Origin of the sequence: Edaphobacter acidisoli (genome assembly GCF_014642855.1) — a bacterium.
Classification (GTDB): domain Bacteria; phylum Acidobacteriota; class Terriglobia; order Terriglobales; family Acidobacteriaceae; genus Edaphobacter; species Edaphobacter acidisoli.
Genome location: NZ_BMJB01000001.1, coordinates 1,324,924 through 1,382,594, shown reverse-complemented (window position 1 = coordinate 1,382,594; position 57,671 = coordinate 1,324,924). Strand labels below are relative to the sequence as shown.

Here is a 57,671-nt window from a genome sequence, read left to right as displayed (position 1 = left end):
CAAGACCTAAGCGGGTCTTGTGGCTGGAGTCGCTGACAATGGCGGGCCCAGTGTTGTGCTGCCTGGTTTCGAGCTTCGGCGACGATGGATCCATGCCACAACATTCAATTTTCAACGAGCGCAGTCTGGCGGCCAGATAGTGGCCACGCCGGGTTGCGCTTTTTTCGCGCCCGCCAGAGTGACGGCGCGACACAAGCTTAAAGACGAACGATAGAAAAGAGAGACGATATGAAACAGGACGTGACAGTAGAGCTTGCTGGTGGCAGGCAGATTAAATTTGAGACGGGACGGTTGGCCAAGCAGGCCTCCGGCGCAGCGCTGGTTTCGAGCGGCGACAATGTGGTGCTTTCGACGGCTGTGGCTTCGCCTGAGCCGAAGGAAGGCATCGACTTCTTCCCGCTGACCGTGGAGTACCGCGAGTTCACCTATGCGGGTGGACGCATTCCGGGCGGGTTCATCAAGCGTGAGGGAAGGCCGAGCGAGAAGGAGATCCTGACGAGCCGTCAGATCGATCGCCCGATTCGTCCGCTGTTTCCGGAGGCGTTCCGCAATGAGACGCAGGTGGTTGCGTTTGTGTACTCGGCGGACAAGGAGAATGACCCCGATGTGCTGGGCATCAACGGCGCGAGCTGCGCGCTGGCGCTGAGCGATATCCCGTTCCACGGGCCGGTGGGCGCGGTGCGGATTGGATTGGTCGATGACCAGTTCATCGTGAACCCGACATATACGGAGCGTGCGAAGAGCAAGCTGAACATCATGGTCGTCGGCACGAAGGACGGCATTGTGATGATTGAGTCGGGCGCGAATGAAGTGGCTGAAGAGCGCGTGGTGGACGCGATTGAGTTTGCGCACACGGAGATCAAAAAGATCTGTGTAGCGATTGAAGACCTGGTTGCGCGCGCGGGCAAGCAGAAGCGGCTGGTGACGGCGGTCGAGATCGATAAGGAATATCTGGCCGCTCTGACTGCGAAGATTGGCGCGCGGCTGAAGGATGCGCTGGATACGAAGAAGCATCCGAAGTTTGAGAGCTACGCGAAGGTGAAGGAGCTGAAGGACGAGCTGAAGGCGGAGATTGCGCCGGAGGACACGGCCGCGCTCAAGAAGCTTGGCAAGTACTACGAGATTCTGCGCGAGAACATCTTCCGCGAGCAGGTGCTGAATGAGCGGATTCGTCCGGATCATCGCGCGTTCGATGAGATTCGTCCGATCTCGATTGAAGTAGGCGTGCTGCCGCGAGTGCACGGGTCGGCGGTGTTTACACGTGGCGAGACGCAGGCGCTGGTATCGGCCACGCTGGGCACGACGGACGATGCGCAGCGGCTGGAGAGCTACGAGGGCGAGGTCAAGCGACGGTTCATGCTGCACTACAACTTCCCGCCGTTCTCGGTGGGTGAAGTGGGCAGGATGAGCGGCGTGGGTCGCCGCGAGATTGGACACGGTGCGCTGGCTTCGCGGGCGATTGAGGCGGTGCTGCCTGATGAGACGCAGTCTCCGTATACGCTGCGGGTGGTGTCGGACATTCTGGAGTCGAATGGGTCGTCGTCGATGGCGACGGTGTGCGGTGCGTCGCTGTCGCTGATGCAGGCGGGCATTGAGCTGAAGGGCTCGGTTGCCGGCGTGGCGATGGGGTTGGTGAAGGAGGGCGACAAGTACGCTGTTCTGACCGATATTGCTGGTGCGGAAGATCACTACGGGGACATGGACTTCAAGGTTGCCGGTACGCGCAATGGGATTACGGCGCTCCAGATGGACATCAAGATCATGGGGATTACGCCGCAGATTATGCGCGAGGCGCTGGAGCAGGCGCGCAAGGGACGGCTATTCCTGCTGGACAAGATGGATGCGGTGATCGCGGGTGCGAGCAAGGAGAAGTCGCAGTTTGCTCCGCGGATTCATACGCTACAGATTCCGACGGATAAGATTCGCGATCTGATCGGGCCGGGCGGCAAGGTGATTCGCGGAATCATCGATGCGACGGGCGTAAAGATCGACGTGGACGATACGGGCCGCGTGAATGTGGCTTCGAGCGATGCGGATGGTCTGGCGCGCGCGCTGCAGATGATAGGCGACATCACGGCTGTGCCTGAGGTTGGGAAGACCTACCTCGGTAAGGTAGTGCGGATTGCGGAGTTCGGTGCGTTTGTTGAGATCTTCCCCGGTACCGATGGCTTGCTGCACGTCTCGGAGATTGCAGAGCATCGCGTGAAGGAAGTGAAGGACGAACTGCGCGAGGGCGATCAGATTCTGGTGAAGGTGCTGGCGATTGAAGGCAACCGCATCAAGCTGTCGCGCAAGGCAGTGTTGCGTGAGCAGCGAGCCAAGCTTGGGTTGCCGGAAGTTGGTGCGGCTGCTCCGAATGGCAATGGCGCGGAGGCTGCTCCGCAGACGCGTGGCGGACACGCGGCTGATGCAGAGGAAGTCGACGGCGAGGACGAGGAGGACTTCGACGAGGAGGGAGATGAGGCCGAGGATGAGCCGAACTTCAACCGCGCCGAGGCTCCAGTGCCGGCTGGCGGACAGGGCCAGGGGCAAGGCCGTCCGGGTGGTCAGGGTAATCGTCGTGGTGGACGGCGTCGTCGTGGCCGCAAGGGGCCGGGCGCTCCGCAGGGCGGCGGCAACCGGTAAGGCAGTAGCATAAATGAAAAAGAGGTCGCGCAGGTGCGCGGCCTCTTTGCTTTGCGGGTAGATGGAATGGAGAGCGGGATGAGGCGATGAGTTGGAGAGTCTGGCTGGCATTCGCGGTTCTCTGCGCGCTCTCTGCGTGTGCGTCGTTGGTTGCTTTTTCAGGCGGCGATGCATGGAGCGGCGTTCGACGCCAAGGGGTGGAACTTGCAGCTGTTGGGACCGGAGCTGGTCTTTGTGCGCTGATCTGGAACGGAGGCCGCGCCAGGTTGAAATGGCGCAGTCGGCTCTTGCTGGCCGTCGGTGGGCTCGGATTCTTCGGCGTTCCGGCGCTGTTCTTTGCCGGGGTGACTTCGAGACTGACGGATACGATCGGTGTGGCAGGGTTCTCCGCGATCCCGGTTGCGGTGGTGGTGATCGAATCGCTGTCTCGAGACGACACCATGCGGTTGCTGCTTCCTTCGCTGGCCGGTCTTGGTGGTCTGCTGTTATTGCTTCCGCTTGAAATGCCTGCGGACACTGCCGGTTGGATTCCGTTTGGTGGTTTGATCGTCACAGTGCTGCTGATCGCTGCTTTGAGTGTCTGGCTGCATAAGGCTCTTCAGGGTGTTGGCTTTGCGGAGGCGACTGCGGCGGTGTGTCTTCCACCTGGGCTGGGTTTGTTGCTGTGTGGGCACGGCGGTCAGGGCTTCGGTGGCCTGCCGGGAGCGTGGATATTGGTTTCTGGCGCGGTGAGTACGCTGCTGACGGTGTGGCTTTTGCGTGAGATGCGTCCCGTGCGATTTGCCGCTCGTTATTTGATTGTCCCTTTGCTGGTGCTGGCCGTAGGTTTTGTTCTGTGGACGCCGCGATTCACGATCAGGATGGGTTGCGGAATTGCTTTGCTGACATGCGGCGCCGCGCTGCTGTTGATGTTGCGGTGTGATGACAAAAGCGAGGTCCTGTCTCTGCGCTGATACTTTTTCCGATCCGTGTGGTGGGGATAAACTTTCAGTCATGGCTGCTTCGATGTACATCGTGGTTGAGGGTGATGACCCTGGGTTCGATATTTTTGTGAATGGGCGCTCGATGGCGCGGCATGAGGATGCGCTGGAACGGCTGGCGCTTAAGCTAGGGGTGAAGCCGCTGATTGAGTTCTTTTCGGCAGATGAGAACTCGATGTCGCTGCTGATTGAAGAAGGTGCGGGAGACAAGGACCTGATTCGCCGGCTGCCTCCGCCGCAGTGGTATTCCCCCGCGGACGGGTTAAGGACGGTGCTGGCGCTGGTGGACACCTTGCAGCATGAGCCGCAGCAGTTGGGGAGCGAGGGAGAACAGGTGCTCGCGGAGCTGATGGAGTATGCGGTGGTGCTGGAGAAGACCAGGGCGCGGGACCTGCGATGGCACCTGGCGGTGAGCTGGCGGTAGGCTTGTGGCCTGATAAGAACCCCACCTTAGCGGCGATAAACTGCCGCGAAGATGGGGCACCCGGATTCATGATTTGCTACAAGCCGGACTTGCGGCTAGGTGGCTTTGCGCTGGAATGCGGTCTTCTTTGCAGGGGCCTTGCTGGCCTTGGCTGAAGGCCCGGAGTCGGCGTGGGTACTCTTGGCCGAGTCGTTGAGCTTGGCGGCTTTTTCGCGCAGGGCCTGGAGCCGGGCCGCCTTGGGGCCGAGTCCGCCGATCTTTTGCGTGGGAGCTTTGGGGATGAAGTCGTTCATGTGAGGGATTTTCTCATGAACAGGCAGGTGGCTGCATGGGGGCTTTTCCGCACATGCAGGCAGCGTACCCCTCAGGGCTGTGGTCGTGTAGACTGTTAAGAGGCTCTCAATCGCAGTCTTTCTCGCCGTGGTTTCGTTGTGGCTTTCCGCGACAACCCTTGAGAAGTTCGATTCGCGCGCACGGGCCGCACTATCTGAAACAGGGAGATGAGGGATTATGGCAAAGATTGCCAAGACTGGTGACCGCAAGAAAGTCATGGATACGCAGAAGAGCACGGATTGTCCGAAGTGCTCCAAGCCGACGCGCATCGTCAAGCGCGTGAAGGACCGCGAGCGCGGTGTTCCGGGTGGGGTGTATATCTCGTGCTCGGCTTGTGATTTTTACGAGAAGCTGTAACGGTGCCGCTGATGCTGTTTTTCGGTGTCGATCAATTTTCATCAACTGATTTGAGAGCTGCAAGATGCAGCGGTGAAAGAGCCCCAGGAATGGGGCTTTTTTGCTGGCAATTCATTTGGTTTTCATGCGGTTGTCAACTGTATTCCGAATGTGGTAGGCCGAACCAAAGTTGTACAGAAAATCATTAGTGCCGGACTTGACTAAGGCCTATTGGGAGGGGCAGACTCTAGACCGGAAAGTAGGAAAACGGCTTTTATGAATACCACCTGCAGTACAGCTTCTTCCCTCGCTTCAACCTTTGCTCCACTTCCCCATTTCGACAAACCAACCTACCTGATGTGTCCTCCGGAGTGGTATGACGTTAACTACGTCATTAACCCCTGGATGGCGGGAAATCTTCATCAGCCTGCGCGCGATGTGGTGTTTGCGCAGTGGAAGAACCTGTATCAGCATCTACAGCAGATCGCTGACGTGCGGCTGTTGCCGGCTCGGAAGGGGTCGCCTGACATGGTGTTTGTGGCCCACGCGGCGCTGGTGCAGCATGGGGTCGCAGCCATTTCGAGCTTTGCGCACAAGCAGCGCGAGCCCGAGGAACAGCATCTGCGTAAGTGGTTGCAGGATGCTGGCTTCCTGCTGTGGGAGACGCCGCGGGAGACTTCCTTCGAGGGCGAAGGCGATGCGCTTTTTGACGAGAAGGGGCAGCATCTTTGGGCTGCGCATGGCGTCAGGACGTGCAAGCAGAGCCATAAGCATGTTGCAGATGCGTGGCATGTTGGCGTGACTTCGCTGCACCTGATGGACCCGAGGTTCTTCCATCTGGATATGTGCTTTGCGCCGTTGGGCCTGGGGCATGTGATGTACTTCGCGGAGGCGTTTGACGCGGCTTCGATCAAGAAGATTGAGGCGGCGTATCCGGCGGAGAAGCGCATTGTGGTCAATGAGCACGAGGCGACGCAGTTTGCCTGCAACGTGATCAACATTGGCGACCGCATCCTGATGGGCAAGGTCGGGACGGACCTGGCTAGTCGGCTGAGGCGTCTTGGCTACGATGTGGCTGAGTTGGACCTGAGCGAGTTTCAGCAGAGCGGAGGATCGGCCAAGGCGCTGGCGCTGCGTCTGAGCGACAGCAATGTCGTGGCGGAGAAGCAGAACGTCGGGAACAGGCAGTAGGAATCAGACAAGACGGCCACGGATTTGTGCAGATCTCACGGATTGATTTTCATCTCGTGAATTTCGCGTGAATCCGTGGCCGTTTCACGTTGTGGGTGCTCCGGCGGTGATCTCGTCGAGGATGGCGCGGGCGGCCCGAATGGGGCTGGCGGCGCGGGTGATGGGACGGCCGACGACGAGCATGGATGCTCCTGCGGCCATGGCTGATTCGGGCGTAGCGACGCGTTTCTGGTCGTTCAGGGCTGCTCCTGCGGGGCGGATACCAGGGATGACGAGCAGGGCGTCCTGGCCGAGTTCGGAGCGCAGGGTGGCGACTTCTTCAGGTGAGCAGACCATGCCGTCGATGCCGCACGAGTGGGCGAGTTTGGCCAGGCGGAGTGCTTGCACGGCGGGAGTGTCCGGGATGCCTATGCCGGCGAGCTCGACCGAGTCCATGCTGGTGAGAACGGTGACGGCGAGCAGGCGCGGCGAGCCGGGCGCAGTGGCTGCCTGAGCGGCAGCGGTCATCATGGCGGCGCCTCCGCAGGCGTGGATGGTCAGCAGCGATGCTCCTGCGGCGGTGGCGGTGCGGACGGCGCTGGCGACGGTGTTGGGGATGTCGTGGAGCTTGAGGTCGAGGAAGACGTCGAAGCCGCGGTTGCGGAGGTCTTCGATGAGGCGGTTGCCGGCGGCGAAGTAGAGTTCGAGGCCGACCTTGAACCACTGGCAGGCGTCGCCGAGTGAGTCGACGAGATCGAGGGCCTGGCGGGCATCGGGGAAGTCGAGGGCTACGATGAGGTGGTCTTTGGGGTCGAATCTTGAGGTCACGCTTTTAGTTTAGCGGGTGTGGGGCAGATAACGCAGTGGTGGTCTTCATCGAGACACGTGGAGCTTTGGGCACAATGCTGGGGTTCTTCGCTGCGCTCAGAATGACCGACATAGGGGAGACGTGTTTGCGAGTGGGTGATAATCGAGTGGATGAAGACGGTTTTGACGATTGCGGGGTTTGATCCCTCGTCGGGTGCTGGAATTACGGCGGACCTGATGGTGTTTCGCGCGCATGGGTTGTTTGGGACTTCTTGCATTACAGGGTTGACGGTGCAGTCTACTGTGGGGGTGCGCGGTATGCATCCGGTCAAGGCCGAGGTGGTGCGGGAGACGCTGGATTGCCTGTGGGACGATCTGCCTGCGGCAGGGATCAAGATTGGGATGCTGGCGACGGCGGCGAATGTAGTGGCTGTCGCGGATTTTCTGGAGCGCGTTCGCAGGACGGGTGTTGCGGTTGTGCTGGACCCGGTGCTGCGGTCGAGTTCGGGCAGAGAGCTGTTGGAGGCCGATGGCGTCGCGTTGATGCGTGAGCGGCTGTTGCCGCTGGTGGATTGGGTGACTCCGAATCTGGATGAGCTTGCGATGCTCTCCGGCAGACGTGTTGCCGAGCGCGACGATGTACCGGAGGCGGCGCGGGCGTTGCAACGGGCTGTGCGCGGGTTGAGCGTGATGGCTACGGGCGGGCATCTCGCGGTGCCGGACGATTTTGTGATGACGGCAGATGGCAGGATGCGCTGGCTGTCCGGCGAGCATGTGGAGACCAGTTCGACCCATGGGACCGGGTGCGCGCTTTCGAGCGCGTTGCTGTGCGGACTGGTGCGGGGCGATGCAGATGCTCCACGCAGCGCGAAAGAGTATGTGACGGGTGCGTTGCGCGCCGCGCATGCAATGGGGAAGGGGCGCGGACCGGTGGAGCATCTTTGGCAGATGCGGTGGGATGACTGATTAAAAAGAAAACGACCACGGATTCACGCGGATGAACACGGATTTGGTGCTTAGAAAGCCTTGTCCGTATCGATCCGTGTGAATCCGTGGTCGAGGGTTTTACTGTACCGGCTGACCGTTGACGGTCATCTGGCTGAGCTGCTGCTGGTCATACTGCTTCACCCCGTCGGGGAGTGGAGCGTAGTTGAGCTGGGATGCGATGAGCTGTCCGTCGGTGACGATGTACTGGATGAACTTCTTCAGCATCGTGCGCTTGCCCACGTCTGTGCCGTCCTTCGGGATGATGAGGAAGGTCAGGGTCGAGATGGGGTAGGCTTCGGGCGCGGAGGCGGGAGCGTTGACGATGGGCACGCGCGGGTCTTTGTTGAGCTGATCGGCGAAGGCCGCGATGGCTGCGGTTGTGCTGGCCGTGCTGGGCGTGATGTAGTTGCCGGCCTGGTTACGGACGTTGGCGACTGCGAGGTTGTTCTGCTGCGCGTAGATCAGCTCAACATAGCCGATGCCGCCAGGGGACTGGCGAACCTGCGCGGTGACGCCTTCGGAGCCTTTGCCGCCGAGGCCGACGGGCCAGGAGACCGCTCCGCCTTTGCCGACCTTCGTGGACCACTCAGGCGAGACGGCCGAGAGGTAGGTGGTGAAAGCGGCGGTGGTGCCGGAGCCGTCGGTGCGGTGGGCAACGACGACTTTGATATTGGGGAGGGCGACGCCGGGGTTGTCCTTCTTCAGGATGGGATCCTGCCAGCTGGTGATTTTGCCTAGGAAGATGCCGGAGATGGCTTCAGCCGAAAGCTGGAGCGGCTTGGTGAGGCCGGGGAGGTTGTAGGTGATGCAGACGGGGCCTGCGGTCTCGGGGATCTGCAGCATAGGCTTCATCTCAGCGAGGTTGGCGTCGGTCAGCGGGTAGTCCGAAGCGCCGAAGTCGACTGTACCGGCTTTGACCTGCTGAACACCGCCCCCGGAACCGATGGACTGGTAGTTAATCTGCGTGCCGGTGTGGGCAGCTGCAAAGTCATGTGTCCAGCGCGACATAACCGGATTGACGAAGGTGCTGCCTCCGCCATTGAGCGTAACGTTCTCGGTGGATGGGCCGCTGCTGGATTTGCAGGCAGTAAGGACGGTGGTCAGGGCAACTGCGGTAAGGACGGCAAGCATCTTCGCGGGCCGGCTGGCGTTGGTCTGCATTCATTCCTCCATTTGTGGATGAAGCTATTGTGAACGTGCGGAGGAGCGCAGCGCTAGTGTTTACAAGGGTTTTGGCGTGGAATTAACCGAGATTTCACACGATACGCCTCGCCGCCCGCTGCCTCTGTTCGTTGGATGCAGTTATCGCGGAGGCGGGATGCGGACCGTGTTGGCGCGGCAGGAACGGACAGGGCCGCAGGCGATGGGCTGGAGCGATTTGCTGAAGCAGACTTCGACGGCCGTGAGGAAGTTATGGCCGCAGCTGAGGACGAGACTACTGGCAGGAATGGATGGGTTGGCCTGGGTGAAGAGGTTGAGGATGTCTGCGGGCGGCATCGAGATCTGGTGATCGAGCGATGTGAGCTCGGCAGGGATGGCTACAGAGTGGACGGCCTGGCGAGCGAGAGAGAAGAAGGCATCGGGGGCGAGGCCGGAGCAGGTGCCGTGGGTGCGCCACTCGTGCTGGAGCAGTCCGGGGTCGGGATAGATGTCGGAGTATTGCGAGGGATTGCGCGGGCCGGGGGCGTCGGAGCAGTCTTGCGGGTAGCCTCCGCTGGTGTTTTGCGGCCAGAGGCCGTGCAGGACGAAGGTGGCGTGCTGGGAGCACTCGACGGCATTGGGGTGCGAGTAGCAGAACTCGGGCGACCAGGAGAGATTGAGTAGATAGTAGTCGAAGTTTTGTTGTGAGGTAGGTGCTGTCTCTTCGGTGGAGGACGCCGCGCTATATGTGTGCTGACTTGTAGCTTGCGGGGAGGGCTGAGTGCTCTTGCATGCGGTGATCGTGAGTGCGAGGAGTGCGGTGAGTGCAAGTGATTGAACGGTCTTCATGTTTGTGCGTGAGTGTAGAACATTGCTCGCGCGGTTGTCTGCGATAAGGAATGATGAGGGATGTCGCTGGTGCGCCATCCCTCATTCAATCGCCGTTTCTACCAGATCTGCGTTTCGGCGATGGCGTTGACGTTGTCGTGGTTGGTGCCGTAGCAGACGTAGCGCACGTAGCGCGCGTTGACGGCGGAGGTGAAGTTGTAGGTTTCGAGCGCGGTGGTTGTGCCGCTGCTGTTGACGCCGCTGAGGGTTGTGGCCCATGTGCTGCCGTCGGTGGAGGTGTCGACGTCGAACCATGTGGAGCGGGTGTTGCCGAGATACCAGGCGATCTTGACGGAGTTGACGGACTGCGTGCTGCCGAGATCGTACTGGACGTAGGCGGAGTTGCTGCCGTTGGTGGTGGATTGCCAGTAGGTGCTGTAGTTGCCGTCGATGGTCATGGCGACCGTGTGGCCGCCGCCATCGTCGCCGCTCTCGGCTGTTGCCGAGATGGGAAGGCCGTTGGATGGGGCTGCGGTGATGTTGACGTTGTCGAAGGTGCTGGTGTTGAGCACGGTGTTGTTGTGCGAGCAGACGGCGAGGCCAGCGGTGGCGTTGGTCGCCATCGTTACGGTCTCGGTGCCGACCTGCGTCCATGTTGTGCCGTCAGGAGAGATCGACGCGGTGAAGGTGGAGCCGGAGCGGGTGAGCTGCACCCAGTACGGCGCGACTGGGCCGGTTACTTCGGGGCCGTTGATGGCGCTGGCATTGGTGGTGGCACGGTATTGCAGGCTCGCACCTTTGCCGGGTGTGATGTAGATGCCGACGTAGGTGGAACCGGCGGCGGTGGTCTCGCGAATCATGACGCCGGCTTTGGCCCAGGAGTTGGTGTTGGTCTGCGAGGCGACGCGGGCGGTGATGGTGATGTTGCCGTTGGCCGCGGTGCTGACGTAGTTGAACTGGTCGGAGGTGTTGTAGATGTCTGTGCCACTGCCGTTGACGGTGAAGGTGGTGCCGCTGTAGGTCGCGCTGCCCGCGACGCCGGGCGCGCCGATGTCGGTGTCGGACCAGCCTGAGGGCAGGGTGGTTGAGCTGATGGTGTAGTTGGCTGAGGTCACAGAGCTGTCTGTGTAGCCGCTCTCGTAGGCGATTGCTTCAAGAGTGGTGGTGCTGCTGATTGCTACCGGGCCGGTGTAGATCGTGCCGTTGGTTTCGCTGGGCGCGGTGCCGTTGGTGGTGTAGCGAATGGTGGCCCCGCTGGTGGTGGTGCTGATCGTGACCGACTGTGCTGTGGTGTAGGTTCCGCCTGAGGGGCTGAAGGTTGGGGCCGCGGCTGCTGGTTCTGCTGAGACCGTAAGATTCACTGTGGCGGTCTGGGAGACGGAGCCCATCGACATAGCGAGGATGGTGAGTGGATAGGTTCCGGTGGGTGTTGAACTGGAGGTTTGCACGGTGAGGGTGGAGTCGCCGCCGCCAGTGATGGTGGCAGGGCTGAAAGTGGCTGTGGCGCCAGTGGGTAAACCTGTAACAGATGGAGTTACGTTTCCCGCGAATGCACCTTGTGCGGTGACAGTCGCGATGAAGCTTGTGTTGCTTCCTGCGGAGACGGTCTGGGATGCGGGAGTTGCAGTGAAGGTGAAGGACTGATAACGCTTGTTTTTGAGCCAGAGGAATTTCGAGAAGCGGTCGGCACTGGTTGTCGTGCCTCCGGCGGTGAAGTCGGCGCCAACCATGGTCTCGTAGTCAGCGGGCAGGAAGTCGGCGGTCAGCAACCAGCCGCTGCGGATGTAGTCGGTGCTGGCCGAATTTCCGGAGCCGGTTGTGCCGTCGATGACGCCTGAGTAGTCGCCGGGTCCGAGCGTCATCACGTCGTTGAAGGTGTTGCCGAAGGGAACCATCATGGCGGGAGTGATGCCATACTCGCCCGTCATGTAAGCGCGATAAAAGCCGTTTACATCCAAGCTCCCGTGATCGTTGTCTTCTTTGGTGGTTGCAGGCATTGCATAGCCCCAGCTATAGGCGGTGTTGCCTGCGTTGTCGGTGTAGGATGTGACGCCAGAGGCGAAGAACCAGTTGATGCTGTCCTGCACGATCTTGTGATATTGCGCGGCGAGGGTGGGGTTGTCGCCGAGTATGTCGTGGTCGATGGCGAGGTTCTGGAATGCGTAGTTGAACATCATCTGCTGGTTCCAGGGGACGGGCGTGCCGCCCTTGTAGGGATCGGCGGCGGCGAAGTATTGATGGTCGCTGTTGGAGAGGTCGAGCTCGTACTTGAGGATGTGGCCGCTGATCGAGGTGTCTCCCTGCTGCACGTAGGTCTTGGCACGGGCGAGGTAGGTTGCGCCGTAACCGTCTGGGTCGCCGATGGTGACGGTGTTGTTCCAGATGGACGGCGTCTGCAGGATGAGGCGTGCGCAGTTGCCGAGATGGCCGACGGGGTCGCCCTGTTCGCCGCCGGTGCCGATGGGCGTGGTTGTGGTGTTGGGCCAGACGGGATCAACGTTGCCGGTCCAGATGACGATCTGGCCTGTGGGCGCGGGCGCGAGGTCATCGCGTTCTGAGAGTACGGCATCGCAGAAGCGGATCATCTGATCGAGGATGGCGGTGTTCTGAGTGATTTCGTAGACCATCCCCATGGCTTTGACCTCTTCGCCGCTGGTTCCCTGGGCCCAGTTGTTGCCGATGTTGTTGGTGGCGGGGGTCTGTGCTGTGACGTAGGACACGAAGGAGTTGATCTCGTTTGTCGTGGGTGCGCCATCGAAGCTGTCGATGCTCATGCTGGTCTGCGCAGGCGCATAAACGCAGGCGGTGAGTGAGAGACAGGCTAGAAGAATCAGGACTCTTTTGGGGAGGGAACTGAGAGATGCTCTGTGCATGAAGCTCTCCTGGAGTGGATGAATTTTTAGCTGCGATTGGGTCTAATCTGGGACGGCAGCCACATTGTCATAAGTAAAAACTAATTGTCAACGGAAAAATTTGTCTATATTGGCACGTTTGAAATCTGAAGAACTCTGGGAAGAGCTTGATGCATGGCAGGGAATTATTTCTATTCAAGAATGGAGAGTGAGCGCGTTTTTTGGCGACACTCGGCGACACACTTTTGCCAGCGATGGAATGAAGCGACGACACAGCGCGGCGCAAGCTCGCTGACAGTGAGCTTGCGCTGGAGTTCAATTGTTTGAATTGACGGAGATGTTAGTCGGGAGTGGTGATGACCCAGGTGTCTTGATGACGCGCTCCGTTCGCCATGAGGTCCTCGATGATGTGGACCGGCTGGATGCCTCCGCGAGCTCCCGTGGCCATACAGTTGAGCGCGGCGGCGGCGCAGGCGAAGTCGAGCTGACGCTGTAGCGGCCAGCCTTTCAGGAGCGCGTGGATGAAACCGGCGTGGAAGATGTCGCCTGCGCCGGTGGTATCGACGACGCGGACAGCATAGGCGGGAGCGTGCGTGAACTGCGCGCCGTCCCAGGCGAGGACGCCTTCTTCGCCAAGTGTGGCTGCGGTGAGAGTGCAGCCGTAGCGGTGCTGCATCAGTTGGAGGGCTTTTTCGAGGTCGGACTCGGCCATCAAGCGGCAGGGAAAGTCACGGCTGACGATGAGGTAGTCGATGTTGCGGATGAGTTCTTCGACGCCCGGGTAGAGTTCGTCGAGGTCGGCGATGACAGGGATGCCGGCTTCGCGCGCCCAGCGTGCGGCGAGGGTGGCGGCAACAGTGTCGAAGCCATCGACGTGCAGGGCGCGGGCGTTGGTGATCCATTCGCGACGGAGCTCGTGGGGTTGTAGTGCGAGACGCTCGTCGCGGCGGCAGAGGACGGTTCGCTCGCCACCGGCGTCGACGAGGACGAGCGACTGCGGGCTGATGCCTCCGGCTACGGTGATGATCTCGGTCTCGACGCCTGCACGTCTGAAGGCTTCGTGGTGGATCTGGGCGGCGTGGTCGTCGCCGAGCTTGCCGACGTAGCGGGTGGTCATGCCCCAGTGCTGGCAGGCGACGACGGTGCTGGCGACCTGGCCTCCGGGGAGGAGGTTGGCGGAGGTGTACTCGACCTTGGAGCCGCGCGATGGGAAGTTGGAGAGCGGAATGAGGGTGTCGGTGGCGTTAAGCCCGACGCCAACCAGATCGACCTTCGACGAAAGCGGCATGCTTTTAGTGTAACGGTAGCGGTAACGGATGCAAGGCTGGAGGCCCGGGACGGCGAGAAAATTGCGCCTTTGCCGAGCGGCGTGCGTGAGGTGCGGCGGCCCTGGTTTCGCTATAGGCTGAAGAGAATGCCTCTGTATTGCGATGTTGCGTTGCCGGTACCGCTGGACCAGGTGTTCACCTATGCGGTGAATGGCGTTGTGCCTGTGGTTGGTGCGCGCGTGCTGGCGCCTTTTAGCGGGCAGCGGCTGATGGGCGTCGCGGTGCGCGTGCACGATGACGCTCCGCCGGATGGCGTTGGGATCAAGCCGCTACAGCAGGTGCTGGATGATGCGGCGCTGCTGCCGGATGAATTGATGGAGCTGGCGCGGTGGATTGCGGCGTACTATGTGGCTCCGCTGGGCGAGGTGCTGCGTGGGATGTTGCCTCTGAGTGCGGAGGTGAAGCGGCACTTTGTCTATCGGATCGCTGAGGCCGGGAGGAAAGTGTTGTACGACGGCGCGGCGAAAGGGGCTTCGCGGCGGTCGCGGCTTTCGGCGGAGGACCAGAATTGCGAGTATGCGGTGCTGAACTATCTGGAGGATGGTGAGGCGGCGAAGATGTCGGCGCTGCGGTCGGCTACTGGTGCGAACAAGGCTTTGCTGGAGGGGATGGTTCGCAAGAAGTGGCTGGTGCGCGAGGCTGTGGCCGAGGAGCGGGATGCGCGGCGGCTGGAGAAGATTGCTGTATTGGTCGAGACGAAGCAAGAGGGTGCGGAGGCTGTTGGACGGCGGCTGCCGAAGCTGAATGAAAATCAGTTGGCGGTGATGGCGGAGCTGGCCGCTGTTGGCGGGCGGATGCGCGTGCGCGATCTGCGAATGACGCTGGAGCGCGTGGGGATTCCGGATTCTACGCTGGGCACGCTGGTGAAGCGTGGGCTGATTGCGATGGAAGAGACGGCGGAGGAGTTCCACTTTGGCGGTGTGAGTGCCGAGGGCAAGAAGCACGCGCATGAACACACGCTGAACGAAGCGCAGACGGAGGCGTTGGCAACGATTGCGACGGCGATTGCGAAGGACGGGTTTGCGCCGCATCTGCTGTATGGCGTGACGGGCTCGGGCAAGACGGCGGTTTATTTTGCGGCGATGCGGCGGGCGCTCGATGCGGGCAAGTCGGCGCTGCTGATGGTGCCGGAGATTGGGCTGACTCCTGCGATGACTGGGCAGTTGGTCGCGGCGTTTGGAGATGAAGTCGCGCTGCTGCACTCGCAGCTTACGCCGGATGAGCGCGCGGAGCAGTGGCACAGGATTCGGCGCGGCGATGCGCGTGTGGTGGTGGGGACGCGGTCGGCGGTGTTTGCACCGATGGTGAAGCTGGGGCTCGTCATCGTCGATGAGGAGCATGACGGCAGCTACAAGCAGGAGGAGACCCCGCGCTACCACGGGCGCGATGTGGCGGTGATGCGCGCGAAGCTGAATGAGGCAGTGGTGGTGTTGGGCTCGGCTACGCCTTCGCTGGAGAGCTGGGCGAATGCGGACAAGGGACGGTATGTGCGGGTGGAGATGCGGTCGCGTGTGGCGGACCGTCCGCTGCCTGCGGTGGAGCTGGTGGATATGCGCGCGGAGTTCCGCGAGACGGGGCAGGAGCAATTATTTTCGCGGCGATTAATTGAAGAAACGCAGGCGACGCTTGAGCGCGGCGAGCAGGCGATTATTCTACTGAACCGGCGGGGGTACTCGTTTGTGGTGATGTGCAGAAGCTGTGGCGAGAAGGTGGAGTGCGAGAACTGCGCGATCTCGATGACGTATCACAAGCCTGTGACGGGCGATGTGGCGCAGCCGGGGCAGCGGCTCGAGTGCCACTACTGCGGCTTCAGGCGCGGCGTACCGAAGACGTGTCCAAAGTGTGGGAGCGAGCATCTGTACTTTCTTGGCGCTGGTTCGCAGCAGGGCGAGGAGCGGCTGCAGGAGCTGTTCCCAGGCGCGCGGATTGGGCGCATGGACCGCGACACGGTGCGCGGACGCGCCGACATGGAGCGGCTGCTCGCGCGGCTTCATGCGGGCGAGATCAATCTGCTGGTGGGCACGCAGATGATCGCGAAGGGGCATGACATACATGGCGTGACGTTTGTTGGTGTTGTGGGCGCGGACTTTGCGCTGGGGCTGCCGGACTTTCGCGCCGCCGAGCGGGTGTTTCAATTGCTGACGCAGGTCTCAGGCCGGGCCGGTCGTGGTGAGTTGCCGGGCAAGGTGCTGGTGCAGACGTATCACCAGGACCACTACGCGATTCAGTTTGTGGCGAAGCATGATTATCCGGGGTTTGTGGCGAAGGAGCTGAACTACCGGAGGTGGATGCATTATCCGCCGTTTGCCGTGCTGGCGAACGTTGTGGTGCAGAGCGAGCGGCTGGAAGAGGCTACGGGGTGGTCGAGCGTGCTGGGTAAGTGGTTCCAGCAGACGCATCTGGACAAAGTGCGCGTGCTGGGCCCGGCAGCCGCGCCGATTGTGCGGCTGAAGCGCATCTATCGCTACCACTTCGTGCTGAAGGCCGAGCAGAGGCAGGCGCTGGGCGGAGTGCTGCGTGCGATGTTGAGGTTCGCCGAAGCGCAAAATATCCCGCGCCGTAACCTGGTGGTCGACGTGGACGCAGTTCACCTGATGTAGCAGGCGAGCCGCTTAGTTGTTGATAAGGTGGAGTTCCTTACCGGGCTTGAAGCGAACGGCCTTTCCGGGAGCGATGGTGACTTCAGCTCCTGTGCGCGGATTGCGGCCGATGCCGGTCTTGCGCGGTTTGACGGTGAAGACGCCAAAGCCGCGTAGTTCGATACGGTCACCACCTATCAGGGCCTGCTTCATGCTTTCGAAGATGGCGTCGACTGCCGATTCCGCCTTCGTGCGTGGCAGACCTGTGCGTTCAACAACCCTTTGTATAAGGTCCTGTTTGATCATCTTGGTGCCGTCCTTGGGCTGTAATTTTATCTACTTAGGTACTTAGAGTACGACCTGGGTTTAATACCGAGATGGTAGAAACTTGAGGCCGGATTGTCAATGTCATAACGCTGCCGTAAGATGAAGAATCTAATGAAACAACGGGGAATCGGGGTCTGCAACACCGGAGTCACCTGGTTCTGCGAGAATTAGACGCAAATTATTGAGCGAAGGGAAGTACCGGAGTGGCGATTAAGAGTGACCGATGGATTCGCCGGCAGGCGATTGAGCATGGCATGATTACCCCGTTCAGCGAAAAACAGGTCCGTGAGGGCGTGATCTCCTACGGACTTTCGTCGTATGGATACGATTTGCGGGTCTCCGACGAATTCAAGATTTTCACCAACGTCAACAGCGCGATTATCGATCCGAAAGCGTTCGATGAGCGGTCATTCGTCTCGGTCCAGGCCGAGAGCGTGATCGTGCCGCCGAACTCGTTTGCCCTGGCGCGGTCGGTGGAGTACTTCAAGATTCCGCGTAACGTGCTGACGATCTGCGTGGGCAAATCGACCTATGCGCGTTGCGGCATCATCGTGAATGTGACACCGTTCGAGCCCGAGTGGGAAGGCTTTGTGACGCTCGAGATCTCGAACACGACCCCGCTGCCGGCGAAGGTCTATGCCAACGAAGGACTGTGTCAGATACTGTTCTTCGAGTCGGACGAGACCTGCGAGGTCAGCTACGCTGATCGCAAAGGGAAATACCAAAAACAACAAGGGATTGTGCTGCCAAAGCTCTAGCCGGCCAGCGCTTCAGATTTGCGCTTAGAAATTGCCTGCTACAAAGACGCTGAGTAACGGGGCAAAGGGGCCGATGCAAAGCATGACTGAGGTGGGAAGCCTTCGGGTAGGGCTGGTGGCGACGGACCCCTTGCGAATCCTGGGGTTGGAGACACTTTTCCCGAAAGATGGACCGGTTGAGGTGGTGCAGCTCTCTGTGCCGGGGGCGCTCGATGATTCGGGCGTCTCACTGGTGCTGATTGATGCGGCCTGCACGGAGCACATCTTCGAGCTGCTGGCTACATTTCGAAGATCGCGGCCGCGCCTTCGCCTGATTGTGTTGGGCCTGGAAAGCGACCATGAATATATCCAGCGCATCATTGGCGCGGGCGCGAAGGGGTATCTGACGCACTCGGCAAAAGAAGCTGAGATTCGGATGGCGATTGATGTAGTGCAGGACGGGTCTGTGTGGGCGCCGCGTAAGGTATTGGCGCGGTTGCTGGAGGCGAGACCCGTGCCAGAGGCGGAAGACAGGCTGAAGCTGACTGAACGGGAGCTTCAGGTGCTGCGGCTGCTGGTGGCTGGGCAGCCGAATCGCGAGATCGCGCGCGAGTTGGGGATTGATGTGATTACGGTCAAAGCCCACGTGGGGCGGCTGATGCGAAAGATGGGCGTGGAGAACCGCATCTCGCTATCGGTGCAGGCGGTGGGCCGGGGCTTAATCGAGTAGCTACGAACAGAGTCATCTATTAACTTTTTGGTAAACATGGTTTACCCGAAGGTATGTATACCTCCGTACCGTTGTGAGAGGGGCGAAGATGGAGCAAAGTAAAACGTGCAACACAGACCTGGGAGAGGGATTGTACGAGAGCGTAGGGGCACTCCTCCGACGCAATCTGGCAATCCCCATTTTTTTTTGTCTTTGCACAGCGAGGATCGATTTTTAGCCCCACTGTGCAACTCGGTCTGGTTACACTCCATCACATAGCATGTTGCAAACAGGCGATTTGTCGGGTCTGAGTTCGTCGCCGATACCAGGGAGATCAATTGTTCGAAATAGGAAGGACATTCAAGATGAAGATAACGGCAGTGTCAGCCAGGATGAAGATGAAAACAGCCGTAGCGTTTTTGTGCGGATTGGCCATGATGGCGTCCACGGTATCGGCTCATGCAGATAGCGATAAGACCAAAATCGCTGGACGCCTGAACGATGCAGCAGCCGTGATTCAGCAGATCATGGCAACACCGGACAAAGCGATTCCTACGAGCATTCTTGCCGGAGCATCGTGCGTAGTGGTCGTGCCGAGTTATAAAAAGGCGGCATTTGTTGTAGGCGGACAGTACGGACAGGGAGTCGCAACCTGCCGGACAGCCCGCGGCTGGAGCGCGCCGGTGTGTGTGCAGATGGCTGGCGGCAGCTTTGGATTTCAGATCGGTGGACAGGCTACGGACCTGGTGATGGTTGCGATGAACGACCAGGGTTTGCAGGACATGCTTAAGAACAAGTTCAAGCTGGGCGCAGATGCTGCTGCTTCGGCCGGTCCGGTGGGCCGGAATGCGGCCGCGGGTACGGACTGGAAGCTGAATGCGGAGTTCCTGACCTACTCGCGCAGCAAGGGCTTGTTTGCTGGAATCAACCTGGATGGAACAGTCGTCTCGCAGAATGCGGATGATACGCGTGTGCTGTATGGCGCGAATATTCCGTTTGAGACGATCCTGAAGGGCAATCAGGCGACTCCCGAAGAGGCGAGGACGTTTGTGCGCACGGTGGCACACTACTTCGTGCGGGCGCGGGCAAACCGCTAAAGCGCGGAACAAGCGATGCAAGGAGGGACAGCTCAGGCTGTCCCTTTCTTGTATCTGGCTTGTATCTGGGGAAAAGCCGCAAGAGACGGTAGACTTGTGGCTTGAGCGCAGTGATCCAGACAGATACGGCCAAGGGTAAGGTGAGTGCCCGCGAACGGTTGGAGTTTGCGGTGGTCTGGGTGTTGGTTCATCTTCTTGGAATGCTGCCGCGTGGAGTGGCGCGGGCCGTAGGTGCGGCTGTTGGAGCGTTGGCATACCGTGGACTGGAGCGGCTGAGGAAGGTAGGGCTGCGCAACCTTCAACTGGCGTTTCCTGAGATGGCGGAGCAGGAACGCGAGGCGATTCTACGGCAGGTGTACAGGAACCTGGGATATTTGATGGCGGAGTTCTGCAAGATGCCTGGGTACACTGCGGCGGAGGCGGGCGAGTTCATCCGCTATGACGGACTGGAGAATTATCTGCAGGCGCGCGACAAGGGCAAGGGTGTGCTGGTGCTGACCGGGCATCTTGGTGCGTGGGAGCTTTCGAGCTTCTTCCACTCGCTGATGGGGATGCCGATGGGGATTGTGATCCGGCGCCTGGATAACCCGTTGGTGGATGCATTTGTGAACCGGATACGGTGTCTGTATGGCAACCGCGTGATTCATAAGGATGACTTTGCTCGTGGTCTGATCGCTTCGATGCGGGCAGGTGAGACGGTGGGAATTCTGATGGATACGAATATGACTCCACCACAGGGAGTGTTTGTGCCGTTCTTCGGCGTGCCTGCTTGTACGGCTTCCGGAATGGCGCGCATTGCGCAGAGAACGGGTGCTGCTGTGGTTCCGGGATTTCTGCTTTGGGAAGAAGATGAGCAGAAGTATGTGCTGCGGTTTGGTGAAGAGCTGGCGGTGGATTCGACCGGCGACGCAGAAGCTGATGCAATGACGAACACGGCGCGATTCACGGCGGTGATGGAAGAGTATGTGCGGCAGTATCCTGAGCAGTGGTTGTGGATGCATCGGCGATGGAAGACTCGGCCTGAGGGAGAGGCGGCGATTTACTGATGGCAGCGATACGCGAGGTTGCAGAGTGGGTTGGTGCGAGCGATCCGGGGACAGCTGGTGAGGTAATTGAGGTCTCGGGATTCGACAACGCGGGCGCGGAGTCGGTTGTGTTTGCTGTGGACGAGGCCACGCTGGCGCTGGCGCTTGCGTCGAAGGCCGGGGTGGTGCTGGCGAATGCGAGGCTGCGTGGCGCGGAGTCTCCTTCAGACCCGCGCATCGTGTGGGTGCGTGATGCTCGTTATGCCTTTGCGACAGTGGCGCGGCGGTTGAAGGGACGGGGATTTGTAGCTGACGTGCATCCGACTGCTGTGATCGGCGAAGGCGTGGTGTTGGGTGAGGGTACTCACGTAGGACCGGGAGTGGTGATTGAAGATGGCGTGGCCATCGGCAAAGACTGCAACATCCTGGCGCGTGCGGTGGTGTACTCGGGCACAGTGATTGGCGATCGGGTTGTGGTGCAGGCAGGAGCGGTGCTTGGTTCGACTGGGTTCGGCTATGTGCGCGGCGAATCGGGCGAGTACCTGATGTTTCCGCAGCAGGGGCGGCTGGTCGTCGAGGACGACGTTGAGATCGGCGCGAACACGACGATCGACCGCGGCGCTCTTGGCGAGACGCGGATTGGGCAGGGAACGAAGATCGACAATCTGGTCCACATTGGACACAACTGCACGATTGGCAAAAACGTGATGATTGCGGCGCAGACGGGAATTTCGGGATCGAGTGTGGTGGAGGACGGCGCGATTCTGGGCGGACAGGTGGGGATTGGAGACCATGCTACCGTGGGGCGCGGCGTAATCCTGGGTGGTGGTGCCGGGGTGCTGAGCGGGAAGAAGATGCATGGTGAGGGCGAAGTGTTCTGGGGCCGGCCGGCCCGTCCGCTGAGGGAATACCTGAAGGACCTGGCGCGGCTGAAAAAGCGCTGATTCTGGTGAGATCCTGGTGAACTTACGATGGCGATTGTGGTGGTTGGCGGGCACTCGAAGAACGTTGGCAAGACGAGCGTGGTTGCCGGACTGATCGCTGCAATGCCGGAGATGCGGTGGACGGCGATCAAGGTGTCGGTGTCCGGACACGGGATTTGTTCCGGGGAGAACTGCGATTGCGTGAATGCTGCTCATACCGTTGCGGTAACGGAAGAGAAAGTGGCTTCGACAGAGACGGATTCGGGGAGGTTCTTAGCGGCTGGTGCCGCGCGGTCCTTCTGGGTGCGGACACGCGCTGAAGACCTGGCTGAGGCGATGCCGTGGATTCGCCGCGAATTGGAGCAGGCTGAGAATGCGGTGATTGAATCAAACAGCGTTCTGGAGTTCCTTCAGCCGGATATTTATTTGAGTGTGATTGATCCAGCGGTGGAGGACTTCAAGGATTCGGCGCAGAGATTTCTGGAGTGTGCAGACGCAGTGCTCATGCCGGAAGACGCTACACTCGCGAGCCAGATGGAGCTGGCCAAAGGGACGGCCGTGCTGCCCATGCGACCTCCTGTGTATGTGACACGGGAGACTGTGGAGTTTGTCCGAAAGCGCCTCAAGTTCTGAGAGGTGTTGAAGGGTAGCCACATTTTTTGAGGCGCAGCGATTCTGAACAAAAAACAAGGGCGATCCGAGACGGACCGCCCTTGTTCTGTTTAAATTTGTGGTTAGACAGCTTGAACGTTTTCCGCCTGCCAGCCTTTGGGGCCCTTGACGACGTTGAACTGGACGTTCTGGCCTTCCTGAAGCGAACGGAAACCGTTGCTCTGAATGGCGGTGTGGTGGACGAAAACATCCTCACCATTGGCGCGGCTGATAAAGCCGAAGCCCTTCGTATCGTTAAACCACTTGACTGTTCCTTGTTCCATGACTTGTTCCTTGATGATGCAAATGTACCGCTGAACTCGGATGTTGGGATTGATTGCGAGTAGAGCGGAATGCCAAAACAAGCAAGAATACCAGACCGGAATTGACGGTCAGAAACCATTCTAACAGATGGCGTTTCCTGCGTCTGGTTTTTGTGATGGACGAAGGTGGTGGAGGGAAGGGAAGCAGGTGTACAAATCGGTTGCGCTTCGCGATGACGCGTTAGGATTCAGTGGGCTACGCCGTGTTCCTTCTTCCATGCTTTAATGGACTTCTTTTGTTGCGCTCGGGCTTTTTTCGCCTGCTTTTTCTGGTGCTTCACGTAGGCCTTTCTTGTTTTAACCGAGCTGTGCTCGGACTTCTGTTGCACGTAGCTTGTATCGGCGTGGGCAACGGCGGGGACGAAAGACACCAGAGCGACAAGAATGACGAGCGGGTACAGGACGGTGTTGTTCACAGGCCTCCTTCGAGAGAAGCGCTGTGTGGGATTCTACAACGGGATAGCGTTGCCCCCTCATATCGCGATAAAGCCGGATTACTTCTTGGAGCTGGTTAGCTTCTTCTGTGCTTCCAGGAAGCGGCGGATGCGGTCGAGCGTGCGAGCCTTGCCGAAGATGATGAGGCTTTCGAGCAGCGGCGGCGACATGGTGCTGCCAGTGACGATAGCGCGCAGCAGCATGAAGTTTTCCTTGACTGACCAGGACTTTTCTTCGCCAAGTTTTTTGAGCGCCGACTCCATCGCATCGTGCCCCCAGTCGGAGGCTTCGAGCGCGGCGAGCTGATCGGCAGAGAAGGCGAGCGTCTCTTCGAGCGTGCGCTTCTTCGGGAGAAAGACTTCCGATGCTGGGATGACGTCGTCGCGGAAGAAGAAGCTGGTGAGGTCGCCGAACTGGCTGAGCGTCTCGATGCGCGTCTGCATGAGTGAGGAGATCTGGCGGATGTAGTCGTCGCCAAAGACGCGGGTGCGGACAGCGGAGAAGAATGCATCGGGAGTCATAGCGCGCAGATACTCACCGTTGAGCCATTTCAGTTTGGTGAGATCGAAGACAGGGCCGCCAAGGCGGATGTTGGTGAAGACGAAGTGCTCGATCATCTCTGCGAGCGTGAATTTTTCCGTGCCGTTGTTGATGTCGGCAGGCATGCCGCCGCCCATCAGGCCAAGGAAGTTGATGAGCGCTTCGGGAAGATAGCCGCTTTCGCGGTAGTAGACGAGCGAGACGGGGTTTTTGCGCTTGGAGATTTTGGACTTGTCGATGTTGCGCAGGAGCGGCATGTGCCAGAAGCGCGGCTCGGTCCAGCCGAACGCTTTGTAGAGCAGAACGTGCTTGGGCGTGGAGGATATCCACTCCTCCGCGCGGATGACATCGGTGATCTCCATGAGGTGGTCATCGACGACGTTGGCGAGGTGGTAGGTGGGGAAGCCGTCGGACTTGAGCAGCACCTGGTCGTCCACGTTGGAGTGGTCGAAGGTGATGTTGCCGCGCAGTTCGTCGCGGAAGGTGGTTGAGCCGGAGGTAGGCACGGCGAGACGGACGGTAAAAGGCTTGCCGGAGGCGAGGTTTGCGGCGATCTGTTCCTGTGTGAGATAGCGGCATGTGCCGGGATACCGCGGCGGGAGCTTGGCGGCGAGTTGCTGCTTGCGTACGGCGTCGAGCTCTTCAGCCGTGCAGAAGCAGCGGTAGGCAGTGCCATTTGCGAGAAGCTGGTCGGCGTGCTGACGGTAGATTTCGGTGCGCTCAGACTGGCGATAGGGGCCGTGCGGGCCGCCGACGTCGGGACCTTCGTCCCAGGTGAGACCGGTCCAGCGGAGTGCGTCGAAGATCATCTGCTCGGAGGAGGCGACGAAGCGGGTGCGGTCTGTGTCTTCGATGCGGAGGATGAATTTGCCGCCGCGCTGGCGAGCATAGATGTAGTTGAGCAGGCCGATGTAAGCCGTGCCGACGTGCGGGTCTCCGGTGGGCGAGGGTGCAATGCGGACGCGGATGGGGGCTGTTTCTGCTGGTGTCGTCATGTGATTGGATTGAGTTAATGCTAGCAGAGCGGAGCATATACGCATCAGTGCGCGTTTTTGTAGATGAGTTCGAGAAGCTCGTCGTACATGGCCTGCTGTTGTTTGGGCGAGCCGGTGCGGATGGCCTGGGTGGCGCAGTGGGTGAGGTGGTTGCTCATCAGGGCGCGCGCTACAGAACGCAACGCCTGTTGCACGGCGGAGACCTGCGTGATGATGTCGGCGCAGTAGCGGTCTTCTTCGACCATGCGGTGTAACCCGCGGACCTGTCCTTCGATGAGGCGCAAGCGGCGCAGATTGGAGGCTTTAATTTTGGGATCGACACCTGTGGCTTTACGCCCAGATGTTGTATGGCTGCGATGTTCCGCGGGCTTGGAGTGTTCTTTGACTGACCGTTTCTTTGTCATGAGTGGGCTTTCTGATTATGAGAATTTGAAGCGATAAAGGCGGAGACTGTTGGTGACGACGCTGACGGAGCTGAGAGCCATGGCCGCGCTTGCGATGATTGGGCTGAGGAGCAGGCCAAAGTGTGGATAGAGCGCTCCTGCGGCGAGAGGGATTCCGATGATGTTGTAGAGAAAGGCCCAGAAGAGATTTTGGCGCATGATGCGCATGGTGCTGCGCGAGAGCACGATGGCCTGTGCAACGCCAGTGAGGTCGCTGCGCATGAGCGTGACGTCACCTGCCTCCATTGCAATGTCGGAGCCGGTGGCCATAGTGATGCCAACGTCCGCCTGCGCGAGCGCGGGAGCATCGTTGACTCCGTCGCCAACCATAGCGACGATGCGATGTACAGCTTGGAGACGCTTGATCGCGTCGGCTTTACCAGAGGGCAGCACGCCAGCGATGACTTCGTCGATGCCGGTCTGGCGAGCGATGGCGCGGGCTGTGCGCTCGTTGTCGCCAGTGAGCATGACGACGCGGAGTTTTTCGCTGTGCAGTTGGCGGATAGCTGCACGTGAGGTTGACTTTACGGTGTCTGCGACAGCGATGATGCCGGCGAGTTCGCCGTCGATCGCAACCCAAAGCGGCGTCTGGCTTTGCTCGGCGAGATGATCTGCGGCAGCTTGCAATGGCTCGGTCGCGATGCTGTAGCTGCGGAGAAATGCCTGGTTGCCGATAAGTGTAGCTGCGCCTTCGACGATACCGGCGACGCCGAGGCCGCTGTGTGACTCAAATGTTTCGGCTTGCGGGACGGTAAGGCTGCGCTGCTTTGCGCCCCGCAGGACGGCTTCGGCGAGCGGGTGTTCGCTGGCGCGTTCAAGTGCAGCGGCGATGCGGAGCAGCTCATTTTCTGTATGTGTACTGGTTGGTATGACCTGCGTGACTTGTGGGTGGCCGGTGGTGATGGTTCCGGTCTTGTCGAGCACCACGGTGTCTATTTTCTCAAGACGCTGAAGCGCTTCGCCGCCTTTGATGAGCAGGCCGAGCGAGGCACCGCGGCCGGTGGCGACCATGACTGCTGTGGGCACGGCAAGGCCCATCGCGCATGGGCAAGCAATGACGAGTACTGTAATTGCTGCGGCGAAGGCCTGCATCGCACCTGCGTGTGGTGCGAAGATGCGCCAGAGAAAGAAAGTCGCAAGTGCGATGGCAAGCACCGAAGGGACGAAGATGGCGCTGATGCGGTCTGCGATGCGCTGGATAGGTGCACGTGTGCCCTGAGCTTCACGGAGCAGGCGGACGATCTGCGCGAGTGTTGAGTCTGCGCCGAGACTGGTGGCACGGTATTGGAGCGAGCCGCGCTGGTTGATGGTGCCGCCGATGATGCGATCCGAGATGGATTTTTCGACGGGCAGGGATTCGCCTGTGAGCATCGACTCGTCCACGCTGCTTCTGCCGAAGACGATTTCGCCGTCAGTAGGGATGCGCTCGCCAGGGCGAACGAGAACCAGGTCGCCGCGCTGGATTGCTTCAATGGGCAAATCCGTCTCAACGCTGTTCACCAATACACGCGCACTCTTGGGCTGCAATTGAACGAGCTTGCGCAGAGCGGCGGAGGTGTTGCCTGTGGCGCGGCTTTCGAGCGTATTGCCTACAAGAATGAGCGCAATGATGAGGATGGCCGCTTCAAAGTAGACGTCGGGCGCGACGCCATGCGCTAGGAAGAAGCTTGGGGCGATGGTCGCGGCGGCGGAGTAGAGATACGCCGCGCCTGTGCCAAGGGCAATCAGCGTGTTCATGTCTGAGGTCTTGTGCAACAGTGCAGACCACGCCTTGACGTAGAAGTGTCTGCCGGCCCAGAAGACGATGAAAGTAGCGAGAACAAAGAGGCTCCAGCGGATGATGCTGCTGGGGACGGCGTAGAGCCACGGAGTTGCAGTTTGCAATGCGGGATCGACGACGCGCATCGACCAATGCATGAGCGGGTCATGAATATGCTCCATGTCGCTGGCGCTGGACATGCTCATCAGCGGCATGGAGAAGAGCATGGCGATCGCGCCTGCGATGAGGCTGATAGCTGCCTTCAGGCGCAGGTGCTTGTATTCGCGCTGTTGGCGCTGATCAGCGATCTCTTGCTCTTCGAGTACGGACTGATGTGGGTTGGGAAGTTCGGCGCCGTAACCTGTGCCGCGAATCTGTTCGACAAGTGCGGAAGGCGATGTCAAACGCGGGTCAAAAGTAATGGTGGCGCTGTTCATCATCAGATTGACCGCGGCCTGTTCGACTCCGGATTGTGCCGCGAGTGTGCTCTGGATGAAGGATTGGCAGGCCGCGCAGGTCATTCCTGTAACTGGAATCGTGACCCGTTCAAGCGCTGCGACTGAAGTTGTTGCCGGGGTCTCGGTGGTGCCTGGGAGAGTGGACACGTTCTGCTCCGAATTACTGGATGCTCGCTTGAAAGCCGATGCGGTTGATACTGGCTGCGATCTCTTGAGGCGTGGCTTTATCGGGGTCAAAGGCAACGTGTGCAAGTCCGACCTCGACTGATTGAACCTGAACGCCAGGGACGGCTTCGAGGGCAGTTGTCACACGGCGCACGCAGGAGCCACAGTGCATTCCGGTGACTGAGAGATTGAGGGTATTCTGCATTCTGAGGTGCCTCCTGTTCTATTAGATGCAGTATACCCCTGGAGGGTATCAATTTGCATGCAGAACGATGGGGAACGCTCGTTTGGTCTTGAAAAATGAATGAGAAACGTGGCAGGTTATTGCAAATGCTGGCGGTTGCTGTGTGCCCAACAGGTCTAGCTGGCGGATTTTTCGCCCACATCTACGCGAGACTTGCGCAGGTCTTCGCTGAGCAGGATGGCTTCGGCGATTTCGCGCATGGATTTGCGGCGTTGGCGACTTTCGGTCTGCATGCGGCGATAGGCTTCATCTTCGGTAATGGCGAGGTCACGCTGCAGGATTCCCTTGGCTCGATCGACTGCCTTACGGGTTTCGAGCTTGCCCATAAGCTGCGCGTTTTCGCTTTCCAGACGCGCGCGCTCGATCTCAGCACCCACGAGATAGCCGATGGTGCTGAGCAGGCGAATTTCATTGGGTGTGTGCTGGTAGGAGAGGCGGTGCTGCAGGTTGATGACGCCGACGATCTTGCTGGCACAGAGAATAGGTGTGCAGAGGATCGCTTCGAAGTGGTCTTCCGGCAGGTTTTTAAATGCCTTGAATCGTGGATCGTTGGAAGCGTTCGAGGCGATAGCGACTGGTTCGCGGTGTTCAGCGGACCAGCCGGTGACACCCTGGCCAAGCTTGATGTCAAGCTGATCGATGATGTCAGCGTGCGGGTTCTGCGATGCGCGCAGCACGAGCTTGTCGCCTTCGAGTACGTAGATAAAGCAGGAGTCGCACGGAATGATCGTGGTGGCAAAGCCGACGATGCGCTCGAGGACAACATGGAAGGAGTCGGAGCCGGCGATGCGGCTCGAGATTTCGTGCAGGAAGTCGATAGGCATGAGGGCGTCGCGAAAGCCGGCCATGTTTGAGGTGGATGGCGCGACGCGGCGAACCTTGGCTGGTGCCGGAGTTTCAGCGGGAGCGTTGGTTTTAGCCGCTTGCGGAGTGATCTTTGCACTCTTTTGCGAGGGTGCACGTAGAGCGTCTTTCGCTGCTTCGCCACTGCGCTTCTGGCGCAGGACCTTGCTTGCATACTGCGCGGCTTCATTGACGAGAAAGCCCATCTTTGGATGAGATGGCTCGAAGTCGGGGGTGAGCCCGTAGTGCGTGAGTTCCTCGGTAGTCGTGGGCCCGATGGAGATGACGACCATGGAGCGAAGGCCTTCGCGCAACTCCTGCTGGCAGTTCATCACCTCTGCTACCTGGAAGAGATGAATGATCTGCACGGCAGTCATGAAGAGGACGACATCCATTTCGCCCTTGGCGATGGCGAGGACGCATTCGCGCAAGGGCTCAATGTCTTCAGGAAGTGCCCACTGGTAGACGGGAACCTTGGTGACTTCGCGGCATTTTTCGGTAAGGGCGGAGAGAAACTCCGGGTTGGAGGCACCGTATTCCTGCACGGCAACGCGCATCTCTGCAAGCGAAGTGCCGTATTTGGTTTCGAGACCTTGCAGCAGTTCGCGCCACGTTGCAGGCTCGGCAGCGGTTACGGCGACGGGTACCTTCAACTCGCGAAGAGCGGCCTGCGGCTTGGGACCACGAGCCGCAACCTGCGCCGAGCTGAGCGCCTTGAGGAACTTCTCGCGACTGTATTTGGTTTCAACGATATTGACGAGCGTGCGCACACCGATGCCGGTGAAGAAGACGACAAGGTCGTAATTACCCTTAATCAAGTCATCTGCGAACTCGAGCGCCTGCACATTCGAGTCCAGAGGAACTTCGCGCATTGCGGGCACTACGAATGGTTCGCCGCCGTAGGTGCGGATAAGCTTTTCAACCTCTTTGGCACGGCGCGACTCCAGTGATAGAACCCTTAGCCCGTCGAAACTCGCGTGTGCCATCGATACCCCCGTTTCCAGTATCTGAACCCGATGACAGCATAGTCAGCGAGCCGGAGTGGAAATGTTCTTTTCAAAATTGCTAGCTGCGCGGCAGCAAAGTAACGTTGATTGCTTCCAAAAAAGGTAAGACTAATGCTCACTATTCTACAAGCACCTGCGGAATACTTTGCTGTAACGATGCACCTTCGATAGTGAAGAATCATCCTTACACGGGTAGATAAAAAATAATTGTGCGGTGGATAAAAGTTCGCTCTCATCCACCGCAGAGGTTAGCTTTTGCCGGATCGCTGCGGAACGCCCCAGCGGTAGTTGAGCTCGATGTAGCCAAATTGCGCAGAGCTGGTTGTGGGGTAGATGGAGCTAACCACGCTCTTGCCCCAGGCGTGAGCGTAGTAGAAGTTGATGTCGAGCGGCTTGTTGATCTTCCAGTCGAGACTAACGTCTGCCATCGATGCCAGGCCAGTTTTTCCGTTTGCTGGGCGGCCTGTGTAGCCGAAGACCTTGTTATCGAAGGCTCCGCCACCCTGATACCAGAGGTCGTTGCTCGAAGTGAGCTTGAGCCAGTGAAGATCGCTGCGCACGGTGATGCGGCTGGCTGGCTTGTCGATCAACTGGACGAAGGTGTCGGTGTTATTCATGAGGTTGTAGAAGGGGAACTGCGCATAGACGCGTGGCGTGGGCAGGATCTGAAAGAACGTGTTGTGCTGGCCATCGGTGGGATTGTTGTCGCCGGTGCTGCGAGACCAGCCGCCGCGGAGCCAGGGAGCAGTGGCGGCCTTTGTCAATTGAAAGCCGCCTTCAACAGCAGCCGCGCCTGCGTGTTGATTAAGCAGACCCCAGCGTCCGTTTTGCACTGCACCCCAGGCGAGGAAATCAAACTGGCCAGCGCCTGCGGGGACATCCGTGGCGAGGTTTGCGCCGTAGGTGCCGATGCGAATGTTTTTGTGGTCTGCCTGGCGCACAGCGAGCGGGCGGTTGTCGGTCTTGGCGACGCCGGTGCGTCCATCGTGGTAGCCGATGGCAAAGCCACGCAGGAGTATGTGATCATGCGCCGCGTACTTCGTGTAAGCGAGATATTGCAGGTCAACGTTCAACTCAGGATTGCCGTTCATGTTGAAGACGCCTTGCGTGGCTCGGCCGGCCATAGCAGTGATGTCCCAAGCGCCAGAGCCGAAGTGAGCATCGGTGCCGTCGAAGCTGCGTTGCGCGTTCGAGAAGCCGAAGTTGCCCACCAGCCTTTGTGCGATGCGGTTGGTCTGGAGCCACGCCAGAGTGGGGTTCTCCGGTTGCGTCTCCTGCCCGTCGAAGAACTCGAACCGTCCCGCGCGGAGAGTTTTGTCTGTACCTGCGAAGTGATAGCGCACGAAGCCCTGCTTGAGGAATGCAGCGGCGGGGTAGGTGTTATTGCCGTTGGATGCGTAGTACGTGCCGCCGAGGCCTAGCTGGCCCTGCGCTGTGATTGGGGAGACTGCGTCGCTGGGAAGTGCGAGCATCGAAGGCTGCGCAAGCTCCAACTGCCAATCGACGCGGTGCATGTGTTGTGCGACGCCGATGCGCAGGAGCGATTCGACATAGCCGTAGGTCTCAGGTTCGGGCGTAGCTGCATACCACTGGGAGGTATCGACACGCGTGCGATCGTAGACGGTGATGGCGACAGGGAGCGTGCTCGCGGTCGGTGGTGATTGCGCGATGGCAGGAATCGCCGCTGCGGCAACGAGAAAGAGAGAGGTAACAAGATGTCTCATGAAAGAGCCTCCTGGAAGATGAGTCCGTTGAATGGAAAACTGGCTTCCGGCGCAGCGATGCGGACTGTCCGGCGGGGAATTTGCAGTTTTTGCGCGGCGTGCGCGGTACGGGCTCAAACGCTGAGCGGAGTCATCCGGATGCGAGGGGAGCGGCACGTCGAGGTGTCGCGATGGCTATGTGCGGATGAATGGTTTGTAACACAAGAGGAATTTCTGAAACAAGAGCAAGTCGCTAAAGCTGGGTGTGTCGACGACGATAAAACCCAGTAAAGACGGGAGTTTGTAGTTTTTTCTTGCAAGTGCTGCAACTCCCGGGTTAGTATTGTGTCACCGATAGCATTTTTAGATTTGCTTCCGGTGAAGGGGTCAGTTCGAGCACCACGGTGTGCCGGAGTCAGTCTCCTCCCTTCAGTAGTCGATGCTCCGCGAAGAGCCTTGAATCCACCGCATGTTCGGTGTTGATTTGGCCAGCGCGTATGAAGCGTCGATATCTCTCCCAGTCGGCCAACCAACATCATCCATGCAGCGTTCAAGGCTACAACGTCCACTTGCAGCGAACGTTCGAGGATACGGATCATGGTTGCCGAGACTCTTGCAAACACAACCTTCGGGACCGAGCAGTTCACTGCGGAGCAGAAGGAATATCTGCGAGACTTCTTCGCGAAGGTCGCCGAGAGCAGGCCACTGCCTTTTGTCGGACACACCGCTGCGGGCCTGATTACAAACGATCGTTCATCTGGTTTGGCGAATCAGGCGGAGCCGGCAGAAGAGACTTACTTCGGCGCGCCCGTCTCGGACCTGTGCCGTGAAGAGCGCTGGAAGTTCGAACAGAATCCGCTGGATCTGTGGGACAAGCTGCTGGAGCATGCGAACGAGAACAAAGTTCCCGCAGTGGAAGATGTCTTTCGCTTCAAGTTTCACGGGCTGTTCTACGTTGCGCCGGCGCAGGACTCGTTCATGCTTCGGATGCGGGTTCCGGGTGGTGTGATTAAGTCGCATCAGTTGCGCGGGCTCGCGGAGCTGGCCTCGCTGTATGGCGCGGGACGGGCAGAGATGACGACACGCAGCAACTTTCAGTTGCGTGAGTTTCAGCCGAAGGACATTGTTCGCGTTCTCAATAAAGTTCAGTCGCTCGGCATGTCTTCGCGTGGCTCTGGCGCGGACAACGTGCGCAATATTACGGCCTCGCCGCTTGCGGGGATCGATCCTTGTGAGCTGTACGATGTCGCTCCGCTGGCGGAGGCGCTGAATGCGTATATCTACAACTCGCGCGACATGTATGGGCTGCCGCGCAAGTTCAACGTTGCCTTCGATGGCGGCGGCAACATCAGCGTGGTTGCCGACACGAATGACATTGGCTTTCTTGCAGTAGAAGTGGGTGAAGGTCAGGACGTTCCGGCGGGTATTTACTTCCGTGTCCTGCTCTGTGGGATTACCGGACACAAGCAGTTCGCCAGCGACTGCGGCGTGCTGCTGCGACCTGACCAAACGGTCGCTGTAGCTGCCGCGATGATTCGTGTCTTTGCTGAAAACGGCGACCGCACCGACCGCAAGAAGGCGCGCCTGAAGTACCTGGTCGACACGTGGGGTGTCGAGCGCTTTCTTGCCGAGACGGAAAAGCGTCTTGCCTTTCCGCTGATTCACCTTGCGGCTGAGTCATGCAAGCCGCGCAAACCAATCAACCGGCAGGGGCACATTGGTGTGCACCCGCAGAGCCAGAAGGGAATGAACTATATCGGCGTAGTGGTCCCTGTAGGCCGCGTAACGGCTGAGCAGATGGTTACGCTGGCGCGTGTGGCCGAACACTTCGGTACGGGCGAGTTGCGTTTGACGGTTTGGCAGAATGCGTTGGTGCCGAATGTTGCTGACGCAAATGTGGACGCTGCTGTCGAGGCGATTCGCGCGGCTGGCCTGAATATTGAAGTGGGTGGCGTGCTCGGCGGCACGGTTGCATGCACGGGAAACAAGGGATGCAAGTATGCCGCCAGCGATACGAAGTCGCATGCGGTCGAGTTGGCGAATTTTTTGGATGAGAGATTCAGAATTCTTCAGCCCGTCAATCTTCACGTAACGGGATGCTCGCACTCGTGCGCGCAGCACTATATCGGCGACATCGGTCTGATGGGCGTGAAGGTCAACGGCGAAGAAGGCTATCAGGTAAATATTGGCGGCGGCTCGGATCAGGACCAGGGGATTGGGCGCGAATTAATTCCCGCGATCCGGTTTGCCGATCTGCCTGCCGCAATGGAAGGCCTCTTCGCGGCGTACACAGAACAGCGCGGCGCCGAGGAATCTTTTCTCGAGTTCAGCCGCAGGCACAGCATTGAAGAGTTGAAATCCTTTTGCATGGCACAGGAGGTTCGATAAGCATGGCGACGGCCCCATTCATTCCAGAGACCGCACCGTTCACCCCCGACCAGCGCGCCTGGCTTAACGGGTTTCTCGCAGGCATCTTTGCCGAGCCTGCTGCCGCGACTCAGCCGGAAGTTGTTTCGCTCAATATCGCTGTACTGTATGCCTCGCAGTCAGGCACCGGCGAGGGCCTGGCGCGGAAGGTGATGAAAGAGCTCAAGGCCAAAGGCCACACCGTAGCCCTTGCTTCGCTTGACAGCTATACGCCGACTGCGCTGGCGAAGGATGAGTACGCGATCATCATCGCCAGCACCTATGGAGAGGGCGAGCCCCCCGAGAGCGTGCGTCCGTTCTACGATCAGCTCTGCCTGGAGACAGCGCCTCGTCTCGATAAGCTCTCATACACCGTGCTCGCGCTTGGCGACAAGACCTACGAACAGTTCTGCAAGTTTGGCGTAGATCTCGACGAGCGGCTCCAAACGCTTGGAGCGAATCGCATGTCGCATCGCGTCGACTGCGACGTAGACCTCGACGAGGCATTCGCAACATGGAAGACGAGCTTCATCTCCCGTCTGGACGAGATCGCGGGTAGTGATAAGTCGCGCTCTGCGGCGACGATGGCTACGGTTATCACGATGCCAAGCACTAACGCCGCCACTCCGGCGCAGACTCACACGCGAGACAATCCATTTCGCGCACCGCTGGTTGAGAAGAAGATGCTGACCAAGGATGTTTCCAGCAAACTCACGCTTCACATGGCACTCTCTATCGCTGACTCGAAGGTGCACTATGAGGCTGGCGATGCCTGCGGCGTTATTCCTCAGAACGACCCTGGCCTTGTCGCACAGATACTGGATGGACTCAAGTTCAGCGGAGACGAACAGGTAGAGGTGGCGAAGGTTGGAGCGATCTCTCTTTACAATGCGCTGATCGATTCGCTGCAGGTCACGCGGCTCAGCCGGAAGCTTGTGCAGGCGTATGCAGCCATGGGCAACTGCCAGCATCTGCTGGATCTCCTGGTCCCGGAACAGCAAGCGCATTTCGATAAATACATCTACGACCGCGGTGTGATCGATCTGCTCACGGAATATCCCGGTGTGATCACTGATCCTTCCGATCTGGTGGCGATGCTTCCACGATTGACGCCGCGGCTCTACTCCATCTCGTCCAGTCCTCTCGCGCATGCAGGAGAAGTTCACACAACGGTGGCGGTTGTGCGCTACCGCTCGCACAATATGGAACGCGGCGGTGTGTGCTCGACGATGTTTGCGGACCGGACTTCTATCGGCGACGCCCTCCCCATCTACATTCAACCTAATAAGAAATTTCGTCTGCCACAGGATACGGATACGCCAATCATTATGATTGGCCCGGGCACAGGCATCGCGCCGTTCCGCGCATTTCTGCATGAACGGCGGGCGCTCGGTTCGAAGGGACGAAACTGGTTGTTCTTTGGCGAGCGGAGCGCAAAAACCGACTTTCTTTACAAGAGCGAGATCGAGGAGATGTTGGCCGGAAAGCATCTCACGCTGCTGGACACGGCGTTCTCGCGCGACCAAGAGCACAAGATCTACGTTCAGGACAGGATGCTTGAGCAAGCCAGTGCCTTCTGGCATTGGCTACAGGATGGCGCAAGCATTTATGTCTGTGGAGATGCTTCACGCATGGCGAAAGATGTGGATGCCGCGCTGCATACCATCGCTGAACGCCAGGGCCACCTTGACCACGAAGCCGCGCGGGACTATGTTCTGCGGCTGAAAGAAGAAAACCGCTACCACCGCGACGTGTACTAATCCTTTTTCTTCGACAACCATGTCCTTAGCCAGAACAAGGAGCTACACGTGTCTCTACTTCTCCATGAACGGGCAATGACTGACAGCGCAGACGTACTGGTGCGCTTGACGAGCGCAGATTACGCGGAGATTCCTGAGATCAGAACGTCAGCGACGCCGCTGATTCCGGTGCGACCGCTTGTTGAAGGTGAGCAGTATCGCTTTCACTTCAACATGACGAAGTGCATCGGCTGCCGTTCGTGCGAGATCGCATGTAATGAACAAAATGGCAATCCCGCAGACATCCGTTGGCGGCGCATGGGCGAGATTGAAGGCGGGGTTTATCCGGATGCGCATCGTCACTATCTGTCGATGGGATGCAACCACTGCCTGGACCCTGATTGTTTGAAGGGCTGTCCGGTCAACGCATACACAAAGGATCCTGTAACGGGCATCGTGCTCCATTCGGCGGATGCCTGCATTGGCTGCCAGTATTGTGTGTGGAACTGCCCATACAGCGTGCCGCAGTTCAATCCGGAGCGTGGTGTCGTAGGCAAATGCGACATGTGCCATGGCCGCCTTACCGATGGGCGCGAGCCGGCGTGCGCCAATGCCTGTCCCGAAGGGGCAATCGAAATCGAAATAGTGAACACGGTAGACTGGCGCAAAAACTACGCGGCAGCCGAGTCCCCGGGCATGCCTTCGGCGTGTCATACGATCTCAACGACCCGCATCACCTTACCTGCCCAAGGCGCTGCGGCACTGGAACGTGTCGATTTGGGTCGCATCCGCCCAGAGCATGCGCACATGTCGTTGGTGTTTATGACGACACTCATCCAGATGGTCGCGGGCGCGCTGGCCGCTACGCTGATCTGGAGGAAAGCCAGTGCGCCAGTACTTACACTGCTGCTCTTCATTACGACAGTTGCATTGAACATCTCAGTGTTCCATCTCGGGCGCCCAGCCTATGCATGGAGAGCCATGAAGATGTGGAGGCGTTCATGGCTCAGCAGGGAAGTGCTGCTCTTTGGCCTTTTCTTTGGAGCACTCGCGTCAACAACCGCGGCTGCATGGTTCAGCGGGCATCTGATTACGCTCAATACCCGTGATGTGTCGATCGTCGGTTGGGTTGCTGTGCTGTTTGGAGTCGCGGGAACGATCGCCAGCGCATTCATCTACCTCGTACCAGCACGACCATCCTGGAACATGGCGCATACGCCAATCGACTTTCTGCTCAGTGCAGCTCTGATAGGTTGTACGCTCCCGCCTGTCTTAGAAAAAATCGCAATGCTGCTGATGCCCGAACATGCCTTCCAGTTTGCTGATGCAGCTTCTTCCCCTGCATGGCCTGTGCTGCTGAGTGCTGCGCTTTGGCTGGCGAATCAAGCCGTTCGATTAGTTCGGCTGAATCGTTCGCAAATGTTTGAGAGACGTGCTAGCGCGGCATTGCTCAACAGAGAAAAGTTCCGCACGATTCTGATTGTGTCGATGACGCTTGCTCTTGTTTCTGCAGTCAGTGCAATAGCAAGCAGCTATGTTATCGCCTTTATAGCTTCTACAGTGGCTGTGTTGCTCGCTCGTTATCTGTTCTTTGTCTCTGTTGTTCCATTGAATATGGCTCTGACCTTTGCACGAGCGAGTGAGCTATGAGTAAGTTCAGCACAAGCATTCGGCGCAAATTAGGTTTTGATACTCGCAAGAGCGAGTATGCCTTTCAGAAGGACCCGCGTGTCGGCCACATCTCGGCCTCGCGCGTGGCCGACACCTGGGTGAAGACTACCTGCGGATATTGTTCAGTTGGCTGTGGGATGCTGGTTGGCGTGCGCGATGGAAAAGCGGTCACAGTGCGCGGCAATCCAGATCATTCGGTGAACCACGGCAAGCTCTGTCCAAAGGGTCAGAGTGAGCACCATATTCTCACCGCACCAGGGCGTGCTACGCAGCCTCTGCTTCGTAAGAAAGGAAAGCTGGTCCCTGTTCCATGGGACGAAGCGCTGGACACGATGGTCGAGAGGATAGGCTCCATCCAGCAGAAGTATGGCAACAATTCTCTCGGTGTCGTCGGTACAGGCCAACTAGTAACCGAAGAGGTATACACCTTGGGCAAGCTGGTTCAGCTTGGCTTCAGAACGCGCAATAACGATGGGAACACAACACTCTGCATGGCAAGCGCCGTTTCAGGCTACAAGCTGTCTTTTGGTAGCGATGGTCCGCCAGGATCGTACGAAGATATGGAGGCGGCGGATGTAGTGCTTCTCATTGGTTCGAATATTGCCGACAACCACCCGATTCTGTGTCAGCGTGTGGAGCGTAGCAGCGAGCGCACGTTGATTGTTGTCGATCCGCGCGTAACAAAAACGGCGATGATGGCAGATATCCATCTTCCAGTAAAGCCACGCAGCGACATTGCACTGATCAACGGCATTGCACATATCCTGATTCGCGAAGGCCTGATTGACAGCAGCTACATCGAACAACATACGACGGGCTTTGAAGAGTTTGCCGCATATGTCTCGACGTTCACGCCGCAGCATGTAGCCCAGGTGACGGGGCTCAATGAGGAGACGATCCTGAAAGTGGCTTTGCTTTATGGCCGCGCCAAAGCTGCGTTCATCGGGTGGACGATGGGCGTGAACCACTCGACGCAAGGGGCTGTTACAGTGACGGCCATCAACAATCTTGCACTGATCACCGGAAACATCGGCAGAGCGGGGGCTGCGCCGTTCTCGATCACCGGGCAATGCAACGCGATGGGCACACGGGAGACTGGTTTTACTTCAAGCCTACCCGGGTACCGCAAGTTTGAAGATGCAGCACATCGCGAGGATCTCGCGAGGATATGGAACATTGACATCGAGCGTATTCCTACGGCACGAGGCCTCGCTTATCCAGACATCATCGAAGGAGCAGTCAGCGGAAAGATCAAGGCACTGTGGTTTATCGCGACCAATCCGGTCGTCTCGTTTCCCAACTATTCAGTGCTGGAACAGGCGCTGCGCAGCGTCGAATTTCTTGTGGTGCAGGACGGCTTTCACCCCACGCCCACCAGCGATTTTGCCGATCTTGTTCTGCCCGCTGCGATTTGGGGAGAGAAGGAAGGGACGTATACGAATTCGGAGCGGCGCGTGGGCAAGGTAAATCGCGCAGTTGCACCGCCAGGCGACGCGCGTACTGACTTTGACATCTTTCTCGATCTTGCGGCGCGGATCGGAGTGCGCGAAGAACTCTTCCCCAACTGGAAGACCACACATGACGCATTCCTTGAGTGGCAGCGCGTCTCTGCTGGTCGCATGTGTGATTACAGCAAGTTCACCTGGCAGCAGATTGAAGACGAGAACGGAGCACAGTGGGGAGGCAAGCGCCTCTACGAGGATGGCATCTTCCCGACCTCAGACGGTAAGGCACGTCTGCACTGTGTGCCATGTGACCCATTTGTCGAGCAGCCTAACTCCGAGTACAACTTCATACTCAACACAGGCCGCACAGTAGAGCATTGGCACACACGCACGAAGACATCACAGGTAGCGATGTTGGAAAGCATGGTGCCGAACGCATGGCTGGAGATGAATCCGGAAGATGCGAAGAGGCTTAATCTGAAGTCGCACGACCGTGTTACCGTGACATCGCGGCGGAGCAATGTAAAGAATCTGGAACTGCGAATTACAGGCATTGTCGCGCCAGGCCAGGTCTTTATGCCGTTTCATTTTTCAGAGTCGAACTCGAATCTGGTTACTCTGGGCGCATTTGATCCTATCTCGCGCGAACCAAACTTCAAGCAGTGCGCCGTCCGTGTAGAACGTTCCGCAACGCACTGAGAGTGCCCCACACGTGTCCATGCCGACACGTTATGACAAAACTGATTGCTAAGAACCCCGATGTTCATAGCCCAACCATTCGAACTTCGGGAGATATCTATGGCGAGTTACAAAACATTTCTGAGATCAGGTCATCCACCAACCTTATTTGCGGCATTTCTGTACTTTGATTTTTGCTTTGCCGTCTGGGTGCTTAACGGCGCGATGGGCCCGTTCATCTCGGAGCAGTTTCATCTGACACCAGGGCAAGTGGGGCTGATGGTCTCTGTGCCCACATTGGCGGGCGCGCTGATGCGTTTCCCCCTGGGCGTTCTTTCGCAGTACATCGGCAGAAAGCGTGCCGCGATCTTTGAGATGTCGGCGATTGTCATTGCTTTGATCTACGGAAGTCTATTTGTAAAGACGTATCACAACGTTCTCGCGATGGGCGTGCTGCTTGGAATTGCTGGTGCGAGCTTTGGCATCGCCTTGTCTCTGGGTGCTGGTTGGTTTCCGGCGAAATACAAGGGGCTGGCTATGGGGATTGCCGGCGCTGGCAATAGTGGGACCGCAATGGCTGCACTCTTTGCACCACGTCTCGCTGCACATTATGGATGGCAACACGTTTATGGGTTTGCTGCCGTCGCCATGTTATTGCCACTAGGCGTAATGGTTCTCTTTGCAAAGGAACCTCTCGATGTTGAACGACAGAGCCTGAGGAGTCACATCCAGTGCCTGTGGGAGAAAGATGGCTGGGCGTTCAATATGATCTATGTCATTACCTTCGGCGGATTCATTGGGTTGGCTACCTTTCTGCCATCGTTCTACTTCACACAGTTTCACGTATCCAAAGTAGAGGCCGGCAGCCTGACGGTTCTTGCGACGGTTACGGGAAGCGCAACCCGCGTGCTCGGGGGCTGGATGGCTGACCGCATCGGTGGAATACGAACCCTGACAATTGTTTTCCTGATTGCAATTGTCTGTCTTGTGGGTTTGATTACCTCGCCTGCGCTTGTAGCGACGACCCTTCTGCTTATGTTGTGCTTTGCAGCTCTTGGCGCAGGCAACGGAGCAACCTTTCAACTGGTCCCGCTGCGATGGCCACTGACCACAGCAGTTGCAGGCGGAATGATTGGCGAAATCGGCGCACTCGGTGGATCCATCCTTCCTAACCTTCTAGGTCAGTCGAAGCAACACACAGGATCGTACGCATCTGGTTTTATGATCTATACCGTACTGGCGTGTGCTGTTTTTGTGATGATGCTCGCAATTGCGAGGAGTTGGACTCGATCATGGGTGGGTGCTGGAGGTGTGGCGAAGAGGGAGCAGTATTACTCGGAGCCCATTGCCGGGTAGCACGCAGAAGCGCAGATTACAGCAGATTAATGAGATGATCGAACGAAAATAACAGAGATGTTGTCTGAGTATGCTTCCTTCCATTGCGGAAGCAAATGCATCACCTGGACCATTGGAGAATGGCGTTCAAGCAGACAAAAGCTGACCTGGTACTTATCGAGCAGGTCGTTCGGTGGCCTTTGAAGGGAAGCCCATTGTGCAAAGTCTCCCAGGACGCCAGCCCATTCATATAAGTCGGCGCGACCATCAATAAAGACAGGATGCTCGGGAAGTGCCCATATCAGGTATCCTCCGAAGCGATAGGCGTTCAACATATTTCCCGAAAGATCATGGCTCTTGATGTACGTCACAGCCCCTACGGGATTACTACTGCCGACTTGCGATGCGAGCTGAGCTTTTGACGGAAATGCGATCACGGCAATCAGTAGAGCAGCACTGATTATCACGGTATTCATAAGTGGGTGGTCGTGAGCAGCATCGTAGTTGTCCCAGGATTTTGAGAGCAAACGAGACAACATCGGGGAGACCAGGATGCCGAATGCAAAGAGCATTCGGCTGTGAGTGATAGCTAATTCCGTCCCCATGGCGAGTAACAACAACTCATGTAGGAATAGTTCTGATCGGCGAAAGAGAAATACCAGGAACAGGCATCCCAGAATTCCAAACAAAACAAGCGCCCGCGGATCATTTAGCTGCAGTGGCCCCCACTCCTCTATCTGGCTAAGATTGATAGGCTGATAGAGCATCGTGTTTAGCGGATAGAGAACCTGTTTTAATCCTCCGGGGCTGAAAAAGAGCACACCGATTGAAATGAGAAATGACAGTATTAAAGTCAACCGACTCTTTGGTTTCACCTGCGAAGCGACGAGCGCTCCTGCGCGGAAATGAAAAAATGAGCAGACGAGGAATATCCCAAGAACAATGATTCCTAGAAAGAATGAGCCGTGGCAGTTGACCCAAACTACGAACAGGGGCGGCAGCCAATAGAACCATCGCGGACTGCGGGTGTGGCCAAGATGTATCAACATTAATTCAAGAACTAAAAGCAGGTAGCCGATCATCTGCGGCCTGACTGAGAACCCGATTGTGGCAAAGAACCACACCGTCAACGCCCCTATAAATGCAGTCTTAGGGTTCCCAGAGTACAGCGAGCATAGGATGTAACTGGCCACAAGCAGCAGAGCTGCAAATGAACACAGCCAGAGCATAAGACCGGAGTAACCATTCCATTTGTAAGCGGTGTAGATCAACACCTGAGACAACCACTCATGCGGTACCCACGCATGATGGTCGGTTGTATAAGAGAACAGATCCGCGGTGGGAACGCTGTGTGTGGTCCAGATTATTTCACCGGTCTTCAGGTGCCACCACATATCCGGATCGTTGAAGCGAGAACGTACCGTCAACACACTGAGGACAATGAGCAGAGCTCCCACTGCGACAGGAAAGGATGCGCCTTTTCGCAGGGCGCCAGTAGTAGTGCTGGCAGACCCCGCTATTGGAGGTGCAATACTCAAGCCGACTCCAGGTCCAGGTTCTCCTGTTCGCTTGCCGGCTCATCTGGTTCTGAATGTTCGGCTAGACGAATGAGCCTATGCAGATAGGCCCTCGAAATGTTTAGGCTGCGCGCGGCCAGCGTTTTGTTGCCGTGGTTGTCGCGGATCGCAGTCTCAGCGAGCTTGACTTTATAGTCGCGGAGTTGTCGCTCAAACGAGTTTATAGGATGGAAGTCGTCAATATTGAGGACACTCTCGCTTTGTATGTTCAGCGGCAGGTCTTCCGTTCGAATGGTATCTCCAGAAGCTACAACAATGGCGCGTTGAATGACGTTTTCCAATTCACGTACATTGCCAGGCCAGGAATATGCCTGTAATAGTGCCATGGCACTCGGCTGAATGTCTCCGACGAATTTCTGGTACTGCTCAGAGTATTGCCGCAAGAAGTGCATGGCGATAAGGGGAATGTCTTCTACGCGTTCCTGAAGCGGAGGAGCAGCAACTTTGATGACATTGATGCGGTAATACAGATCAAGCCGAAACTTTCCTTGTGCGACCAAATCGGCCAGATCGGCATGCGTCGCAAAAATAAGACGGGCCCGGAGAGGGATCAGCTTATTGCTTCCCAAACGGCTGAACTCGCGCTGCTGCAAGACACGCAGTAGCTTTACCTGCGTGGCTGGGCTTAACTCGCCGATTTCATCAAGCAGCAACGTTCCTTCGCCGGCCTGTTCCAGATATCCTTCCCGGGAGCCGACGGTTCCTGTGAACGCTCCTTTTTCATGGCCGAATAGCTCAGCTTCGATCAACGTTTCAGGTATAGCTCCGCAGCAGACAGCGACAAATGGGTGGTTGGCATGAGATCCCAGGTTGTGGATTGCTCTGGCTATGAGCTCTTTTCCTGTACCGCTCTCACCCGTGACTAGCACTGAGGCGTTCAGGTCGGCAACGCGTCGCACGAGATCATATACCTGCTGCATCTGCGGACTGGATCCAATAATCTGATCGCAACGGCTGGCTTCTTCCAGGCGCTCCCTCGCTGTGCGCAATTCTCGTTTGAGCGAGCACCTTTCATGAGCGCGCAGCAGCATCGCTTTCAGTTCTCGTATGGATGGTGGCTTGCGGCAATAGTTGAATGCGCCCAGGCGAACTAATTCCGCCGCTAGCGTGCGCATTCCATCGTCTGCAATGATGACTGTAGGGACCTGTGATTCCGCGAATTTCCGGCAGTGAGCGATGCGTTGCTTCAAAGTCTTATCGTTTGAGTCCAGGTCCAGAAGCACAACATCACAGTCACCTGCTGCGATCATTGCGTGTATATTGCCTTCCTCATGCTCCAGCGCAACCTGGAATTCCTTGCCGAGAGCAGATGTCAGGACTTGCTGCAGCTTTCGATCTTCTGAGTACAACCCGATCCGCACCATATGAAGCCACTCCTCACTTCACGTTGAGACCAGACAACGGGTAGTTCACATTCATCGGGGAGGGCGTTCGAATCTTCTCTTGCTTCTTTGCTCCTTTAGTGGAAGAAGGCAAAAGTTTGCACATCAGGGTTGTAGTGATAGCAAATTGAGCAGTGAATGTCTATGAAAATCTAGTCACTTACTAGAAAAGCTTCCAGAAAAGTGCTTTCAGTAATCGTTTTACCTGGTTATTGAGGTTACCTTCTATGTAGCTTCGCCATAGATTTGTAGATGGTACGCTACTTGCTGCCTGACTCAGCATGAGGTCCCGACCAAACTTAGTCCCGCTTATCCTTGCGGGATCTGTGGCCATTACCCGTTTTCTCTTTCGAAGTCATTCCCTGTACGACGTCGATTCGGTCAACTTTGCCCTGGCAATGCAGCGCTTTGACCCGCGAGTGCATCAGCCGCATCCTCCCGGTTATTTCCTGTACATCTGCGCCGGGCGTCTATTCAATCTCTTATTTCACGATGCCAATTTGGCGCTGGTTGTTCTCAGCATCGTTGCCAGTTGCGCAGCGGTTACCGTCATCTATGTGCTTGCCCGGGATTGGTTTGGCCCGAGTGCAGCTGTATTTGCAGGCATCCTTTTTTTGTTTTCTCCTCTTGTCTGGTTCCACGGTACGGTTGCGCTGACGTACATCGTTGAGGCGTTCTTCTCTGCGCTCTGCGGTTATCTCTTTTGGCAGATCGATAACGGCAGAGAGACCTTCATCATCCCCGCCGGGATCGTTCTAGGCGTGGCTGCCGGAGTCCGTCCGTCGTCTCTACTTTTTCTCGCCCCACTGCTCTTGTTTTCTTTGCGCAAGGCGGCGACAGGAAAGTTGCTCAAAGGAATGCTTGCGCTGTTGCTAGCGACTCTCGCTTGGTTTATTCCCATGATCGTCGCCAGTGGGGGAGCGAGATCCTACTTTGAATCGCTGACTTCACTGTGGCTCATGGTGCCATCGAAGGGAACGGTCTTCAACTCATCGCCGGCCAACTCCATAGTGCGCGCTATCACCATTGTTTTCATCTATCTCCTGTGCTTCGGAGCGGCTTCAGTGGTGCCTATTGCAGCGCGTTATCGATCGGTTTCCGCAGATCGCGACAAGAGGATATTTACCCTTATCTGGATCGTTCCAGCTCTCTGTTTTTTTACCTTCGGCTATCTGAGGTTTGTGAACAGCGGCTACCTGTTGTTGCTCTCCGCGCCCGCCTGTATCTGGTTAGGGTACTGGGCCGATCAGTGGTATCAAAATGCCAGGTGGTCGAAGCCGCTGAAGATGGCTATGATCGTCCTCTGCGCTCTAATCAATACAGCGATTTTTGTCGCTTCTCCGTTCTACTGTTCCTATCGATCGGTGCGGCAATTTGAGGCTGAACTGGAGAGCGTTCGTACCAGTCTGCCCAGGCTAGGCACGCCCGGCAACACGCTGATCGTCGCCTTCGATTCGCACTTTCTTGGCTACCGCCACGCAGCCTACTATCTGCCGGACTATCTGACAATTGCCTATCCGGTGGCGCACCTACGGATTGGCAACCGGATCTTCGTCATGCATCAGCGCGATACTGGATTGCTGGCACAGTTACCCTCTACCTCCTGCACTCGCTTCGTAATTTTCCCGCTGCCCGCAAAGGGCGCGGAGTATCAGGAGTATCTGAAGAAGTTCGAAGCCCATCTTCCGCCCGGGGATCTGCGAACGGTCCGCCTCAACGACCAGGATTTTGTCACCGGTCCTGTTGCCGATCTCCCCCTCCTGTTCCCCGACCTTGGCCTTTCTCCTGAACCCGGTGTATATGCGCAGCGTCACTCTTCAATCACCCCTGTAAACAGCCGTTCACACTGACCACGTGTGGACTCTGTCTAGCCGTTTGGATTCATGCAGTTCTGCTGCTTTCCCCTATTTGGACAACGAATTGCACTCGTACGGTATGCCCTGAAAAGGGGGAAAGAGTCTTCGTATGCATTCCATCGCCTGGTGGCCGACTTTCGCCGTTCTTGCCATTGCGACCGTGACGGATCTGCACAGCCGGCGCATTCCGAACTGGCTGGTGCTGCCGTTTCTTGTGGCAGGTATTGGCGTCTCCACGTGGATGCATGGATGGCATGGGCTCGGCCACAGTCTCGCAGGCGTGGCAACGGGAGCAGCCTTGTTTGGGATTCTTTTCGTGATGGGCGGCATGGGCATGGGCGATGTCAAACTTTGCGCCGCCATCGGGGCCTGGATTGGGCCCCAGCAGTTGCTGCTTGCCCTTGTTCTTACTGGGATCGTCGGCGGGATCATGGCCATCGGTTGGGCTGTTGCAGGAGGCTTCATCGGGGAGCTGTTTCAAGGTACGTCGGACTTCATCTTCGGGGCTGCGAAGCGGGGATTGCGCCCTGACCCGGCAATAAATCTCAACAATCCCCAAAAGCGCAAGATGCCATACGCACCGGCTATTGCGATTGGAACGCTGATCTCTTTTTTTTCGCACTGAGGAGGAAGTAGGCAACATGGCTACTTCACAACAAGTATGGCGACAACAGTTCAAGCACCGGGGCATTCGCAAACACGGGGAAATGGTGAGCCTGTGATGTCAACCTATGCACAAGGTCCGGATGCGTTGAACGTTCATGTGCTCTCCGTGGCGCTGATTGGCCCCGAGCAGCAGCGCAGACAGGCCGTCGCCATGGTACTTGCCGGGTCGCAGGCCAGTGTGACGCGCGAATTTTCGGCGTATCCCCAGCTGGACGATGTTCCCCAGTTGCTCGACGCCGGCTACGACGTCATCATTGTCGATCTCGACAGCGACCAGGAGCGGGCGCTTGACCTCGTCGAGCACATCTGTGGCAACAGCTCCGTAACTGTAATGGTTTACTCCAGACAGTCTGACCCCGAACTGCTTGTTCGCTGTATGAGGGCGGGTGCTCGTGAATTTCTCATCCAGCCCATTGCTGCGAGCACTATTGCTGAAGCCCTCGTGCGCGCATCAGTCCGCCGCCCCGTTAAGAAGCCCTCGAAGAAGGCACTCGGCAAGCTGCTCGTGTTTGCTGGTGCCAAGGGAGGGTCGGGTGTCAGCACAGTTGCGGGAAACTTTGCCATCTCGCTGGCACGTGAGTCGAGCCACAGCACCTTGTTGCTGGACCTCGATCTTCCTCTCGGAGCGGCCGCGCTCGATCTTGGGATCACATCGCAGTTCTCGACTGTGAATGCGCTTCAGAACATCAGCCGCCTCGATTCGCACTTCCTTTCGACCATGCTCGCCAAGCATAGCTCAGGATTATCCGTGCTCTCGGCGCCGGACCAATACACGCCGATCAACGCATCGGATGAGGCAATCGCCAAGCTGCTCACAGTCGCCCGTCAGGACTTCGATTACGTCGTCGTCGACGCAGGATCGAGCACCAGGATCAACAAGTCGCTGCTTGAAGGCGCGACAACTGTTTACTTCATCGCGCAGGTCAGCATCTCGGAACTTCGCAACGCGAATCGTATGATCTCCGAGGTCTTCGCTCCACTTGGTCCCAGGCTCGAGATCGTGCTCAACCGCTATGCGCCAAGCTCGGTGGGCATTGACGAGGAAAACATCACCAAGGCGCTCACACGGCCTGTCACCTGGAAGATTCCAAGTGATTACCGCGCCGTCCAGCGCGCGCAAAACACGGCCACTCCGCTCGCGCAGGGAGAATCGCCCGTTGCCGAAATCATTCGCCAGATGGCCAGGACAGCATGCGGACTGCCTGCCGTTCCTGACAAAAAAAGGAAATTCAGCTTGTTTGGATAGCGGGGGCATGCCGTGGAACCACTGAACATTGAACAATTCAAAGCCGAAATTCACCGGGCCCTGATCCCTAAGCTGGACCTCGAGAAGCTGTCGCGCATCAACAACAATCAGGCGCGCCACGCTGTCTCCAGCATGATCGGTGAGATTATCGGGACCCAGCGTGTGCCGCTGAGTCTTAGCGAGCAGGAAAAAGTTCGCACCGATCTGCTCGATGAGGTGTTTGGTCTCGGACCGCTTGAGCCTCTGCTACGCGACGCAGCCGTCTCCGACATTCTCGTCAATGGCAAAGACAGCATCTATATCGAGAAAGGCGGCGTCCTCTCGCGAGTAGACTCCTGCTTCCGAGACGACCGCCACCTGATGCAGATCATCGACCGCATCGTCTCCCGCGTGGGCCGCCGCGTGGATGAATCGTCGCCGATGGTCGATGCACGCCTACCGGATGGTTCCCGCGTCAACGCCATTATTCCTCCATTGGCGCTCGATGGCCCCGCCTTGTCGATCCGGCGCTTCGGCACAGGCCCACTTGTTGCCAATCAACTGGTCGAACTCAAGAGCATCTCGCCGGAGATGATGGAGCTGCTTGCGGCAGCCGTGCGAGCGCGCATCAGCATTCTCATCTCAGGTGGCACAGGCGCAGGCAAGACCACACTGCTCAATATTCTTTCCCACTACATTCCGCAGAGCGAGCGCATCGTCACCATCGAAGACGCTGCAGAACTGCAACTCGCCCAGGAAAATATTGTGCGGCTCGAAACTCGCCCGCCCAATGTGGAAGGGCAAGGCGCTATCCGCCAGCGCCAACTGCTCATCAACAGCCTCCGTATGCGTCCCGATCGGATCATCCTCGGCGAGGTGCGTGGCGAGGAAGCCTTCGACATGCTGCAGGCGATGAACACCGGACATGAAGGATCCATGACGACCATCCATGCCAACACTCCTAGGGATGCGCTCTCCAGGTTGGAATCGATGGTCGCCATGACCAACCTCAACCTGCCAGAGCGAACAGTACGCCAGCAGATGGCCTCTGCCATCGCCATCGTCGTGCAGGCCTCGCGCTTGAGCGACGGCTCGCGCAGGGTCATGAGCATCTCCGAGATTACAGGCATGGAAGAAGGCATTATCAGCATGCACGAGATCTTTGCCTTCGAAAAGAAAGGGATTGGACCAGACGGCAGGGTCATCGGTGTGTTCCAGCCGACGCGTATCAGGCCGAAGTTCCTGGAACAGATTCGGACCACTGGAATCATGCTGCCGGGAAGCATGTTCGAGCATGCCCTGGAAGTGAACTGAGAAAGGCAGCGGTGCAGTTATGTTATTGCTTTTGGTGCTTGTCTTCGTTGGAATCTTCATCATCGCGGCACTGCTTCTGATCGCCAGTAACGTCGGCACGCCCAATCAGGCTGAGCGAACAATCTCCACGCTGCATGCGGCATTAGCTACTGCTGACTTCAAAACAACAGACCAGATCGTCGATGTCCGCAAACAAGAGCTGCTCAGTTCCGTGCCATGGCTCAATCGCCTATTGTTGAAACAGGACATTGCACCGCGCCTGCGCCTGCTTCTTTATCAGGCCGATCTTAAGTGGACCGCCGGCACGCTGATATTGATGTGCATTGCTTGTTTTGCCATTCCGGCCTATCTGATCTACCTCAGAACCGGGACTGTTCTTTTCTCGCTGCTCATGGGCCTGGCGCTCAGTGTGATGCCCTTCGTCTTTGTTCTGCACAAGCGCACTGCGCGCTTCGACAAGTTTGAGCAGGGATTGCCCGAGACGCTTGATCTGATGGTGGGTGCTCTTCGTGCCGGGCACAGCCTCATCTCTGCGCTCGATCTTGCGGCCAACGAGTCGCCAGATCCCATCGGCAAAGAGCTTCGCATCTGCTTTGACGAGCAGAACTACGGTCTCGAGCTCAAGACCGCCATGACGAACCTGACCACTCGCGTCCCCCTGCAGGACCTGAAGATTATCGTCACGGCCATCCTGATCCAGAAGGACAGCGGAGGCAATCTGGCAGAGGTCTTCGACAAATCCTCCTACATCATCCGCGAACGGTTCCGTCTGCGTAGGCAGGTACGTGTGCACACGGCGCAGGGACGTTTGACGGGTTGGATTCTCTCCGTCCTGCCGATCGTTCTGGGCATTGGGCTCTACATGATCAATCCGGAGACGATGAGCCTTCTGTGGAAGCGTCCCATCGGCATCAAGCTGCTCTACGCATCGGGCACCCTGACCGCTCTGGGAGCTTTCGTAATTCGCAAGATCGTCAACATGGATGTTTAAAGGTGAGTTATGGGATTCGCGGCCGTTACATTCTTCATCATCTTTCTGCTGATCGCCAGTGGCGGCCTCATCCTTTTTTACCGGGAGGCTATGATCCAGCGCCTCACTCAGGTTGTCGCGCCGCGCACTGAACAACCGGGGGTTCGCAGCACGATCCAACAGACAGGTTCTGCTCTCGGCGGCGTAGTCCAGCGATTCGAGACCATTATTCCCAAGAGCAAGGAAGAGGTCTCCGTCGTACAGCAGCGTCTTATCCGTGCGGGATATCGGAAGGAATCGGCCGTTAACTATTTTTATGGCGCAAAGGTGTTGGTCCCAATTATTCTCTGCGTCATTTCATTCGCCACAGGGCTCGTTCACTACAGCCCGTTCTTTGTTTGCATCGTGGCTCTGGGGTTGGGATTCCTCCTGCCAGACTTTTGGCTGGGAAACCGAATCTCCAAACGGCAAGGCAATATTCGTCGAGGTCTTCCAGATGTGCTTGACATGCTTGTCATCTGCGTCGAAGCCGGTCTTAGCCTCGATCAGGCCACCGCTCGCACCGCACAAGAACTTGACGTTGCACATCCGGATATCTGCGACGAGTTGAATCTCGTTGTGCTCGAGCAACGCGCAGGCTGCCCGCGTGCAGACGCCTGGCGGCACTTTGCAGAGCGCTCCAACGTCGAAAACGTTCGCAACTTAGTTTCGGTGCTTGTCCAGACCGAAAAATTTGGAACGAGCATCGCCAAAACGTTGCGCGTTCATTCCGACACCCTCAGGACCCAGCGTCGTCAGATGATCGAAGAGCAAGCGGCAAAGACTACGGTCAAACTCGTTTTCCCGTTGGTACTCTTCATCTTTCCTTCGCTCTTTCTGGTCACGCTTGGTCCTGCGGCTATCACCATCATGGAAAACATGAAAACGTACTTTCAATAAACAAAAGTAGGAAGGGAGAAAAAGACGTGGACACTATAAGCATTATTCGGGTTGTGTGTGCGGTTCTCGCAGTTGTTGTGCTTGTCATTCTGATCCAGCGCCGTCGCAAGCGGATCAACTAAACAGCTTTTGATTCATGCAGGTACCGGGGCCCCTCAGCGGCGCAAGCGTTGCGTACGCTGGGGCCTGCTCCTAAGAGATTGTTTGGACAGGGAAGTGAGATGGGTAAACAGACCTACTGCGTATATAACCAGACGCGTGAATGTTTTCTCAGCCTGGGAGTTGCTCCGGCTGATACAACGTTCTCTCGCCTTAAGGGGTTAATTGGGCGCTTAAAGCTTCGTTTCGACGAAGGACTGTGGGTGGTGCCATCTTGTGGCGTCCACACGGTAGGCGTCTTGTTTCCGCTTGATCTGATTTATCTGGATGAGAAGTTCTGCGTCATCGAAACCGTCGAGCACTTTCCGCGATTCCGCATTGCGCCTATTCGCGCACATGCCGCCAGCGTGTTGGAGTTGCCCACCCACACGATCTACTCTTCGCAGACCCAGCCTGGCGATCAGCTGCTGATCTGCGCGATCGAAGAGATGGCCAGCCGCTTGAGCAGCGCGGCTGTGACACATCTCCGGGGGCAGCCGCAATGAAGGAGAACACATGAGCGCGCAAAGGAGCTGGTTCTCCCGCATGTTTTCCTCCGACCACCGTGGCGCGGCCCGCCATGCCGCACCCGGGCTGGTCGCCTACTACTGGGAGGGCACAACCTCTGCTCCGCATCAGGTTCAAAACATTAGTTCCACAGGCTTCTATCTATTGACCAGGGAGCGCTGGCACCCGGGCACCATCATCACCATGACCTTGCAAAAAGCTGCGGTTGCGGGCTCCACCTCCGAGTTGTATATTGCCGTCCAAACGAAGGTTGTCCGGCTGGGTGAGAACGGTGTAGGCCTCTCGTTCATCCAGTCGGAACCTCAGGACGCCCGGCAGAGCGAGGCTCTCTCAAGCAAGCCGGTGGGTAAAAAGGCGCTCGAAAGATTCCTCGATCAGCTTCTGTCGGAGCAGGGCTACGTAGTACTGGTCGCGTCTCGCGCAGATCATCGCCTGAAAGGCGCGTCAGTCAGGCATTGTCTGGAGGAGACGCCATGAAAGCATTGCGCGAAGAAAATGGGCAGGCTCTAGTTATTACGGTCCTCAGCATGACCATTCTGCTGGGCTTCTCGGCGCTGGCTGCCGATGTCGGCATCATGATGCGCACCAAGCGCATCACCCAGACGGCTGCCGATGCCGCAGCCATTGCCGGCGCGCTTGAGATCAGCTACGGCGACGTCTCCTCTGCGGCCAACGCAGCATCGGCGCAGAATGGCATGACAAATGGCGCCAATGGGGCAACCATTGTTGTCAATAATCCTCCATCCCTGGGCCCGCATGCGAACAATCCAAATTATGTGGAGGTCATTGCCTCGCAGGTGGAGCCCACGCTCTTCATGAACCTGTTTAATTTCAACTCTCTCACAGTCAAAACCAGGGCTGTGGCCTACAACGGAGGCGCAGCCTACGGTTGTGTTTACGTGTTGGCCTCTTCAGGAGCAAAGGCGATGCAACTGCAAGGATCGTTCAACTTTAATGCTCCCAATTGCGGTGTTATCGTGAACTCGACTGATCCTTGTGCGCTGCAATTTACCGGTGCTGGCGGATCTCTGGTGGCCGGTTCGGTCGGCGTTGCCGGCGGAGATTGCGGCCAAACTGGAGATAGCAATCCAACCCCAGTCAAGGGAATCGCCCCCGTCAGTGATCCGCTCGGTGGCCTGACTCCGCCGAATCCCTCCTCGTTAAGTTGCGTACCACTTCCCAATACTGCGACGATCGGCCCTACCAACGGTGGCACCGTGTGCTACAGCGGCAATGTCACCTTGAATAATGTGACTTTGAATCCGGGAACCTACGTATTCACCGGCAACGTGACTCTCGGCAACGTGACATCGTCCACCGCCACTACACCCTTCGGTACGACTCTCGACATCAACAGCGGCAGCCTGGGAGTAAATACCGGCACGACAATCAACCTTACCGCGCCGACGACTGGTACTTATAACGGCATCGTGTTGATGCAGCCTCTGGCCAACACAAACGCGATGCAACTCCAGTTCGGCAGTTCTTTCGGAACTCTTGACGGAATCATCTGGGCGCCCGGTGCAGAGCTGTTCCTGCAAGACAGCGGCGGCGACAAAAATGACGGCGTAAGCATGACGACCGACCTGATTGTGAACACCATGTACGACAAGACCACAACCCTCAACATTCAGAGTTACACGCAGTCCACTCCCACTTCGCCGCTGACAAAAGTGACTCTGGTTGAGTAGTGGGCAGGAGATTAGACGATGACCTCGAGATACGCGAAGAAAAAGACGATGTCAATGCTCCGGCGCAGCCTGCTCGGAGACGCGGGTCAGGCGCTTGTGGAGCTTGCCCTCGTCGTTCCGTTGCTTACTCTGCTCTTTGTCGGCGCTGCCGAAGTTGGCCGCATCGCTTATGCATCGATAGAAGTCAATAATGCTGCGCGAGCTGGGGTGGCTTATGCTTCACAAAGCCATACCACCGCCTCCGATACGGCAAATATCACGCTCGCAGCTACCACGGAGGCTCCCGACGTGCAGGGTATGACCGTGAGTGAATCCAACTCCTGCACCTGTTCTGACGGAACATCGATTACCTGTGTCACGGCAGGTTCGAACTGCATCAGCCCCGCGCGCATCAACGAGTTCGTGCAAGTCAACACCACCGCGACCATCAGCACCTCGTTTCATTTCCCAGGGATTCCCAGCACGCTCACGCTGCGCGGACTGGCAATCATGAGAACGGAACAATAATGGCTATCGTCACAACAGTGCGAAAAATGGCGGCCAAAGCGCTCGCGCATCGCCACAACGGAGAGCAGGGAAACACGCTCGTCGAGATGGCTGTCTCCGCACTGCTATTGCTGTGTTTCATCTTCGGCGTTATGGAAATCTGCCTGGCACTCTACACCTACCACAACATCTCCGAAGCAGCACGCGAAGCCACACGCTTCGCCATCGTCAGGGGCAACTCCTGTACGAGCTGGGCATCAGCATGTCCCGCATCCACAGGCGACATTCAGAACTATGTGAAGGGGCTGGGTTATCCAGGGATTGATCCTTCCAAAATGACCATTACTCCCACCTGGACCTCCTATACCTCCGGTTACACTTGCCCGGCTGCGCCTAGCCCATGCAACTCAACCGGCAATCTCGTCACAGTCAAGGTCCAGTACAACTTCCCCTTGTCCCTCCCGTTCGTCTCCCTTACGACCATCCCCATGTCGAGCACTTCGGCCATGATCATCTCCGACTGATTGGTATAACCATCCAGCGCTGACCTAACACGGAACTTCCGCGCCATCAGCCACGTATGCGATGCTGAATACGCTCAGGAGTGCCGATGTCCGCAGCCCAAACAACCTTAGTCCGTCCCGTCGACGAGTCACTTAGCTCCGCAGTGCGCCTCGCGCTCCTCTTCACCCTCATCAAATTCGCCCTGCACGTAGCGACAAACCTCTGGCAGGCCCACATCGGCTGGGGATACTTCCGCGACGAGTTCTACTACCTCATTTGCGGCCAGCACCTGGCCTGGGGTTACGTCGACCAAGGCCCCATCGTTGCTATTCAGGCAAAACTGGCGACGTTACTCTTCGGCCAATCGCTCGCAGGCATTCGCATGTTTTCAGCAGTAGGCGGCGCGGCGCGTATCTTTCTCACTGGCCTGCTTGCCTGGTCGCTCGGAGGACGAAGGCCCGCGCAGGCACTGGCCATGATCGGTGTATTCATCGCGCCCCAGTATCTCGCACTCGACAGCTTCCTTTCAATGAACTCGATGGAGTCGATGTTCTGGATGACCTGCCTGCTCGCGCTCATCCTCATTGTTCGCGGCGGCAGCGACAAGCTCTGGCTGCTCTTCGGCCTCTCCGCTGGCATTGGCCTGCTCAACAAGCCGTCGATGACGTTCTTCCTCGTAGCATTATTAGTCGCGTTGTTGGTGACGAAGCAGCGTAGCCTGCTCTTGAATCGCTGGGCCGCCGCCGGAATCGCTCTCCTCATCCTCATCGCACTCCCCAACCTGCTCTGGCAGATGCACAACCACTGGCCGACGCTAGAATTCCTGCACAACGGCCGCGTCGAAAACAAAAACATCATGCTGTCACCGCTTGCCTTCATCGGAGCGCAGATCACCAACCTGCATCCGCTGACGGTCCTTATCTGGATTCCCGGCCTGTTCTGGCTGCTCCACAACCCATCGGCAAAGAGTTGGCGCTGGCTCGGCTGGACATATCTGTTCTTCCTCGCCATCATGATGGCCCTTCACGCCAAGGACTACTACGTCATCCCGATATATCCCATCCTCTTCGCGGCTGGCGGCGTGGCCTGGGAGCGGCGCTTCGCCAACCGCACGTCCGTGAAGCACGGCCGTGCCTACGCTTTTCCAATCTTGGAAACCATTCTGCTTGTTACCGGAGCGTTGGTTCTGCCCATGGCCATTCCGGTCATGACGCCGCAAGCATGGATGAAGTACGCCAGTGCTCTCCATCTGAAGAGCACCAACACAGAAAACACCTCCAGCGGCCTGCTGCCACAGTTCTACGCCGATCGCTTCGGCTGGCAGGAAGAAGTCGACGAGGTCACGCGCATCTACAACTCGCTCTCGCCTGAAGACCAGAAGAAGGTGGCCATCATCTGTTCGAACTACGGCGAAGCCAGCGCGATTAATTTCCTCGGTCACGGCCTGCCGGTCGCGATCAGCGGGCACAACAACTACTGGCTGTGGGGGCCGCACGGCGCGACCGGCGAGATCGTCATCGACGTCACCGGCGCGAGCCCGGAAGAGATGCGCGAGAATTACAACTCGGTCCAAATTGCCGGACGCATGGACAACCCATATTCCATGCCCTATGAACGCCGCAACATCTACCTCGCTCGCGGACGCCGCAAGAACATCCTCGACGACTGGCCCGACTTCAAAAACTACATTTAGCTCACCGGTATGCTACCCTCCGTGGAGCCTATGAAGTTGGAAACAGGTAAGCAGACCCAGGCCGAACTGCCTCGCGTCCTCAACGCATCGCACGCGACGTCCATCGTCGTCGGCATCATCATCGGCAGCGGAATCTTTCTTGTTCCGCGCGAGATGATGGCCGCGGTCGGTTCGTCGGGCCTGGTCTATACCGTCTGGATCGTCGGCGGCCTGCTCTCGCTCTTCGGAGCCATGACCTACGCCGAGATCGCCGCCGCCCGCCCGAAGTACGGCGGCGAATACGCCTTCCTGCGCGAGGCCTACGGCGACCTCACCGGCTTCCTCTATATGTGGACGCAGATTACCGTAGCCAAGCCAGCGTCGCTCGCCACCATCGTCGCTGGCCTTGCGCGCGTGCTGGCGACCTTCGCTATCTTCAGCGCGTTTTATCGTCCAGCGTTCGCGCATCTCGACTGGGGCCAGGTCTTCGCTATCGCTGTGACGTGGCTCATCACTGCGCTCAACATCATCGGCACACGCGACTCCGCCAACGTGCAGCTTGTACTGACCTGGCTCAAAGGCGTGCTGATCGTCGTCATCGCCGGCTTCTGCTTCGCCGCCGCAGGACAACACGGCGCATGGCACAACTTCGCCACGGAGTTTACCGGCGCGCGCGGAGGCTTCTCCGGCTTCATGATCGCGCTGGTTGCCGCACTGTGGGCCTATGATGGCTGGAGCGACGTCGTCACGCTCGCGGGCGAGGTGAAGCAGCCGCAGCGCAGTATGCCCATCGCGCTCGTCGGAGGAGTCGCCATCGTCGGCGTGCTCTACATGCTGACGAACGCAGCCATCCAATATGTGATGCCCGCCACTGCTATCGCCCTCGCCGACCGCCCCGCAGCCGACGCGATGCGCGTGGTCGCGGGCAACTGGGGCTCAGCGCTGGTGTCGCTCGGCATGGCCGTCAGCATCGCTGCGACGTTTGTCGGATCATCGCTCTCCGGCGCGCGCGTACCATTCGCCGCAGCGCGTGACGGCCTCTTCTTCAAGCAGCTCGCGCACGTCAGCCCACGTTTTCACACACCGTCAGCATCGCTGGTCCTGCAAGCAATCCTGACGACGCTGCTGTTGCTGTTCATCGGAAAATTCCAGGCGCTGTTCTCACTCGCTATTTTCGCTGAGTGGCTCTTCTACGGGCTCAACTGCAGCACGATCTTCATCTTCCGCCGACGCGAGCCGGACTCAGCGCGCCCATACAGCGTCTGGGGTTACCCGGTTGTACCGGCGCTGTTCATTCTTGCCGCAGCACTGCTACTGGTATTTTCTTTCCACGACCAGCCACGCAACTCGCTCATCGGGACCGCAATCATCCTTCTGGGAATCCCGGTTCACTATTGGCTGCAAAGAAGAACAGCAGTCTAAATTCTCAGCTACGGTTCTGAATCACCCGTTCATACACGCGCACATACTCCGCAGCAGGCTTGTTCCACGAGAAGTCCTGCGCCATGCCGCGCTTCATCATCGCAGTCCATTCTTCCTTATTACGGAAGGTCGCGAGCGCGCGGTGCACTGCGTCCAGCAACGCATTCGAGTCGTAGCCCTCGAATTTAAATCCGTTGCCACCGCCATTCGGTTCCTCATCGATCGTGTCATCGAGCCCGCCCGTAGCGCGAACAATCGGCACCGTTCCATACTTCAGGCTGTAGATCTGGTTCAGCCCGCCTGGCTCATAGCGCGAAGGCATCAGGAACATGTCCGCGCCAGCCTCAATCTTGTGCGCCAGCACATTGTCAAACTTCACCTGCACCCGCACCTTCGCCGGATAGCGGTTCGCCACCTCGACCAGCAGGCGTTCGTAATACTCTTCACCACTGCCCAGCATCACCAGCACCATATCTTCCTGCACCAGCCGGTCCATGATGTCGATGATGAAGTCGAAGCCCTTCTGCGTAGCGAAGCGCGAGACAATGCCGATGACGGCGGTGCTCTCGCCGATGCCCTGCAAGCCGAATGCGTGGAGCAGATCGCGGCGGCACTCCTGCTTGCCCTTCAGATTTCCTGGCGTGTAATGTGCCGAAATCAGCGGATCCGTCTCCGGATTCCACTCGTTGTAGTCAACACCATTCAGAATGCCGAAGAGGTCAGCCTTTCGCTGCCGCAGCGCGTCGTCGAGCCCGTTGCCGAACTCAGGAGTCTGAATCTCCTCCGCATATTTGCTGCTGACGGTCGTAATCGCGTCCGAATAAACGATGCCACCCTTCAGAAAGTTCACCGTGTCATTCTGCTCCAGCTTGTCAAAGCGAAACATGTCCCAGGGCAGCAACAGTTTTTCCATCGTCTGCGGAGGAAACGCGCCCTGGTAGCCCGCATTATGGATCGTCAGCACAGCCGGAACACGCCGCAGCACGGGATCGAAGTAATAGATAGACCGCAGCATCACGGAGAGCATCGAGGTCTGCCAATCATGTACGTGGTAAACATCCGGCACGCCGATAATCTTCGTCGCCTCGATAATGGCGCGGCTGAGCAGGCCAAAGCGCTCGGCGTTGTCGGGATAATCGCCCGAAGGCGTCGCATAAAAGCTCTCCCGATCGAACAACTCGGGACAATCGACGAAGTAGGTCTGGACGCCGTTGGCTTCTCCGCCATCGAGAATGCGGGCAAAGCGGCTGTAGT

At 58.0% G+C, this 57,671-nt stretch carries 49 protein-coding genes (1 of these 49 running past the window's edge); 31 read left to right on the top strand and 18 right to left on the bottom strand.

Going from position 1 to position 57,671, the window contains the following annotated elements; all coding sequences use genetic code 11:
- Nucleotides 1-228 precede the first annotated feature (228 nt).
- The 3 genes from pnp (at nt 229) to IEX36_RS05600 (ending at nt 4,029) form a co-directional block, all read left to right on the top strand.
- Nucleotides 229-2,625: a polyribonucleotide nucleotidyltransferase gene (gene pnp, locus IEX36_RS05610; RefSeq protein ID WP_188758289.1), complete on the top strand. Its 2,397-nt coding sequence runs from the start codon at nt 229-231 to the stop codon at nt 2,623-2,625.
- A gap of 86 nt (nt 2,626-2,711) precedes the next feature.
- On the top strand, nt 2,712-3,578 hold the full coding sequence (locus tag IEX36_RS05605; protein ID WP_188758288.1) for a hypothetical protein: 867 nt from the start codon (nt 2,712-2,714) through the stop codon (nt 3,576-3,578).
- Between the two features lie 40 nt (nt 3,579-3,618).
- The gene (locus IEX36_RS05600; protein ID WP_188758287.1) at nt 3,619-4,029 is read left to right on the top strand and encodes a hypothetical protein; all 411 of its coding nucleotides are present in this window, start codon (nt 3,619-3,621) and stop codon (nt 4,027-4,029) included.
- Nucleotides 4,030-4,124: 95 nt separating this feature from the next.
- Here IEX36_RS05600 and IEX36_RS05595 read toward each other — a convergent pair whose 3' ends face one another.
- A complete protein-coding gene (locus IEX36_RS05595) occupies nt 4,125-4,322 on the bottom strand; it encodes a hypothetical protein (RefSeq protein ID WP_188758286.1) in 198 nt (65 codons plus the stop codon).
- A gap of 217 nt (nt 4,323-4,539) precedes the next feature.
- Between IEX36_RS05595 and IEX36_RS05590 the strand changes: the two genes are divergently transcribed.
- Nucleotides 4,540-4,719, top strand: a complete 180-nt coding sequence (locus tag IEX36_RS05590; RefSeq protein ID WP_188758285.1) for an Rcat domain-containing protein — start codon at nt 4,540-4,542, stop codon at nt 4,717-4,719.
- A gap of 255 nt (nt 4,720-4,974) precedes the next feature.
- Nucleotides 4,975-5,889 (top strand): dimethylarginine dimethylaminohydrolase family protein, encoded by a 915-nt coding sequence (locus tag IEX36_RS05585; protein WP_188758284.1) that lies wholly within the window; start codon nt 4,975-4,977, stop codon nt 5,887-5,889.
- A gap of 84 nt (nt 5,890-5,973) precedes the next feature.
- On the opposite strand, the gene pyrF is transcribed toward IEX36_RS05585, so the two are convergent.
- Complete coding sequence (gene pyrF / locus IEX36_RS05580) at nt 5,974-6,696, bottom strand: orotidine-5'-phosphate decarboxylase (protein WP_188758283.1); 723 nt, start codon at nt 6,694-6,696, stop codon at nt 5,974-5,976.
- Between the two features lie 150 nt (nt 6,697-6,846).
- Between pyrF and thiD the strand changes: the two genes are divergently transcribed.
- A complete protein-coding gene (gene thiD, locus IEX36_RS05575; protein ID WP_188758282.1) occupies nt 6,847-7,641 on the top strand; it encodes a bifunctional hydroxymethylpyrimidine kinase/phosphomethylpyrimidine kinase in 795 nt (264 codons plus the stop codon).
- A 99-nt stretch (nt 7,642-7,740) separates the two neighbouring features.
- Here thiD and pstS read toward each other — a convergent pair whose 3' ends face one another.
- The 4 genes from pstS to IEX36_RS05555 form a co-directional block, all read right to left on the bottom strand.
- Nucleotides 7,741-8,823, bottom strand: coding sequence for a phosphate ABC transporter substrate-binding protein PstS (gene pstS / locus IEX36_RS05570; RefSeq protein WP_229668739.1), 1,083 nt, complete (start codon nt 8,821-8,823; stop codon nt 7,741-7,743).
- Between the two features lie 141 nt (nt 8,824-8,964).
- The gene (locus IEX36_RS05565) at nt 8,965-9,651 is read right to left on the bottom strand and encodes a ribonuclease T2 family protein (protein WP_188758281.1); all 687 of its coding nucleotides are present in this window, start codon (nt 9,649-9,651) and stop codon (nt 8,965-8,967) included.
- A 98-nt stretch (nt 9,652-9,749) separates the two neighbouring features.
- Nucleotides 9,750-12,503, bottom strand: coding sequence for a discoidin domain-containing protein (locus IEX36_RS05560; RefSeq protein ID WP_188758280.1), 2,754 nt, complete (start codon nt 12,501-12,503; stop codon nt 9,750-9,752).
- A gap of 319 nt (nt 12,504-12,822) precedes the next feature.
- On the bottom strand, nt 12,823-13,770 hold the full coding sequence (locus IEX36_RS05555) for a carbohydrate kinase family protein (RefSeq protein ID WP_188758279.1): 948 nt from the start codon (nt 13,768-13,770) through the stop codon (nt 12,823-12,825).
- Nucleotides 13,771-13,896: 126 nt separating this feature from the next.
- Here IEX36_RS05555 and priA point away from each other — a divergent pair, with 126 nt between their 5' ends.
- Complete coding sequence (gene priA, locus IEX36_RS05550) at nt 13,897-16,410, top strand: replication restart helicase PriA (RefSeq protein ID WP_188758278.1); 2,514 nt, start codon at nt 13,897-13,899, stop codon at nt 16,408-16,410.
- 12 nt (nt 16,411-16,422) lie between these two features.
- Here priA and IEX36_RS05545 read toward each other — a convergent pair whose 3' ends face one another.
- Complete coding sequence (locus IEX36_RS05545; protein ID WP_188758277.1) at nt 16,423-16,695, bottom strand: HU family DNA-binding protein; 273 nt, start codon at nt 16,693-16,695, stop codon at nt 16,423-16,425.
- A 224-nt stretch (nt 16,696-16,919) separates the two neighbouring features.
- Between IEX36_RS05545 and dcd the strand changes: the two genes are divergently transcribed.
- The 6 genes from dcd to IEX36_RS05515 all read left to right on the top strand — a co-directional run bounded on the left by dcd (nt 16,920) and on the right by IEX36_RS05515 (nt 21,840).
- Complete coding sequence (gene dcd / locus IEX36_RS05540; RefSeq protein WP_188758276.1) at nt 16,920-17,474, top strand: dCTP deaminase; 555 nt, start codon at nt 16,920-16,922, stop codon at nt 17,472-17,474.
- Between the two features lie 73 nt (nt 17,475-17,547).
- Nucleotides 17,548-18,183: a response regulator transcription factor gene (locus IEX36_RS05535; protein ID WP_188758275.1), complete on the top strand. Its 636-nt coding sequence runs from the start codon at nt 17,548-17,550 to the stop codon at nt 18,181-18,183.
- A gap of 377 nt (nt 18,184-18,560) precedes the next feature.
- A complete protein-coding gene (locus IEX36_RS05530; protein ID WP_188758274.1) occupies nt 18,561-19,259 on the top strand; it encodes a lipid-binding SYLF domain-containing protein in 699 nt (232 codons plus the stop codon).
- Nucleotides 19,260-19,360: 101 nt separating this feature from the next.
- Nucleotides 19,361-20,305: a lysophospholipid acyltransferase family protein gene (locus IEX36_RS05525; RefSeq protein ID WP_188758273.1), complete on the top strand. Its 945-nt coding sequence runs from the start codon at nt 19,361-19,363 to the stop codon at nt 20,303-20,305.
- Nucleotides 20,305-21,228, top strand: coding sequence for a UDP-3-O-(3-hydroxymyristoyl)glucosamine N-acyltransferase (gene lpxD / locus IEX36_RS05520; protein ID WP_188758272.1), 924 nt, complete (start codon nt 20,305-20,307; stop codon nt 21,226-21,228). The genes IEX36_RS05525 and lpxD overlap by 1 nt, the downstream gene beginning before the upstream one ends.
- A 27-nt stretch (nt 21,229-21,255) precedes the next feature.
- The gene (locus IEX36_RS05515) at nt 21,256-21,840 is read left to right on the top strand and encodes a hypothetical protein (RefSeq protein ID WP_188758271.1); all 585 of its coding nucleotides are present in this window, start codon (nt 21,256-21,258) and stop codon (nt 21,838-21,840) included.
- Nucleotides 21,841-21,941: 101 nt separating this feature from the next.
- Here IEX36_RS05515 and IEX36_RS05510 read toward each other — a convergent pair whose 3' ends face one another.
- The 8 genes from IEX36_RS05510 to IEX36_RS05475 all read right to left on the bottom strand — a co-directional run bounded on the left by IEX36_RS05510 (nt 21,942) and on the right by IEX36_RS05475 (nt 30,794).
- The gene (locus IEX36_RS05510) at nt 21,942-22,142 is read right to left on the bottom strand and encodes a cold-shock protein (RefSeq protein ID WP_188758270.1); all 201 of its coding nucleotides are present in this window, start codon (nt 22,140-22,142) and stop codon (nt 21,942-21,944) included.
- 227 nt (nt 22,143-22,369) lie between these two features.
- A complete protein-coding gene (locus IEX36_RS05505) occupies nt 22,370-22,597 on the bottom strand; it encodes a hypothetical protein (RefSeq protein WP_188758269.1) in 228 nt (75 codons plus the stop codon).
- A 78-nt stretch (nt 22,598-22,675) separates the two neighbouring features.
- Nucleotides 22,676-24,151: a glutamate--tRNA ligase gene (gene gltX, locus IEX36_RS05500; RefSeq protein WP_188758268.1), complete on the bottom strand. Its 1,476-nt coding sequence runs from the start codon at nt 24,149-24,151 to the stop codon at nt 22,676-22,678.
- A 44-nt stretch (nt 24,152-24,195) separates the two neighbouring features.
- Complete coding sequence (locus tag IEX36_RS05495; protein WP_188758267.1) at nt 24,196-24,555, bottom strand: metal-sensitive transcriptional regulator; 360 nt, start codon at nt 24,553-24,555, stop codon at nt 24,196-24,198.
- A 15-nt stretch (nt 24,556-24,570) separates the two neighbouring features.
- Complete coding sequence (locus IEX36_RS05490) at nt 24,571-26,958, bottom strand: heavy metal translocating P-type ATPase (RefSeq protein WP_229668738.1); 2,388 nt, start codon at nt 26,956-26,958, stop codon at nt 24,571-24,573.
- A 13-nt stretch (nt 26,959-26,971) separates the two neighbouring features.
- On the bottom strand, nt 26,972-27,181 hold the full coding sequence (locus IEX36_RS05485) for a heavy-metal-associated domain-containing protein (RefSeq protein ID WP_188758266.1): 210 nt from the start codon (nt 27,179-27,181) through the stop codon (nt 26,972-26,974).
- Between the two features lie 155 nt (nt 27,182-27,336).
- Nucleotides 27,337-29,049, bottom strand: a complete 1,713-nt coding sequence (locus IEX36_RS05480; RefSeq protein WP_188758265.1) for a uroporphyrinogen-III synthase — start codon at nt 29,047-29,049, stop codon at nt 27,337-27,339.
- A gap of 269 nt (nt 29,050-29,318) precedes the next feature.
- A complete protein-coding gene (locus tag IEX36_RS05475; RefSeq protein ID WP_188758264.1) occupies nt 29,319-30,794 on the bottom strand; it encodes an alginate export family protein in 1,476 nt (491 codons plus the stop codon).
- 576 nt (nt 30,795-31,370) lie between these two features.
- Between IEX36_RS05475 and IEX36_RS05470 the strand changes: the two genes are divergently transcribed.
- The 5 genes from IEX36_RS05470 (at nt 31,371) to IEX36_RS05450 (ending at nt 40,068) form a co-directional block, all read left to right on the top strand.
- Nucleotides 31,371-33,161 (top strand): NirA family protein, encoded by a 1,791-nt coding sequence (locus IEX36_RS05470; protein ID WP_188758263.1) that lies wholly within the window; start codon nt 31,371-31,373, stop codon nt 33,159-33,161.
- A gap of 2 nt (nt 33,162-33,163) precedes the next feature.
- Nucleotides 33,164-34,939, top strand: a complete 1,776-nt coding sequence (locus tag IEX36_RS05465; protein ID WP_188758262.1) for a diflavin oxidoreductase — start codon at nt 33,164-33,166, stop codon at nt 34,937-34,939.
- 48 nt (nt 34,940-34,987) lie between these two features.
- Nucleotides 34,988-36,568, top strand: coding sequence for a DmsC/YnfH family molybdoenzyme membrane anchor subunit (locus tag IEX36_RS05460; protein ID WP_188758261.1), 1,581 nt, complete (start codon nt 34,988-34,990; stop codon nt 36,566-36,568).
- On the top strand, nt 36,565-38,733 hold the full coding sequence (locus IEX36_RS05455) for a molybdopterin oxidoreductase family protein (protein WP_188758260.1): 2,169 nt from the start codon (nt 36,565-36,567) through the stop codon (nt 38,731-38,733). Before IEX36_RS05460 ends, IEX36_RS05455 begins: the two co-directional genes overlap by 4 nt.
- Before the next feature lie 99 nt (nt 38,734-38,832).
- A complete protein-coding gene (locus IEX36_RS05450) occupies nt 38,833-40,068 on the top strand; it encodes an MFS transporter (protein WP_188758259.1) in 1,236 nt (411 codons plus the stop codon).
- Nucleotides 40,069-40,094: 26 nt separating this feature from the next.
- Here the strand turns inward: IEX36_RS05450 and IEX36_RS05445 are convergent, their stop codons facing one another.
- Together IEX36_RS05445 and IEX36_RS05440 are read right to left on the bottom strand one after the other, a co-directional pair.
- Complete coding sequence (locus tag IEX36_RS05445) at nt 40,095-41,585, bottom strand: hypothetical protein (RefSeq protein ID WP_188758258.1); 1,491 nt, start codon at nt 41,583-41,585, stop codon at nt 40,095-40,097.
- Nucleotides 41,582-42,988: a sigma-54 dependent transcriptional regulator gene (locus IEX36_RS05440; RefSeq protein WP_188758257.1), complete on the bottom strand. Its 1,407-nt coding sequence runs from the start codon at nt 42,986-42,988 to the stop codon at nt 41,582-41,584. Before IEX36_RS05440 ends, IEX36_RS05445 begins: the two co-directional genes overlap by 4 nt.
- Nucleotides 42,989-43,332: 344 nt before the next feature.
- On the opposite strand from IEX36_RS05440, the gene IEX36_RS05435 reads away from it, so the two are divergent.
- From IEX36_RS05435 to IEX36_RS05375, 13 genes are all read left to right on the top strand, one after another.
- Nucleotides 43,333-44,856 (top strand): ArnT family glycosyltransferase, encoded by a 1,524-nt coding sequence (locus tag IEX36_RS05435; RefSeq protein WP_229668737.1) that lies wholly within the window; start codon nt 43,333-43,335, stop codon nt 44,854-44,856.
- A 115-nt stretch (nt 44,857-44,971) separates the two neighbouring features.
- Complete coding sequence (locus IEX36_RS05430) at nt 44,972-45,487, top strand: A24 family peptidase (RefSeq protein WP_188758255.1); 516 nt, start codon at nt 44,972-44,974, stop codon at nt 45,485-45,487.
- Nucleotides 45,488-45,583: 96 nt separating this feature from the next.
- Entirely contained in the window at nt 45,584-46,774 is a 1,191-nt protein-coding gene (locus tag IEX36_RS05425; RefSeq protein ID WP_188758254.1) for a CpaE/TadZ family protein, read from the top strand.
- Nucleotides 46,775-46,786: 12 nt separating this feature from the next.
- On the top strand, nt 46,787-48,067 hold the full coding sequence (locus IEX36_RS05420) for a TadA family conjugal transfer-associated ATPase (RefSeq protein WP_188758253.1): 1,281 nt from the start codon (nt 46,787-46,789) through the stop codon (nt 48,065-48,067).
- 19 nt (nt 48,068-48,086) lie between these two features.
- Nucleotides 48,087-49,058 carry a type II secretion system F family protein gene (locus tag IEX36_RS05415; protein WP_188758252.1) on the top strand — a complete coding sequence of 324 codons (972 nt, stop codon included), beginning with the start codon at nt 48,087-48,089 and terminating at the stop codon, nt 49,056-49,058.
- Nucleotides 49,059-49,067: 9 nt separating this feature from the next.
- Nucleotides 49,068-49,976: a type II secretion system F family protein gene (locus IEX36_RS05410; protein WP_188758251.1), complete on the top strand. Its 909-nt coding sequence runs from the start codon at nt 49,068-49,070 to the stop codon at nt 49,974-49,976.
- A gap of 221 nt (nt 49,977-50,197) precedes the next feature.
- Nucleotides 50,198-50,620, top strand: coding sequence for a DUF192 domain-containing protein (locus tag IEX36_RS05405; protein WP_188758250.1), 423 nt, complete (start codon nt 50,198-50,200; stop codon nt 50,618-50,620).
- Between the two features lie 10 nt (nt 50,621-50,630).
- Nucleotides 50,631-51,119, top strand: coding sequence for a PilZ domain-containing protein (locus IEX36_RS05400; protein ID WP_188758249.1), 489 nt, complete (start codon nt 50,631-50,633; stop codon nt 51,117-51,119).
- Nucleotides 51,116-52,333, top strand: coding sequence for a pilus assembly protein TadG-related protein (locus IEX36_RS05395; RefSeq protein WP_188758248.1), 1,218 nt, complete (start codon nt 51,116-51,118; stop codon nt 52,331-52,333). Before IEX36_RS05400 ends, IEX36_RS05395 begins: the two co-directional genes overlap by 4 nt.
- 18 nt (nt 52,334-52,351) lie before the next feature.
- Nucleotides 52,352-52,840 carry a TadE/TadG family type IV pilus assembly protein gene (locus IEX36_RS05390; RefSeq protein WP_229668736.1) on the top strand — a complete coding sequence of 163 codons (489 nt, stop codon included), beginning with the start codon at nt 52,352-52,354 and terminating at the stop codon, nt 52,838-52,840.
- Nucleotides 52,840-53,343, top strand: a complete 504-nt coding sequence (locus IEX36_RS05385; RefSeq protein ID WP_188758247.1) for a TadE/TadG family type IV pilus assembly protein — start codon at nt 52,840-52,842, stop codon at nt 53,341-53,343. Before IEX36_RS05390 ends, IEX36_RS05385 begins: the two co-directional genes overlap by 1 nt.
- A gap of 86 nt (nt 53,344-53,429) precedes the next feature.
- Nucleotides 53,430-55,016, top strand: a complete 1,587-nt coding sequence (locus IEX36_RS05380; protein ID WP_188758246.1) for an ArnT family glycosyltransferase — start codon at nt 53,430-53,432, stop codon at nt 55,014-55,016.
- A 30-nt stretch (nt 55,017-55,046) separates the two neighbouring features.
- Nucleotides 55,047-56,417: an APC family permease gene (locus IEX36_RS05375; protein WP_188758245.1), complete on the top strand. Its 1,371-nt coding sequence runs from the start codon at nt 55,047-55,049 to the stop codon at nt 56,415-56,417.
- Nucleotides 56,418-56,421: 4 nt separating this feature from the next.
- On the opposite strand, the gene glgA is transcribed toward IEX36_RS05375, so the two are convergent.
- On the bottom strand, nt 56,422-57,671 hold the 3' portion of the coding sequence (gene glgA, locus IEX36_RS05370) for a glycogen synthase GlgA (protein WP_188758244.1). 199 nt of this gene lie beyond the right edge of the window; 1,250 of the gene's 1,449 nt are visible here — the last part of the coding sequence; its start codon lies beyond the right edge, outside the window; it ends in the stop codon at nt 56,422-56,424.

Coding starts and splice junctions, on each gene's coding strand:
- IEX36_RS05405 (WP_188758250.1), top strand. CDS start 50,198: ATGGGTAAACAGACCTACTGCGTATATAACCAGACGCGTGAATGTTTT.
- IEX36_RS05560 (WP_188758280.1), bottom strand. CDS start 12,503: ATGCACAGAGCATCTCTCAGTTCCCTCCCCAAAAGAGTCCTGATTCTT.
- IEX36_RS05380 (WP_188758246.1), top strand. CDS start 53,430: ATGTCCGCAGCCCAAACAACCTTAGTCCGTCCCGTCGACGAGTCACTT.
- priA (WP_188758278.1), top strand. CDS start 13,897: ATGCCTCTGTATTGCGATGTTGCGTTGCCGGTACCGCTGGACCAGGTG.
- IEX36_RS05535 (WP_188758275.1), top strand. CDS start 17,548: ATGCAAAGCATGACTGAGGTGGGAAGCCTTCGGGTAGGGCTGGTGGCG.
- IEX36_RS05385 (WP_188758247.1), top strand. CDS start 52,840: ATGGCTATCGTCACAACAGTGCGAAAAATGGCGGCCAAAGCGCTCGCG.
- IEX36_RS05425 (WP_188758254.1), top strand. CDS start 45,584: ATGTCAACCTATGCACAAGGTCCGGATGCGTTGAACGTTCATGTGCTC.
- IEX36_RS05440 (WP_188758257.1), bottom strand. CDS start 42,988: ATGGTGCGGATCGGGTTGTACTCAGAAGATCGAAAGCTGCAGCAAGTC.
- IEX36_RS05595 (WP_188758286.1), bottom strand. CDS start 4,322: ATGAACGACTTCATCCCCAAAGCTCCCACGCAAAAGATCGGCGGACTC.
- IEX36_RS05530 (WP_188758274.1), top strand. CDS start 18,561: ATGAAAACAGCCGTAGCGTTTTTGTGCGGATTGGCCATGATGGCGTCC.
- IEX36_RS05475 (WP_188758264.1), bottom strand. CDS start 30,794: ATGAGACATCTTGTTACCTCTCTCTTTCTCGTTGCCGCAGCGGCGATT.
- IEX36_RS05430 (WP_188758255.1), top strand. CDS start 44,972: ATGCATTCCATCGCCTGGTGGCCGACTTTCGCCGTTCTTGCCATTGCG.
- IEX36_RS05600 (WP_188758287.1), top strand. CDS start 3,619: ATGGCTGCTTCGATGTACATCGTGGTTGAGGGTGATGACCCTGGGTTC.
- IEX36_RS05605 (WP_188758288.1), top strand. CDS start 2,712: ATGAGTTGGAGAGTCTGGCTGGCATTCGCGGTTCTCTGCGCGCTCTCT.
- IEX36_RS05455 (WP_188758260.1), top strand. CDS start 36,565: ATGAGTAAGTTCAGCACAAGCATTCGGCGCAAATTAGGTTTTGATACT.
- pstS (WP_229668739.1), bottom strand. CDS start 8,823: ATGCAGACCAACGCCAGCCGGCCCGCGAAGATGCTTGCCGTCCTTACC.
- IEX36_RS05480 (WP_188758265.1), bottom strand. CDS start 29,049: ATGGCACACGCGAGTTTCGACGGGCTAAGGGTTCTATCACTGGAGTCG.
- IEX36_RS05495 (WP_188758267.1), bottom strand. CDS start 24,555: ATGACAAAGAAACGGTCAGTCAAAGAACACTCCAAGCCCGCGGAACAT.
- lpxD (WP_188758272.1), top strand. CDS start 20,305: ATGGCAGCGATACGCGAGGTTGCAGAGTGGGTTGGTGCGAGCGATCCG.
- IEX36_RS05485 (WP_188758266.1), bottom strand. CDS start 27,181: ATGCAGAATACCCTCAATCTCTCAGTCACCGGAATGCACTGTGGCTCC.
- IEX36_RS05590 (WP_188758285.1), top strand. CDS start 4,540: ATGGCAAAGATTGCCAAGACTGGTGACCGCAAGAAAGTCATGGATACG.
- IEX36_RS05470 (WP_188758263.1), top strand. CDS start 31,371: ATGGTTGCCGAGACTCTTGCAAACACAACCTTCGGGACCGAGCAGTTC.
- IEX36_RS05450 (WP_188758259.1), top strand. CDS start 38,833: ATGGCGAGTTACAAAACATTTCTGAGATCAGGTCATCCACCAACCTTA.
- gltX (WP_188758268.1), bottom strand. CDS start 24,151: ATGACGACACCAGCAGAAACAGCCCCCATCCGCGTCCGCATTGCACCC.
- pnp (WP_188758289.1), top strand. CDS start 229: ATGAAACAGGACGTGACAGTAGAGCTTGCTGGTGGCAGGCAGATTAAA.
- IEX36_RS05400 (WP_188758249.1), top strand. CDS start 50,631: ATGAGCGCGCAAAGGAGCTGGTTCTCCCGCATGTTTTCCTCCGACCAC.
- IEX36_RS05410 (WP_188758251.1), top strand. CDS start 49,068: ATGGGATTCGCGGCCGTTACATTCTTCATCATCTTTCTGCTGATCGCC.
- IEX36_RS05515 (WP_188758271.1), top strand. CDS start 21,256: ATGGCGATTGTGGTGGTTGGCGGGCACTCGAAGAACGTTGGCAAGACG.
- IEX36_RS05375 (WP_188758245.1), top strand. CDS start 55,047: ATGAAGTTGGAAACAGGTAAGCAGACCCAGGCCGAACTGCCTCGCGTC.
- IEX36_RS05390 (WP_229668736.1), top strand. CDS start 52,352: ATGACCTCGAGATACGCGAAGAAAAAGACGATGTCAATGCTCCGGCGC.
- thiD (WP_188758282.1), top strand. CDS start 6,847: ATGAAGACGGTTTTGACGATTGCGGGGTTTGATCCCTCGTCGGGTGCT.
- IEX36_RS05510 (WP_188758270.1), bottom strand. CDS start 22,142: ATGGAACAAGGAACAGTCAAGTGGTTTAACGATACGAAGGGCTTCGGC.
- IEX36_RS05565 (WP_188758281.1), bottom strand. CDS start 9,651: ATGAAGACCGTTCAATCACTTGCACTCACCGCACTCCTCGCACTCACG.
- IEX36_RS05465 (WP_188758262.1), top strand. CDS start 33,164: ATGGCGACGGCCCCATTCATTCCAGAGACCGCACCGTTCACCCCCGAC.
- IEX36_RS05555 (WP_188758279.1), bottom strand. CDS start 13,770: ATGCCGCTTTCGTCGAAGGTCGATCTGGTTGGCGTCGGGCTTAACGCC.
- IEX36_RS05585 (WP_188758284.1), top strand. CDS start 4,975: ATGAATACCACCTGCAGTACAGCTTCTTCCCTCGCTTCAACCTTTGCT.
- IEX36_RS05545 (WP_188758277.1), bottom strand. CDS start 16,695: ATGATCAAACAGGACCTTATACAAAGGGTTGTTGAACGCACAGGTCTG.
- IEX36_RS05415 (WP_188758252.1), top strand. CDS start 48,087: ATGTTATTGCTTTTGGTGCTTGTCTTCGTTGGAATCTTCATCATCGCG.
- IEX36_RS05395 (WP_188758248.1), top strand. CDS start 51,116: ATGAAAGCATTGCGCGAAGAAAATGGGCAGGCTCTAGTTATTACGGTC.